45 protein-coding genes and 1 pseudogene (1 of these 46 running past the window's edge) are annotated in these 57,671 nt (G+C 68.9%); 27 read left to right on the top strand and 19 right to left on the bottom strand.

The features are described from left to right. From FV560_RS03720 to FV560_RS03695, 6 genes are all read right to left on the bottom strand, one after another. Positions 1–516 carry the 5' end (the start) of a sulfatase family protein gene (locus tag FV560_RS03720; protein WP_159619517.1) on the bottom strand. The gene continues 933 nt to the left of window position 1, outside the view, so only the first 516 of its 1,449 coding nucleotides appear in the window; it begins with the start codon at positions 514–516; the stop codon falls past the left edge of the window. A gap of 15 nt (positions 517–531) precedes the next feature. Beyond that, complete coding sequence (locus FV560_RS03715) at positions 532–2,562, bottom strand: beta-galactosidase (protein ID WP_159619515.1); 2,031 nt, start codon at positions 2,560–2,562, stop codon at positions 532–534. A gap of 20 nt (positions 2,563–2,582) precedes the next feature. After that, complete coding sequence (locus FV560_RS03710; RefSeq protein WP_159619513.1) at positions 2,583–3,482, bottom strand: carbohydrate ABC transporter permease; 900 nt, start codon at positions 3,480–3,482, stop codon at positions 2,583–2,585. Then, complete coding sequence (locus tag FV560_RS03705) at positions 3,482–4,426, bottom strand: carbohydrate ABC transporter permease (RefSeq protein WP_420853345.1); 945 nt, start codon at positions 4,424–4,426, stop codon at positions 3,482–3,484. Before FV560_RS03705 ends, FV560_RS03710 begins: the two co-directional genes overlap by 1 nt. Positions 4,427–4,448: 22 nt before the next feature. Further along, entirely contained in the window at positions 4,449–5,759 is a 1,311-nt protein-coding gene (locus tag FV560_RS03700) for an ABC transporter substrate-binding protein (protein ID WP_235019910.1), read from the bottom strand. Positions 5,760–5,983: 224 nt separating this feature from the next. Further along, positions 5,984–7,015, bottom strand: coding sequence for a LacI family DNA-binding transcriptional regulator (locus FV560_RS03695; protein WP_159619507.1), 1,032 nt, complete (start codon positions 7,013–7,015; stop codon positions 5,984–5,986). Positions 7,016–7,191: 176 nt separating this feature from the next. Between FV560_RS03695 and yicI the strand changes: the two genes are divergently transcribed. The 3 genes from yicI to FV560_RS03680 are packed head-to-tail and all read left to right on the top strand — an operon-like array spanning position 7,192 to position 11,243. Continuing rightward, positions 7,192–9,480, top strand: a complete 2,289-nt coding sequence (yicI, locus tag FV560_RS03690) for an alpha-xylosidase (protein ID WP_159619505.1) — start codon at positions 7,192–7,194, stop codon at positions 9,478–9,480. A 22-nt stretch (positions 9,481–9,502) separates the two neighbouring features. Further along, positions 9,503–10,930 (top strand): GH1 family beta-glucosidase, encoded by a 1,428-nt coding sequence (locus tag FV560_RS03685; protein ID WP_159619503.1) that lies wholly within the window; start codon positions 9,503–9,505, stop codon positions 10,928–10,930. Between the two features lie 7 nt (positions 10,931–10,937). Further along, entirely contained in the window at positions 10,938–11,243 is a 306-nt protein-coding gene (locus FV560_RS03680; protein ID WP_159619501.1) for a hypothetical protein, read from the top strand. Positions 11,244–11,259: 16 nt separating this feature from the next. Here FV560_RS03680 and FV560_RS03675 read toward each other — a convergent pair whose 3' ends face one another. Further along, positions 11,260–12,738, bottom strand: coding sequence for a glutamate-cysteine ligase family protein (locus tag FV560_RS03675; protein ID WP_159620207.1), 1,479 nt, complete (start codon positions 12,736–12,738; stop codon positions 11,260–11,262). A gap of 186 nt (positions 12,739–12,924) precedes the next feature. On the opposite strand from FV560_RS03675, the gene FV560_RS03670 reads away from it, so the two are divergent. The 5 genes from FV560_RS03670 (at position 12,925) to FV560_RS03650 (ending at position 18,683) form a co-directional block, all read left to right on the top strand. Continuing rightward, positions 12,925–13,704: an alpha/beta fold hydrolase gene (locus FV560_RS03670; protein WP_235019909.1), complete on the top strand. Its 780-nt coding sequence runs from the start codon at positions 12,925–12,927 to the stop codon at positions 13,702–13,704. Between the two features lie 157 nt (positions 13,705–13,861). Continuing rightward, on the top strand, positions 13,862–15,151 hold the full coding sequence (locus FV560_RS03665) for an extracellular solute-binding protein (RefSeq protein ID WP_159619498.1): 1,290 nt from the start codon (positions 13,862–13,864) through the stop codon (positions 15,149–15,151). Between the two features lie 59 nt (positions 15,152–15,210). Then, positions 15,211–16,152, top strand: a complete 942-nt coding sequence (locus tag FV560_RS03660) for a carbohydrate ABC transporter permease (protein WP_159619496.1) — start codon at positions 15,211–15,213, stop codon at positions 16,150–16,152. Then, complete coding sequence (locus tag FV560_RS03655) at positions 16,149–17,009, top strand: carbohydrate ABC transporter permease (protein ID WP_159619494.1); 861 nt, start codon at positions 16,149–16,151, stop codon at positions 17,007–17,009. Before FV560_RS03660 ends, FV560_RS03655 begins: the two co-directional genes overlap by 4 nt. A gap of 3 nt (positions 17,010–17,012) precedes the next feature. Then, complete coding sequence (locus FV560_RS03650; RefSeq protein WP_159619492.1) at positions 17,013–18,683, top strand: hypothetical protein; 1,671 nt, start codon at positions 17,013–17,015, stop codon at positions 18,681–18,683. On the opposite strand, the gene FV560_RS03645 is transcribed toward FV560_RS03650, so the two are convergent. Next, the gene (locus FV560_RS03645; RefSeq protein WP_159619490.1) at positions 18,640–19,098 is read right to left on the bottom strand and encodes a hypothetical protein; all 459 of its coding nucleotides are present in this window, start codon (positions 19,096–19,098) and stop codon (positions 18,640–18,642) included. The genes FV560_RS03650 and FV560_RS03645 overlap by 44 nt on opposite strands. A 52-nt stretch (positions 19,099–19,150) precedes the next feature. Between FV560_RS03645 and FV560_RS03640 the strand changes: the two genes are divergently transcribed. Then, entirely contained in the window at positions 19,151–19,630 is a 480-nt protein-coding gene (locus tag FV560_RS03640; RefSeq protein ID WP_159619488.1) for a GNAT family N-acetyltransferase, read from the top strand. Positions 19,631–19,652: 22 nt separating this feature from the next. On the opposite strand, the gene FV560_RS03635 is transcribed toward FV560_RS03640, so the two are convergent. Then, positions 19,653–21,086: a hypothetical protein gene (locus tag FV560_RS03635; RefSeq protein ID WP_159619486.1), complete on the bottom strand. Its 1,434-nt coding sequence runs from the start codon at positions 21,084–21,086 to the stop codon at positions 19,653–19,655. Between the two features lie 172 nt (positions 21,087–21,258). Between FV560_RS03635 and FV560_RS03630 the strand changes: the two genes are divergently transcribed. The 4 genes and pseudogenes from FV560_RS03630 (at position 21,259) to FV560_RS20640 (ending at position 24,693) form a co-directional block, all read left to right on the top strand. After that, a complete protein-coding gene (locus FV560_RS03630) occupies positions 21,259–22,689 on the top strand; it encodes a hypothetical protein (protein WP_159619484.1) in 1,431 nt (476 codons plus the stop codon). After that, positions 22,686–23,726, top strand: a complete 1,041-nt coding sequence (locus FV560_RS03625; protein WP_159619482.1) for a DUF8094 domain-containing protein — start codon at positions 22,686–22,688, stop codon at positions 23,724–23,726. The genes FV560_RS03630 and FV560_RS03625 overlap by 4 nt, the downstream gene beginning before the upstream one ends. A 34-nt stretch (positions 23,727–23,760) precedes the next feature. Continuing rightward, positions 23,761–24,159 (top strand): annotated as a pseudogene (locus FV560_RS20645) (thioredoxin domain-containing protein); the annotation flags it as partial. A 246-nt stretch (positions 24,160–24,405) separates the two neighbouring features. Beyond that, positions 24,406–24,693, top strand: a complete 288-nt coding sequence (locus FV560_RS20640; RefSeq protein ID WP_420853346.1) for a tetratricopeptide repeat protein — start codon at positions 24,406–24,408, stop codon at positions 24,691–24,693. A gap of 9 nt (positions 24,694–24,702) precedes the next feature. On the opposite strand, the gene glgB is transcribed toward FV560_RS20640, so the two are convergent. The 3 genes from glgB to FV560_RS03605 are packed head-to-tail and all read right to left on the bottom strand — an operon-like array spanning position 24,703 to position 32,020. Next, positions 24,703–28,212, bottom strand: a complete 3,510-nt coding sequence (gene glgB, locus FV560_RS03615) for a 1,4-alpha-glucan branching protein GlgB (RefSeq protein ID WP_159619478.1) — start codon at positions 28,210–28,212, stop codon at positions 24,703–24,705. Further along, on the bottom strand, positions 28,209–29,996 hold the full coding sequence (gene treS / locus FV560_RS03610; RefSeq protein ID WP_159619476.1) for a maltose alpha-D-glucosyltransferase: 1,788 nt from the start codon (positions 29,994–29,996) through the stop codon (positions 28,209–28,211). The genes glgB and treS overlap by 4 nt, the downstream gene beginning before the upstream one ends. After that, on the bottom strand, positions 29,993–32,020 hold the full coding sequence (locus tag FV560_RS03605) for an alpha-1,4-glucan--maltose-1-phosphate maltosyltransferase (RefSeq protein ID WP_159619474.1): 2,028 nt from the start codon (positions 32,018–32,020) through the stop codon (positions 29,993–29,995). Before FV560_RS03605 ends, treS begins: the two co-directional genes overlap by 4 nt. A gap of 141 nt (positions 32,021–32,161) precedes the next feature. Here FV560_RS03605 and glgP point away from each other — a divergent pair, with 141 nt between their 5' ends. Together glgP and FV560_RS03595 are read left to right on the top strand one after the other, a co-directional pair. Further along, positions 32,162–34,756, top strand: coding sequence for an alpha-glucan family phosphorylase (gene glgP / locus FV560_RS03600; protein ID WP_159619472.1), 2,595 nt, complete (start codon positions 32,162–32,164; stop codon positions 34,754–34,756). Between the two features lie 202 nt (positions 34,757–34,958). After that, positions 34,959–35,918 (top strand): PDDEXK family nuclease, encoded by a 960-nt coding sequence (locus tag FV560_RS03595; protein WP_159619470.1) that lies wholly within the window; start codon positions 34,959–34,961, stop codon positions 35,916–35,918. 43 nt (positions 35,919–35,961) lie between these two features. Here the strand turns inward: FV560_RS03595 and trpS are convergent, their stop codons facing one another. Genes trpS through FV560_RS03575 form a run of 4 tightly spaced genes read right to left on the bottom strand, consistent with a single transcriptional unit; the run spans position 35,962 to position 40,322 of the window. Next, entirely contained in the window at positions 35,962–37,053 is a 1,092-nt protein-coding gene (gene trpS / locus FV560_RS03590) for a tryptophan--tRNA ligase (RefSeq protein WP_159620203.1), read from the bottom strand. Between the two features lie 58 nt (positions 37,054–37,111). Next, positions 37,112–38,746, bottom strand: a complete 1,635-nt coding sequence (locus FV560_RS03585; protein WP_159619468.1) for an FAD-binding dehydrogenase — start codon at positions 38,744–38,746, stop codon at positions 37,112–37,114. A gap of 38 nt (positions 38,747–38,784) precedes the next feature. After that, positions 38,785–39,492 (bottom strand): dipeptidase PepE, encoded by a 708-nt coding sequence (gene pepE, locus FV560_RS03580; RefSeq protein WP_159619466.1) that lies wholly within the window; start codon positions 39,490–39,492, stop codon positions 38,785–38,787. Further along, the gene (locus FV560_RS03575; RefSeq protein ID WP_159619464.1) at positions 39,489–40,322 is read right to left on the bottom strand and encodes an IclR family transcriptional regulator; all 834 of its coding nucleotides are present in this window, start codon (positions 40,320–40,322) and stop codon (positions 39,489–39,491) included. The genes pepE and FV560_RS03575 overlap by 4 nt, the downstream gene beginning before the upstream one ends. A gap of 177 nt (positions 40,323–40,499) precedes the next feature. On the opposite strand from FV560_RS03575, the gene FV560_RS03570 reads away from it, so the two are divergent. From FV560_RS03570 to FV560_RS03540, 7 genes are read left to right on the top strand one after another with little or no spacing between them, the layout of a single operon-like run. Continuing rightward, positions 40,500–41,507, top strand: coding sequence for an ABC transporter permease (locus FV560_RS03570; RefSeq protein WP_200837524.1), 1,008 nt, complete (start codon positions 40,500–40,502; stop codon positions 41,505–41,507). Continuing rightward, the gene (locus FV560_RS03565) at positions 41,500–42,369 is read left to right on the top strand and encodes an ABC transporter permease (RefSeq protein ID WP_159619462.1); all 870 of its coding nucleotides are present in this window, start codon (positions 41,500–41,502) and stop codon (positions 42,367–42,369) included. Before FV560_RS03570 ends, FV560_RS03565 begins: the two co-directional genes overlap by 8 nt. A 34-nt stretch (positions 42,370–42,403) precedes the next feature. Continuing rightward, on the top strand, positions 42,404–43,978 hold the full coding sequence (locus FV560_RS03560; protein ID WP_159619460.1) for an ABC transporter substrate-binding protein: 1,575 nt from the start codon (positions 42,404–42,406) through the stop codon (positions 43,976–43,978). Next, the gene (locus FV560_RS03555) at positions 43,975–45,309 is read left to right on the top strand and encodes a M20 family metallopeptidase (RefSeq protein ID WP_159619458.1); all 1,335 of its coding nucleotides are present in this window, start codon (positions 43,975–43,977) and stop codon (positions 45,307–45,309) included. Before FV560_RS03560 ends, FV560_RS03555 begins: the two co-directional genes overlap by 4 nt. Beyond that, complete coding sequence (locus FV560_RS03550; RefSeq protein ID WP_159619456.1) at positions 45,291–46,241, top strand: DUF1177 domain-containing protein; 951 nt, start codon at positions 45,291–45,293, stop codon at positions 46,239–46,241. Before FV560_RS03555 ends, FV560_RS03550 begins: the two co-directional genes overlap by 19 nt. Next, positions 46,234–47,967: an ABC transporter ATP-binding protein gene (locus FV560_RS03545; RefSeq protein WP_159619454.1), complete on the top strand. Its 1,734-nt coding sequence runs from the start codon at positions 46,234–46,236 to the stop codon at positions 47,965–47,967. The genes FV560_RS03550 and FV560_RS03545 overlap by 8 nt, the downstream gene beginning before the upstream one ends. After that, a complete protein-coding gene (locus FV560_RS03540) occupies positions 47,964–48,653 on the top strand; it encodes an AroM family protein (RefSeq protein ID WP_159619452.1) in 690 nt (229 codons plus the stop codon). Before FV560_RS03545 ends, FV560_RS03540 begins: the two co-directional genes overlap by 4 nt. On the opposite strand, the gene glgX is transcribed toward FV560_RS03540, so the two are convergent. After that, positions 48,650–50,746, bottom strand: coding sequence for a glycogen debranching protein GlgX (gene glgX, locus FV560_RS03535; RefSeq protein ID WP_420853344.1), 2,097 nt, complete (start codon positions 50,744–50,746; stop codon positions 48,650–48,652). The genes FV560_RS03540 and glgX overlap by 4 nt on opposite strands. Before the next feature lie 79 nt (positions 50,747–50,825). Here glgX and FV560_RS03530 point away from each other — a divergent pair, with 79 nt between their 5' ends. Together FV560_RS03530 and FV560_RS03525 are read left to right on the top strand one after the other, a co-directional pair. Continuing rightward, the gene (locus tag FV560_RS03530; protein ID WP_338049689.1) at positions 50,826–51,581 is read left to right on the top strand and encodes an electron transfer flavoprotein subunit beta/FixA family protein; all 756 of its coding nucleotides are present in this window, start codon (positions 50,826–50,828) and stop codon (positions 51,579–51,581) included. Beyond that, positions 51,581–52,540 carry an electron transfer flavoprotein subunit alpha/FixB family protein gene (locus tag FV560_RS03525; protein ID WP_159619448.1) on the top strand — a complete coding sequence of 320 codons (960 nt, stop codon included), beginning with the start codon at positions 51,581–51,583 and terminating at the stop codon, positions 52,538–52,540. The genes FV560_RS03530 and FV560_RS03525 overlap by 1 nt, the downstream gene beginning before the upstream one ends. Here the strand turns inward: FV560_RS03525 and FV560_RS03520 are convergent. Further along, a complete protein-coding gene (locus FV560_RS03520; RefSeq protein WP_235019908.1) occupies positions 52,537–53,955 on the bottom strand; it encodes an outer membrane protein assembly factor BamB family protein in 1,419 nt (472 codons plus the stop codon). The genes FV560_RS03525 and FV560_RS03520 overlap by 4 nt on opposite strands. 9 nt (positions 53,956–53,964) lie before the next feature. Here FV560_RS03520 and FV560_RS03515 point away from each other — a divergent pair, with 9 nt between their 5' ends. From FV560_RS03515 to mnmA, 3 genes are all read left to right on the top strand, one after another. Then, on the top strand, positions 53,965–54,693 hold the full coding sequence (locus tag FV560_RS03515) for a hypothetical protein (protein ID WP_159619444.1): 729 nt from the start codon (positions 53,965–53,967) through the stop codon (positions 54,691–54,693). 63 nt (positions 54,694–54,756) lie between these two features. Beyond that, entirely contained in the window at positions 54,757–55,938 is a 1,182-nt protein-coding gene (locus tag FV560_RS03510; RefSeq protein ID WP_159619442.1) for a cysteine desulfurase family protein, read from the top strand. Continuing rightward, a complete protein-coding gene (mnmA, locus tag FV560_RS03505; RefSeq protein WP_159620197.1) occupies positions 55,938–57,053 on the top strand; it encodes a tRNA 2-thiouridine(34) synthase MnmA in 1,116 nt (371 codons plus the stop codon). Before FV560_RS03510 ends, mnmA begins: the two co-directional genes overlap by 1 nt. 248 nt (positions 57,054–57,301) lie before the next feature. On the opposite strand, the gene FV560_RS20260 is transcribed toward mnmA, so the two are convergent. Continuing rightward, positions 57,302–57,671: hypothetical protein (locus tag FV560_RS20260; protein WP_235019907.1), on the bottom strand; the 370-nt coding region annotated here is incomplete at its 5' end.

Below are 57,671 nucleotides of genomic sequence, written 5' to 3'. Positions count from 1 at the left end.
CTCGCCGTTGTGCAGCATCGGCTGGACCGCCATCCGCCACTGCGCCTCCGGGCCGTACTCGGCGACCGCCTCCTCACTGTGTACCAGGTAGTTCAGGCGCCCCTGCTGCTGGCCCGCAAGACCGTAGTAGGACTCGTCGAAGCCGTGCTCGGACGGGCAAGCCCGGTCGCCGGGCTCTTCGGGCCCGTAGTGCACCTTCCCGAAGTAGCCGCAGGTGTACCCGAGCTCGCCGAAGCGCTCAGCCAGGGTGGTGCGCTCGTACGGGAATCGGGTGTCGGAGAACCACGTCGAGCCCCACCGCGCCGGGTAGGAGCCACTGATGATCGCTCCGCGCGAGGGGTTGCAGATCGGAGCGGCGACGTAGGCGTCCGAACAGGTCACGCCGTCGGCAGCGAGCCTGTCCAGCGCCGGGGTCCGGACCGCGGGGTCGTTGCCGAGGGCGGAGCGGTCACCGTAGCCGTGGTCGTCGGAGAGGATCAGCAGGACGTTCGGCCGGTCCTGGCTGGCGGACGGCATGGTTTCTCCTCGTGATCAGGCAGCGGTGACGTGCCAGGTGCTGCCCGGGCGCGTGCGGACCACGGCGACCTCACCCGGCTCCAGCACGATACCGCCGTCCGTGGGCTGCTCGGTGAGCAGGTCATGACCCGGACCTGACACGCGCAGTGCCCGGTTGCCGTGGTGCAGGCAGAACAGGTAGTCCGCCCGTGCCCCCCGCCGTCGCACCACCTCCAGGCCGGTCCCGACGGCGTCCGGCACCTCCGGCGTGATGCCCTCGCTCGCGCACAGGCGAGCCCAGAAGTCATCGCGTGCGTCCTGTCGTAGCCGCGCCGAGAGGTAGGTGGCACTGCCCTTCCCGACGGCGTGGCGTGCGATCGCAGGCAGGCCTGCCAGGTCCCCGCTGGCGTAGGCCGCGAGTTGCTCCGCGCCGGCCAGCGCCATCCGTTCGGTCCACTGCTCGATGGTGGAACCGTCCGAGAGCGTGGCAGTCTCGCCCAGTGCGAGTGGCCGGATCTCCTCCACCCGGACCCCGAGCAGGTCCCGGATCCGGCCCGGGTAGCCGCCGAGCGTGACCCGCTGGTTCTCGTCGGCGACCCCGCTGAAGTGGCCGACCACCAGGTGACCGCCCGCCTCGACGTAGGTGCGCAGCCACGTCACGGTCGCGTCATCCATGGCGAACAGGCTCGGGACCGCCAGTACCCGGTACCGGGAGGCGTCGGCACCCGGCCGGACGAAGTCTGCGGCGATCCCGGCCCGCCAGAGCGAGCGGTGGGTGGCGCGGACCTCGGCGGAGTAGTCGAGCGCTTCGTTCGGCAGGTGCGGGGTCTCCAGCGACCACCAGCCGCCCGCATCCCAGACGATGCCGACCTCGGCCTCGACCAGTGGCCCCTCAGCAGGTGGCTCGGCCACCTCGGAGATCCGCTCGAGCATGCCCCCGAGAGCCACCGTGGCCTCGAATCCTCGACTCTCCGGCCCCACGTGTGGCACCAGCGCGCCATGCCAGGACTCGGCACCGGCCGCCGAGGCACGCCACTGGAAGAACAGCGAGCCTTGCGACCCGCGCGCGATGTACCCGAGGGAGTGGCGGATCATCCGGTCCGGATCCTTGACGAAGGTTCTGTCATCGACACGGATGCCGGCGGCATTCTGCTCCATCAGCAACCACGGCCCGCCGGCCCACGACCTCGTGAGGTCGCCGGCGTAGGCCACGTGGGTCTCGCCGTCGGGGCCGGGGGTGTCGAGGTAGTGGTCGATGGAAACCAGATCCTGCTGATCGGCCCAGTTCCACTGGTCGAGGTGGTTCCAGGTGGGCAGCATGAAGTTGGTCGTCACCGGAGCTGCCGATCCGGCCGCCCGGATCTCGGCCACTTGCTCGGAGTAGGCGGCGAGCATCTCGTCGGAGCAGAACCGCTTGAAGTCCACCACCTGGGCCGGGTTGTGCAGGTACTGGGTCTGCATCGGCGGCAGAATGTCCTCCCAGTCGCCGTAGTGCTGGGACCAGAAGGCCGTGTACCAGGCCTCGTTCAGAGCCTCCAGGGTGCCGTACCGCGACTGTAGCCACCGCCGGAACGCCGCTGCCGCGTGCGGGCCGTGGTCGATCGTGCCGTACTCGTTGTGCACGTGCCAGCCGCGCAGTCGGGGATGGGCGCCGTACCGCTCGGCGAGCATCCGCGCCATCCGGCGGGCGGCCTCCCGGTAGGCGGGGGAGCTGATGGCATAGGTGTCGCGCGAGCCGTGCAACACGCGGGTGCCGTCGGGGCGCACCGGCAGCGCGTCCGGGTGGGCGCGGGTCAGCCACGGGGGAGGGGACGCCGTCGGGGTGGCGAGGAAGAACGAGACACCGGCCGCATCGAGGGAGTCGATGACCTCGTCCAGCCAGGCGGTGTCGTACTCACCCTCGCGGGGTTCGAGCAGCGCCCAGGAGAACACCCCGATCGTGGCGGTGTTCACCCCGGCACGCTGCATGAGCTGCATGTCCTGCGCCCAGACCTCGCGGGGCCACTGCTCGGGGTTGTAGTCGCCGCCGAACAGGAATCCGCTGGCGCCGGTGAGGATGTCGGTCATGGGTGCTCCTTGAAGTCTTGTCAGCCCTTGAGGCCGCCGCTGATCAGGTCCAGCCGCCAGTAGCGCTGCAATACCAGCATCATCACCACGAGCGGGATGATCGCCACCGCCGCACCGATGATCGCCAGGCTGTACAGGGATGGCGTGCCGGACCCCTTCGACAGCAGGGTGTAGAGCCCGACGGTCAGCGGGTACATGCGCTCGTCGGAGAGCATGATGAACGGCAGCAGGAAGTTGTTCCAGATGCTGACGAACTGCAGCAGGAAGATCGTCACCATCCCGGGCACCAGCATCGGCAGTGCGATCGCGCTGAATACGCGTGCGTCACCGGCGCCATCGATGCGGGCGGCCTCCATGGTCTCGCTCGGTACGGCCGCGCCGGCATAGACCCGGGCCAGGTAGATGCCGAAGGGTGAGATCAACGAGGGCAGCAGCACCGACCAGTACGAGCCGGCCAGGCCGATCTCGGACATCAGCAGATACTGCGGGATCGCGAGCGTGATACCGGGCAGCAGCACCCCACCGAGGATGGCGTAGAAGACGATCTGGCGCCCCGGGAAGGTGTACTTGGCCAGGGCGAATCCGGCCATCGTGGAGATCAGCGTGCACGCCACCGAACCGAAGCCGGCGAAGATCAGGCTGTTCAGTGCCCACTGGGCGAACTGCCCGCCGCCGTAGCTGAACAAGTCCCGCAGGTTGTCCAGCAGCCCGGAACCGGGAGCGAAGGTGAAGGTGGTGAACAGCTCGGAGTTGGACTTGGTGGAGGCGATGACCACCCAGGCGACCGGGACCAGGCAGTACAGGGCGCCGATCAGCAGGACCAGGCTGGGCCAGATGCGCCGCGGGCGAGCGGGCGGGCCGAGGCGAGCTGCCGCCGTCGGGAGGGGGCGCGTGAGGGGGGAGACGGTGCTGGTGGCCATCAGGACTCTCCGAAGGTTCGCTTCTGGGTGATCCGCAGCAGCAGCACCGAGAGCACGAGGGTGCCCAGGGCCAGGACCACGGAGGAGGCCGCGGCGAGAGACAGGTCATCGCGGACGAAGGCGTCGCGATAGATCTTCATCAACGGCACCCAGGTCTGGGAGATGGCATTGGTCATGGGCCGCAGCGTGGTCGGCTCCCCGTACACCTGCAACGTGCCGATGAGGGCGAACAGCCCGGTGAGCACGAGCGCCGGGCCCACCAGCGGGATCTTGATCCGGTAGGCGATGTCCCACTCCGAGGCGCCGTCGATGCGCGCAGCCTCGTACACGTCGCCAGGGATACCGCGCAGCGAGGTGTAGATGATGATCATGTTGAACCCGACCCCGCTCCAGATCGCGATATTCGCGACGGAACCGAAGAGGATGCCTCCGTCCAGCACCGTCAGCTCAGGCAATCCGAGCTGCCCCAGCAGCCAGTTGGCCGGGCTCGTCGAGGGCAGGTAGAGGAAGCCCCACAACAGTGAGGCGATCACTCCGGGCACCGCATACGGGATGAAGATCGCTGTCCGCGCGAAGCGCGCCCCGCGCACCCGGGGCAGATCGAGCAGCAGCGCGAAGGTCAGTGCCAGCCCCAGGGTGACCGGCACGGCGATGGCGCCGTAGATCGCCAACCGCCCGAACCCGGCGAGGAACTCCGGATCGGTGAAGGTCGCGACGTAGTTCGACAGCCCGACCCAGGTCTCCTCCTGGACCCCGAACGGACCGTCGCCGGTCACCCGCAGCCCGCGGAAGCTCAGGTACAGGGCATACACCATCGGGATCGCCAGGAAGGCGATGAACAGGATCCCTGCCGGCAGCAGGAAGGTATACGGTGCGACCCACCGTGACCGTGGCCGGCGGCGGGCCCGGTCCGGTGGCGCCGCTGCGATCTCGGCACTCATCATCTGCCCTCTCGTGGCCGCCGGCTCAGTCCGTCGCGACCGTGAATCCGGCCGTTTCCATGTCCTCCACCACGGCCTCGTGGGTCGTGGCCAGGGCTTCCCGCAGCGGGGTGCCGTTCTGGACAGCGGCCGACATGGCGTCCTGGAAGGCGCTGGAGGCGACGTTCACATTCGGTCCCCAGCTGATCTCGGGCACCGTGTTGGCCGCGATCTCGGCGGCGACGGCCCAGTAGTCCTCCTGCTGCGGCATCAGCAACGGCGGATCGGACTCCAGCGTCAGCTCCTGGCCGGCCAGCGAAGCCGGGTACTGGCCCTGTTCGATCTGGATGGCTGCGGCCTCGTCGGAGGCGCCCATCCAGGCGGCGAACTCGGCTGCGATCTCGGGATACTCGGCCGAGGTGGTCACCACGACGGCGGAGCCTCCTTGGAAGGCGACGGAGGGGTTGCCCTCCTCCCACTGGGGCAACGGGGCCATCGCCCAGTCTCCGGCCATCGGCTCGGCGATACCGTTCAGCACACCGGCTGCCCACAGGCCTGCGGGCCAGGAGAGGATCTCACCGGCGTTGAGGGCGGCGTTCCATTCCGGGGTCAGCAGCGGCTCGGCGAGGACGAGGTCGCGGTCGATGAGGTCCTGCCAGTAGTCGGCGACCTCGAGCGAGGCGTCGCTGTCGATGCCGACGGTCCAGGTGTCACCCTCGACGGTCCACCACTCGGCGCCCGCCTGCTGGGCGAGGCCGGCGAATCCTCCGAACTCGGCGGGGGCGAAGGTGGTGATGTAGGTGTCCGGGTCGGCCTCGCGGACGGCCTCGGCTGCCTCGGCGAACTCTGCCCACGTCGTGGGTACCTCGACGCCGAGCTCGTCGAACCGCGCCTGGTTGTAGGTCAGGGCCATCGGCCCGGCATCCTGCGGCACTCCGTAGCTGGCGCCATCGAAGGTGGCCTGACTCCACACTCCCGGTGCGTACTCGTTCTCCAGGTCGCCGGTGTACTCGCTGATGTCGGCAGCCACACCGGCCACGATCATCGCGGGGAGGGTGTTGTACTCCACGATCGCCACGTCCGGAGCGTTCTCAGCCCGGGTCGCCGTCACCAGCTTGGCGGAGGAGTCGCCTCCGCCGCCGGCGTCGGTGTGCACCACCTGGACGTCCGGGTGGGCCTCGTTCCACGCCTCGACCATCGGCTGCTGAGCCGTACCCCACGCCCAGTAGTCGAGCGTGATCGGTCCGTCCGGTGTGCTCTGGTCCTCTTCGGCGCCCTCGGCTCCATCCGACGAGCAGGCGGCCAGGGTGAGTCCGGCCACCGAAAGGGCGGCCACGGCCAGGATTCTTCTACGCATCTGTCGCATCTCCTTCGACGTCAACGAAGCGGGCGATCTCGTCATCACCAGTTGAAGCGCTTCGACACAATGTCTCGATGATGACCCGTCCTCGCGAGTCTGTCAAAGGGTAGTGATCATCGGTGATTCGCGACGGCCTCACACCAGGAGGCGATGAACCATCCGGCGTCGACCACACTCGACGTCGTCGAAGCGCTTGTTGACGCCAACCGGTGACCAGCGGCTCAGGAGGATGGTGAGGCGGTGCTCCCGCGATTGGTCAGGCTCGCCCGCACCAGCCGCGTCTCCGACGTCCCCTCGCCGCGCATCGCCGCCATAGCCATGTCGACGGCCGTGGCGCCGATGGCCTGGGCCGGGACCTCGATCGAGCTCAGTGGGGCCGCCTGCTGTTCTGCGATGCTCGGCGGGGCGACTGCCACGACCGAGATGTCGCCGGGGATGCGCCAGTCGCGGTCGCGTAGTACATCGAGCACGCTTGGCAGTGCTGCCTCGTGGTGGACGACAAGCGCCGTCGGACGGTCCTCGCGGTCGAGCACCGGGGCGAGCGACTCGGCGACAGCATCGCGCCGGGCAGCGGTGGGCACCACGCTGAACTCGACTCCGGCCGACGCGGACGTCTCGCTCATCCCGCGCACGATGCGCTCGGCGAAGGACATTCGGCGTTCGAAGGTGGTGGCCGGCGGCCCGACCATGACGATGTGCCGGTGACCCTGACCTGCCAGGTGCCGCACTGCGAGGCGGCCGGCGTTCTCGAAGTCGAAGTCGACGCAGCTCAGGCCGTGCGGGTCCTCCGGCAGCCCGATGAGGATCGCCGGCATCTTCGCGCGGGCGAGCGCCTCGGTGCGGGGGTCGTCGGCCTGGACGCTCATGGCGATGATGGCGTCGGCAGTCGAGCCCGCCCACACCCGTTCCGCGGCGCTGGGATCGTCATCGGTCACCAGCAGCACGTCATACCCCTGGGAGCGGGCGCGCGGCGCGATGCCGGCCACGAACTGCATCAGCACATTGACGTCGACGTCCGGACGCAGGGTGGAGGTGCCCGGGGCCATCGGGAGCGGCACCATCAGAGCGAGAACGTTCGTCCGGGCAGAGGCCAGCGCCCGCGCCCCGGCGTGCGGGTGGTAGCCGAGCTCGGCGATCGCCGCTTCCACCCGGCTGCGGGTGGTGGGGGAGATGGATCGCTTCCCCGAGAGGACGTAGGAGACGGTCGACGCCGCGACGCCGGCGCGGCGGGCGACATCGTCGATCGTGGCCACGGGGAGATCCTTCCGTCACGTTGCACCGGGACCCGGATGCCCCGTACAGTGCCGACGGTACCGTGTTGAAGCGCTTCGACAAATCGATGACGCCGTGGGTCGACACCGCTTCACCGAAGCCTGGCTGCTCGCATGCCGAGCAGCATGTCCGGGGCATCGCCCGCGAGGAGACGAGCATGAAGTTCACCGACGGCTACTGGCTGGCACGCGAGGGAGTGCAGATCCTGCGCCCCCGGGAGGTCGAGAGCGTCGAGGACGGCGGCGACCACCTCCTCGTGCACGCGGCCACGGCGCCGTTGCGGCATCGCGGAGACACACTGAACCGCCCGATGATCACCATCCGGATCGACTCTCCGGCCGAGGGCGTGGTCGGAGTGCGGATCGAGCACTTCGCGGGCCGTCGCCCACGCACCCCCCGGTTCGCCCTGGCCACCGAGAGGGTTCCGGTGCATACCGATGTCCCCACGGACGGCTCGACGGGCTCGACGGGCTCGGCCACGTTGACCACGGGCGGTCTCACGGCCCGGGTGGCGACCGCGGGCCCCTGGTGGCTGGAGCTGGTCCGCGGCGACGGATCGATTCTGACCACAGCGAGTGCCGGGGGAACGGCGATCATCGAAGCCCCGGACGGGCCCTACGTGCGTGAGCAGCACGACCTGGCGATCGGCGAGCACCTGTACGGGCTCGGAGAGCGCTTCGGGCCCCTGGTCAAGAACGGCCAGAGCATCGACGTCTGGAACGCCGATGGCGGCACCTCCTCGGAGCAGGCGTACAAGAACGTGCCCTTTCACCTCTCCGATCGCGGGTACGGCGTCTTCGTCGACCACCCTGAGCGGGTCTCCTACGAGATCGCCTCCGAGGTGGCCTCGCGCACCCAGTTCTCGGTCGCCGGCCAGTACCTGCAGTACTACGTGATCGACGGACCGGATCCGAAGGAGGTACTGCGCCGCTACACCGCCCTGACGGGCCGCCCGGCGCAGGTGCCGACGTGGTCCTACGGACTGTGGCTGTCCACCTCCTTCACCACCGACTACGACGAAGCCACCGTCACCTCCTTCATCGACGGGATGGCCGAGCGTGACCTGCCGCTGTCGGTCTTCCACTTCGACTGCTTCTGGATGCGGCAGTTCCACTGGACCGACTTCGTGTGGGATCCGGCCACCTTCGCCGACCCCGACGGGATGCTGCGCCGGCTGCACGAGCGCGGCCTGAAGGTGTGCGTGTGGATCAACCCCTATATCGCTCAGCGCTCGCGCCTGTTCGCCGAGGGAGCCGAGAAGGGCTACCTGGTGACCACCGCCGAGGGGGACCTCTGGCAGTGGGACATGTGGCAGGCCGGGATGGCGCTGGTGGACTTCACCAACCCCGACGCCTGGGCCTGGTACCAGGAGCATCTGCGCACACTGCTGCGCCAAGGGGTCGACGCGTTCAAGACCGACTTCGGCGAGCGCATCCCCACCGACGTCCGCTGGCATGACGGGTCGGATCCGCAGCGGATGCACAACTACTACGCCCAGCTGTACAACCAGTGCGTCTTCGAGGTGCTGGAGGCCGAGCGGGGTCGGGGCGAGGCAGTGCTGTTCGCTCGCTCCGCCACCGCCGGTGGCCAGCAGTTCCCGGTGCACTGGGGTGGCGACTGCGAGTCCACTTTTCCCGCGATGGCCGAATCGCTGCGTGGCGGGCTCTCCCTGGCGGCCTCCGGATTCGGCTTCTGGAGCCATGACATCGGTGGCTTCGAGGGCACCCCCGATCCGGCGGTCTTCAAGCGCTGGGTTGCCTTCGGCCTGCTCTCCTCGCACAGTCGCCTGCACGGCTCCAGCTCCTACCGGGTGCCGTGGGCGTTCGACGAGGAGTCGGTGGAGGTCACCCGTCACTTCACCCACCTCAAACACCGGCTGATGCCCTACCTCGCCCGCGCCGGGCAGATCGCCTCGACCGAGGGTGCGCCGGTGATGCGCCCGATGGTGATGGATTTCCCTGCTGACAGGTCCGTGTCCGCTGCTGACACCCAGTACATGCTGGGCGGTGATCTTCTCGTGGCTCCGGTGTTCGACTCCCGCGAGGTGGAGTACTACCTGCCCGAGGGCACGTGGACGCAGGTGCTGACCGGAGAGCGCGTGGCCGGTGGCCGGTGGCTGCGTGAGCGGCACGGCTTCGACTCGGTCCCGCTGCTGGCGCGCCCAGGCAGTGTGATCGCCTTCGGCTCCCGTACGGATCGCCCGGACTACCCCTACGCTGAGGGTGTCGAGTTGCATGCCTTCGAGCTGGCCGACGGTGCCGAGGTGGCCGTGCAGGTTCCCACCCCCGACGGCGTCGCGTGCGCTGCGGAGGTGTCCGTTCGCCGGTCCGGCGACCGGTTGGAGGCCACGCTGGTGCGCGGCCAAGCGCCTGGCTGGGCGCTGGTCCATCGAGGACGGCGGTACGAGCCTTCCGGAAGCACCGTGACCGTCACGATCACCGACTGATGCCTGTGTTGGAGGAGCAACCATGACTGCATTCGGACCCGATTTCGTCTGGGGCTCGGCCACGGCCGCCTACCAGGTGGAAGGCGCCGCCTCCGAGGGTGGCCGCGGCCCCTCGATCTGGGACGTCTTCTCCCACACCCCGGGGAAGACGCTCAACGGCGACACCGGTGACGTGGCGATCGACCACTACCACCGGATGCGTGAGGACGTCGCCCTGATGGCCGAACTCGGCCTGGGCGCCTACCGCTTCTCGATCTCCTGGCCCCGGGTCCAGCCCGGCGGCCGCGGACCCCTCAACGCCGCCGGCGTCGCCTTCTACTCCGATCTCGTGGACACGCTCCGCCGGTACGCAATCACGCCGGTCGTCACGCTCTACCACTGGGACCTGCCGGCCGAACTGCAGGAGACCGGCGGCTGGACCGACCGCGAGACCGCCTATGCCTTCGCCGAGTACGCCCGCCTCATGGCCCGTGAGCTCGGCGACCGGGTGGATCTGTGGACCACGCTGAACGAACCCTGGTGCACCGCCTTCCTCGGCTACGCCTCGGGGGTGCACGCCCCGGGGATCACCGACCCGGTCGCTGCCCTGCAGGCCGCTCACCACCTGAACCTGGCGCACGGACTGGCGACCAGCGCCATCCGCGGTGAACTGGGTCCGGATGCGAAGGTCGCAGTCACCCTCAACACCCACGTCAACCGCCCGGCGGACCCCGACGACCCGGGTGACGTGGACGCCGTGAGGCGAGTGGACGCCGTCGGGAATCGGATCTTCCTCGACCCGATGCTGCGAGGAAAGTACCCGCAGGACCTGATCGAGGACGTCGCCCACCTCACCGATTTCTCCTTCGTGCGTGAGGGCGACACAGCCCTCATCCATCAGCCGGTCGACGTGCTCGGGGTGAACTACTACTGCACGGGTATCGCCCGGGCATACGCTGCCGACTCGGGCGGCGATCGGGAGACCTCCACGACGCACGGCGACTCCGCGCACAGCCCGTGGGTCGGCGCTGACGATGTGGAGCTGCCACCGGTGCCCGGGCCGCACACCGCGATGGGCTGGAACATCGACCCGGATGGGCTGGTGGAGCTGCTGCTGCGGTTGGACCGTGAGTACGGGGTGCCGCTGATGGTCACCGAGAACGGCGCCGCCTTCGATGATCAGGCGGGCGCCGACGGGATCGTGCACGACACCGACCGCATCGGCTACCTGTACGGTCACATCGACGCCGTCCGGCGGGCACGGGAGGCCGGTGCGGACGTGCGCGGGTACTTCGTGTGGTCGCTGTTCGACAACTTCGAGTGGGCCTACGGCTACGAGCGCCGGTTCGGGATCGTCCGGGTGGACTACGACACTCAGAAGCGCACCCCGAAGGACTCGGCTCGCTGGTACGCCGAGCTCGTGCGCACGGGGGTGCTGCCCGCTGCCGAGGCCCCGGCTCCTGTGATGTGATGGAGCGATGGCCCGCCGGTCCCGCAAGCGTCGCTACGCCGAGCCACACCCTGAGCTCGACGTCGACGCCGTGCTGCGCGGCCGGCCCCGGGTGGAGTCCAGCAGCGATGGACGGCGCTGGAACGTCCGCAACGTGGCGGGATCGGAGAAGATCTACCGGTGCCCGGGGTGTCTGCAGGAGATCGCTCCCGGTACCGCGCACGTGGTCGCCTGGGGTGAGGATCATCTGTTCGGTGCCGAGGCCGCACTGGCCGAGCGCCGTCACTGGCACCGCGGGTGCTGGCAGGCGCGTGGGCGCCGCGGTCCTCGTTGACGGGTGAGGTGATCCCTCAGGCGGGGATCTGCCAGGTATGCACCGGTTCGTTCGCATGCATACCGGTCAGGTACAACCGGAGCATCTCCGCGAGCGCGGCCGGGCGGTCCAGGCCGCTGCGTTCCAGGGCCTTCACCGTCTCGGTCTGCCACCAGGCGCCGTTGCGGCGCCACTTGCAGCGCGCCTCGATGATCGGCAGGTAGCGGTCCACCACGGCCGCAGCGACCCCCCGTCGCGCCAGGCCCTCGGCCGCCAGTGGCAGCAGATGGCGCAGCACCAGCTCGTCCCAGGGGACGTCGCCGTAGCCGGGCCAGTAGAACTTCGCCTCGACGCCCTCACGTGCGCCGGCAGTGAAGTTGCTGTGCGCCGCGGCGAAGGAGATCCGGGTCCAAGCCGGGCGTTCGTCCTGCGCGAGCATCTCCAATGCCCCGTAGTAGAAGGCCGCGTTGGCGAGTGTGTCCACCACGGTCGGCCCGGCCGGGAGTACCCGGTTCTCCACGCGCAGGTGTGGTTCGCCGTCCACGACGTCGTAGATCGGGCGGTTCCAGCGGTACACGGTGCCGTTGTGCAGCCGCAGTTCGCCCAGCTGCGGAGTGCGACCGGCGGCGAGCTCGGCCTCGGGATCCTCGTCGGTGCACTCGGGAAGCAGTGCCGGGAAGTACTGCACGTTCTCCTCGAACAGGTCGAAGATCGAGGTGATCCAGCCGTCGCCGAAGTACACCGGCGGGCGCACTCCCTGGTTGCGCAGCTCCGGAGAACGGGTGTCGGTGGCCTGCAGGAACAGCTCGGTCCGGGTTTCGGCCCACAGCTGGTGACCGAAGAGATACGGCGAGTTCGCCCCCAGGGCCAGTTGCGGACCGGCAAGCAGCTGGGCAGCGTTCCAGTGCGCGGCGAAGTCGGTGGGGGAGACCTGCAGGTGCAGCTGGACCGAGGTGCACGCCGATTCCGGCGCGATCGTTCCGGTGGTCATGCGCAGGGGTTCGGCGCCGGTGATGTCGAGATCGAGATCCTCCCGGCGCGCCGCGAAGACGGCGTCCTCGAGTGCCTGGTACCGGGGGTTGGGACTCATCCAGTCGCCCGTGAGGTGCTCGGGCCGCAGGGTGGGCAAGATCCCGATCATCGCGATCGCCGCGCCGTGCCTGCTCGCGCGCTCCTCGGCATGGTTGAGGTCCTGGCGCAACTTCTCCTCCAGCTCGAGCACGGCATAGCCGGGCAGCTCGGCGGGTGGGACGTTCAACTCGATGTTGTAACGGCCGAGCTCGGTCTGGAACGCGGGGTCGGCGATCTCGGTGAGCACCTCGGCGTTCTTCATCGTCGGCTGGTGGTCGGAGTCGACCAGGTTGAGCTCGATCTCCAGCCCGGTGCGGGACGGGGCATGTTCGAAGTGATGCGTGCTGAGCATCTCCTCGAACACGTCCAGGCACCGGCGCACCTTCTCCCGGTAGCGCTGGCGGTGCTCCCGTGAGAACGACGGTGTGGTGATGTCCTCGCCCATCACGAGCTCCTCAAGGTCGGCGAGCGCGAATCCCCACATCACATCATTGCCGGAGCCGCGCCGCTACCGGTTCGCCGTGCTCGCCTGACGGGATCGACACGAATACGTCGAGCTGTGCACCATGGTGCGCTGATCCGCTGCGTGGGTGTCGCTGCGGTCGCGGCACTGGCTACGGTCGAAGCTCCGATGACGCCGAAGGAAGGGATCGTCATGCTCTCCGTCACTGCTCATGGTCCGGTGGTCGATATTCCGCTGGTGCTGCTGCACGCCTTCCCGCTGGATTCGGCGATGTGGGCCGGCATGCTTGAGGCGATGCCCGAGGTGGGGGTCCTCACCGTCGACGCCCCCGGGTTCGGCGGATCGGCCCCGGTCGAGGGCGGACTGGATGCCTATGCCGATGCCATTGCCGAGACGTTGGCGTACCAAGGCATCGACCGGGCTGTGGTGGCTGGTCTCTCGATGGGCGGCTATACGGCGCTTGCGCTCGCCGAACGGCACCCGCGGCTACTCGCCGGCCTGGGCCTGCTCGACACCAAGGCCACGGCCGATCCCGAGCCCGCGCGCCGGAAGCGACTCGAGATGGCCGATGCTGCCCTCGTCGACGGTGCCGCGGTGGTGGCCCCGATGATCGACGTGCTGCTTGCCCCCGGGGCGCCTGAGGTGACCCGTGCCCAGGTGCAGGACTGGCTGGCGCAGGCACCGCCGTCGGGGATCGCCTGGGCGCAACGGGCGATGGCGGAGCGTCCGGACCGGCTCGCCGTACTGGGCGGGCTGGAGGTCCCGTCTCTGGTCCTGCGTGGAGCTGAGGACGGGATCGCCATCGGCGACGATCACGAGCAGATGGCCCGCGCTCTGGGAACCGCGGTGGTCGAGCTCCACGCGGCTGGGCACCTGAGCGCGGTGGAGGAACCTGCTCCGGTGGCTCGTGCACTGGCCGATCTGGCGAACCGGGCGACCGCGTCATGATGAGACGGTTGTCACATGTGTCCGACTTGTAACCCACTTTGTTCGAACAAACCTTGAGAATCCGAAGCTGTTGTCCTAACCTGTCTTGGTAAACGCTTCCCTGCGCCCGGTGCCGGCTCCTCGCCACCAGACGCACTCAAGGACGAGAGGTGCACTCATGAATCCCGTACTCAACCCAGTCCTCGGCCGCCGCCAGCTGATCGCCGGCGGCCTTGCCGGTGGTGCCGCTGCGGTGGGACTGTCCGCCTGCTCCGATGGCGGTGGCGGTGGCAGCGCCGAAGGCGCCACACTGCAGTTCTACCTCTCCGGTGACGCCAACCAAGGCGGTGGCTACCAGCACATGGCCACGAAGTACGAGGAGGAGACCGGCGTCCACATCGAGATCGTCGATGTGGCCAACGATGACCTCCAGACCCGGCTGCGCAACGCCGCTCTCGCAGACGACCTGCCAGCGCTCGCCCGTCCGGGTGCGTTCGACCCGCAGTGGATGAACGCGTGCCGCGACCTCACCGAGATCGCCGAGTCGACCGGCGCCATGACCGATCTGTCCGTGATCGACGAGTCCGGCAGGGTCCTCTCGCTGCCGAGCGACGTCACCGCGGTGGGGCTGTTCCTCAACAAGTCGCTCTTCGACGCCGCGGGTGAGACCTACCCGCAGTCCGAGGACGAGATCTGGACCTGGGACGAGTTCGTCGCGACCGTCAAGCGGGTGCAGGAGAGCACCGAGACCAGCTACGGCATGGTGATGGACCGGACCTCTCACCGGCTCAAGGCGTTCCTGTACGAGTTCGGCTCCGATGCGTTCATGGCCGACGACAACGACGAGTACCAGACCAACGAGAACACCAAGCCGGCGCTGGAGTACTTCTACGACCTGAACGACGACTCGTTCATGCCGCGTTCGGTCTGGCTCTCCGACGGCGACCCGAACGCCCTCTTCAAGAGCGGTGACGTGGTCTCCTACCTCTCCGGCTCGTGGCAGATCGCCGACTTCGAGGAGAACATCGCCGATTTCGAGTGGGTCTCGGTGTATCTGCCCACGCAGCCGGTGCGGGCGACGAACTTCGGTAACGCCGCCAACATCGTGGTCTTCGAGGGCGACCAGTCCGATGCTGCCTACGACTTCATCAACTGGCTGTACCAGCCGGAGAACTACACCGAGCTGAGCGAGACCTCCGGCTTCCTGCCTGCGGTGGAGGGCCTGCAGATCTCCTACGAGAGCAACCAGGAGTTCTTCGACCTCTACAACGCCGAGATCGAGGCGTGCGACCCGATCGCCGGTGAGGTCAAGGCCCAGGAGCTGGTGCAGCAGGCCGAGGGCCTGCAGATCGAGGGTGACCCGCTGCGGGACGAGGTCGTGAGGTACCTCAACGACGAGCAGGACGTCGACGCCACGATCCAGAACATCAAGGATCAGCTGACTCAGGCGCTGACCTCGATCCGTTGATACTCCGGGTGCGCCCGGCCTGACGGCCGGGCGCACCCGCGATCCTTCGAAGGAGCCACATGACTGCGTCCACCGCCGAGCCTGTCGAGCAGGCCGCGCCAGTGCCCCAGCATCCTCGGCGCCGGCGGAGCTCGATTCGCCGTGGTCAGACGATCGCACCGCTGATCTTCATCGCCGCGGCGGTCGTGCTGTTCGCCCTGTTCTTCATCTGGCCGGGTGTTTTCGGCTTCATCTACTCGCTCTCCGACTACCGCGGGTTCGGCACCCCGGACATCATCGGGTTCGACAACTACACCCGGCTCTTCGGCGATCCCGAGTTCTACAGTGCACTCGGGCGCACCTTCCTGTTCGTCGGGTTCTCAGTCCCGTTGCACTACATCATCCCGCTCGGCCTCGCGGTGCTGCTGACGACGAAACTCGCGCGTGGGCAGGCCGTGGCGCGTGCGGTGTTCTTCTTGCCCTGGTTGATCTCCCCGATCGTCAACGGTGTGATCTGGCGCTGGCTGTTCGGGGAGAACTTCGGTTTCTTCAACTACTTCCTGTCGATCTTCGGGATCGGCCCGGTGCAGTGGCAGACCAACGGTGAGCTCGCCCTGGTCGTCGTGCTGATCGCCGGTACCTGGGGAGGGACGGCGTTCACGATGCTGCTGTTCATCGCTGCCCTGCGCAACGTCCCGCAGTCCTACCTGGAAGCCGCCGCGATCGACGGCGCCATGGGCTGGAAGCGGTTCCGGCGCATCACCCTGCCGCTGCTGGCGCCCACGACGTTCCTGGTCGTGCTCGTCACCACGATCGGGGCCATGAAGGAATTCGCGATGATCCAGGCGCTCAACGGTGGTGGCCCGGGCACCGAGAACGTGCTGATGGTGCAGTACATCTACCGCACGGGATTCGAGCGGGGCGATATCGGCTACGCCAGCGCTGCCTCGATGGTGCTCATGGTGATTCTCATCGTGATCGCGCTGATCCAGATGCGCTTCGACCGGAAGGACGTCCAATGAGTTCGACGCAGACGGAGACGGCCACCGTGCCCGTGCGGGGCAAGAAGGCCTCGGTCGTTCCGGGCACCGTGTTGCTGTGGGTCCTGGTCGCGATCTATGCGTTCCCGCTGCTGTGGTTCATCCTCAGCTCCTTCAAGCCGGGCAGCGAGCTGTTCAGCCTGCCGCTGTCAATCCTGCCGGAGACATGGACGATCTCGGGGTATCAGGACGCCTGGAGCCGGTTCAACTTCGCCCGGTACTTCATGAACACCGGCATCGTGGCCGTGGTCACCACCGCGCTGACCGTGCTCGTCTCCTCGATGACTGGATACGCGCTTGCCAAGTACAAGGCGTGGTGGCTCAACGTCTTCTTCATGTGCGTCCTTGCCACCACGATGCTGCCGACCGAGGTCATCATGCCCTCGACGTTCGTGGTGATCCGTGACCTGGGCCTGTATGACTCGCTCCCGGGCATCATCATCCCCTCCATCGTCACCGCGACCGGTGTGTTCATGTTCCGGCAGTACTTCAAGACGGTCCCGGACGAGTTGCTGGAGGCGGCGCGCATCGACGGCGTGGGGGAGATCCGGACCTTCTTCTCCATCATGCTGCCGCTCGCCAAACCGATGGCGGTGACGTTGGCGATCTTCTCCTTCCAGTGGCGCTGGAACGACTACATCTGGCCGTTGCTGGTGCTCAACGACCCCAACCAGTACACGCTGCAGATCGCACTGCGCTCGATCGTGGGTGCGGACAACATCGACTGGTCGGTGCTGCTGGCGGCCTCAGTGATCTCGCTGGTGCCGATGATCGTCCTGTTCCTGATCTTCCAGCGCCAGATCATGAGCGCGGACATGAACTCCGGCCTCAAGGACTGATCGATGACCGCGGAGTACGCGACCCGGATCACCTCGGCAGCCGATGAGGTGCTTGCCTCACTTCTCGACGATGCGCCGCCGGCGATCGCCCACCGTGAGGTGATGCGCCGGATCAAGACGGCCGCCGCCTGCGCGCACGCGCCCGGTTCACGCTGGCACCGGCACCCCGATCCGCTCCGGGTGGCGAGCCAGTGGCTGGCCCAGCTACGCGGCCTGCAGGCGGCCACCGGGCTGTTCACCTCAGGTGACAACGTCGACTCACCACCGGACTCGAGCTTCACGCTCAACGATCTGGTGATCACCCGTGACCTACTCGACCACGCACCGCAGCCGGCGTGGGCCGAGGTGAGCCACGGCCTGGGTGAGATCGCCGCCCGGGCCGCGGGCGCCGTCGTCAGTGGTGGAGTGCACACCCCCAACCACCGGTGGGAAATCGCCTCCGCCCTGGCGGGACTCGCACGGATCACCGGCGACGAGCGTGCCCGCGAGCGGGCGCGGCAGTGGCTCGCTGAGGGCGTGGATGTCGACGAGGACGGCGTGTATTCGGAGCGGTCGGCGAACTATGCCGCGTATGTCTCCAACCCGAGTCTGCTGGCGCTCGCCGCCGAGCTGGACCGGCCCGATTTGCGTGAGATCGTCCACCGCAACCTGCACGCGATGATCGACCTCACCGATGACGGTGAGGTGGAGACCGTGCACTCGCGCCGCCAGGACCAGCGGGAGGTCTTCGTCACCGGTCCTTTCGCCACCCAGTGGCGACGGTTTGCCGTGGGTGGATGTTCCCGCTGTGCTGCGGCCGCCCGTGAGGCTGAGAGCGCCGCGAGATTCGACCCGGTGGATGCGCTGGCGCAGACCCTGCTCGAACCAGAGCTTGCCATCGGCGTTCCCGACGGCGTCACGGCCCCCGTGGACCGCCGGTTCGCCCTGGGACTGTGGCGTCAGCGGAACGCCGATCGCATGCTCACCGTCCACGGCGGCTCCGACGTCCCCCACGCGGGGCGGGTAGCCTCCGGGCTGGCGTGCAATCCGACCGTGCTGCGGCTGCGGCACGCGAGCGTACTGCTGGACTCGCTGCGTGTCTCCCGTGACTTCTTCGGACTCGGTCCCTTCCGCGCACAGCGGGCCGAGGAGTCCGACGGCGTGATCACACTGACCGAGGACCTCTCGGCGGGCTACTACCAGCCGCTTTCGGAAGCCGAGCGGCGCCCGGATGGGGACTACCCGGTGGAGTTCGAGGGCCGGTTCGCTGCGGCGATGGCCTTCTCCCGCCGCGCCAGTGACCAGGTGCGCCTGCAGACCACGATGCGCGTGCGGCCCGAGGCTGACGGGCTGCGCCTCGAGGTGGACTTCGCCGGTGCCGACGTGCCCTATGCCGTGGAACTGGCGTTCCGCCCCGGTGGGCAGCTCACTGGGGGCCGCGATCTCGGAGCCGGGGCGGTCGAGCTCGTTGAGGGGGTGGCGACCTACCGGGTCGGCGCCGACGAGATTGTGGTCGGCCCGGGCAACGGCACCGGTGCGGACCGCCCACCCGCCTATCATCCGGGGGAGGCGTACACCTTCCTCGGAGGCACCGACGCTCTCACCGGTCCACGCGTTTACGTGACCGGACGGACGACAAGCCGCCTCGTCCTCACGATCCAGGGGCGCTCTGACGAGGTTGGTCCTGGTCGTTAGCCCACCCGGGTAGCAGCCGCTCGAGAGCGTCGCGCAGATCGATCGAGTCGCCGTCCTTGCCACCGGCGCCGAGCACCAGTGGGGGCGGCTTGGCCTCCGGCTCCACTCCGCGTAGCCGGTCCCAGAGGCTCAGTGGTGCGGTGAGCACGTAGAAGGAACCGTCAGTCCCGACGGCGGCCGTGCGGTCCACCCGCAAGTACCAGCCATGTCGCGGCGTGCGTGCACTTCCGCGACCACCGTAACCCTGGACCTCGAGCGGGTGGGCAGGCAGCTCCGCCTGCTCCGCGGCACGGACGAACTGATCGAGCAGCCGCTGGGCCCGGGCGTTCTCGGACGCCTGGCGGGCGACGAGACGCCGCTCGTGCTCGGCCGCTGCCTCTCTGCGCTGGCGGGCCCAGTCCTGCTCGGTGCTCATCGACCCAGCCTACGGGCGCGAACGCGCGGTCTGGGACTCGTAGAGTGTGCGGATGACGTCCGCGCGGATCCGCATCGCTCACGCCGGCGACGCCGCTGCCTTGCACCAGGTGCACTGTGCCACCTGGCGCGAGGCATATGCGGATCTGGTGCCGCCGGAGGTGCTCGACGAGCGCGAGCGCACCGGCCTGACCCGGTGGGAGCAGGTCCTTACCGACGACGCAGGAATGACCGTCTGGCTCGCGCACCGCGACGGCCGGCCCGTGGGGTTGGCGCGTGCGGAGGCCGCGGGAGTGCACCAGGTGCGCTCGTTGCAGCTGAGCGAGCTCTACGTTCTCGCGGGCGAGTACGGCCGAGGGACGGGCGCTCACCTGCTCGAGCTCGCCGTCGGCGACGCGCCCTGCATGCTCTGGGTGGCGCGGGACAACGCTCGTGCGGTCGCTTTCTACCGCAAGCATGGCTTCGAGGCTGACGGCGCCGAGCAGCAGGTCGAACCCTGGGGTGCGCTGCCGATCATCCGGATGGTGCGCTAATCGCAAGCTCAGGCGATCGCGCCTAGTTCCGTACGGGATCGATGACCTGGGTCTCGTCCTCGGACTCGTCGGCGGGCTCGGGTGCAGTAGGCTCCTTGGCCTCGCTCTGGTCGTCGGTGCCCTCAGTGTCGTCAGGGTCGTCGGTGTCCGCAGTGCCGTCAGTGTCGTCAGTGCCGTCAGTGTCGTCACTTGCTGCCAGCTCCGCCGCCTGGGCGACCTGCCCTGACCCGAGGAGCGCTCGCAGCTCGTCGAGATACCCGGTGATCGACTCCCGCTGCCGGTTCAGATCGTCCACGTGGCGCTGGGCATTGCGGCGCTCGCGGTCGGTCTGAGCGGTGGTATCGGCACGCAACCGGTCGGCGTTCTCGCGCGCCTCCTGCAGGAGGCGCTCCGCGCTGGAGCGCGCGTCGTCAAGGATCTGCTCGGCCTGCGACTCGGCGGACGAACGCAATTCCTCGGCCTTCGCAAGCGCTTCGGCCACCCGAGACTCCGCCTCCTGGGCGTGTGCCTGCGCATCGGCGACCATGGCGTCGGTGTCCGCCTTGGCCTGGGCGTGCATCTCGGCGTCGGACTCCTCGGAGGCCGCACGGCGGGCAGCGATCTCGAGTTCGGCCTCCTCGCGCATCTGCGCGACCGAACGGCGGATCTCCTCGGCGTCGGCGTTCGCCGTCCGCAGGATCTCGGCTGCCTGCTCTTCTGCGGAGGCGATCGTCGAGGCGGCGGTGCGCTCGGCATCCTCGCGCAGCGCCTGCACCTCCGTCTGGGCCTTCTCGCGCAACTCGGTGGCTTCGGTCTCGCTCGTGGAGCGCAGCTCGCGAGCAGCCCGCTCCGAACTCACCTTCAGCTCGGCAACCTCTTGCTCGACGGTGGCGCGCAGGGTGCCCAACTCACGTTCGAGGCTCGCCTTGCGCTCGCTCTGCTCGGTGGTCGTCACACTCGCGATGCGGGCTGCCTCCCGCTCGGCGGAGCTCACGAGCTCTTCGGCCTTGCGTTGAGCGGAGAGCAGGATGCCGTCAGCCTTGGAGGTCGCACGTTCGATCGCGCTCTCGGCATCGCGCCTGGCGACGGACAGCCGTTCAGCCGACTCGTTCTCGGCCTGCTCGGTGAGCTGATCAGCGCTGGTCTGGGCGCGCTCGAGCAGTTCCTTGGCCTGCTCGTCCGCCTGCGTGACGACATCGCTCGACTGCTCCTCGGCCGAACGAAGCAACTGCTCGATCCGGGCGCCCAGACCCGCATAACTCGGCTTCTCCGCCTCACGCAGCTGAGCCTGGGCATCGGCGAGCTCGCCGGAGACCTGCATGACTGAACCGTCGAGCGACTCCACCTGGGAGCGTGCCTCGGTGAGCTTGCGCTCGGACTCGGTGAGTCGTCGCTCCAGGGTGTGGATGTGCTGGTCGACCTGTGCGCGGTCATACCCGCGCATCACGACGGGAAAGGACGAGGTGTCGTCTGCCACGGATACTCCTGCCAGGCTCGAGCATGGATTCCCGGCCAGCGTACTGCGTCTGCCGAGGCCCTGGTGAGAGCAGCCGAATGTGGGACCGGTCACCAGGACGTGAAATATCACAGAAGGGTCACGTACCCTGGGAGGCTGGCAGCCTTCCACCTTCAGAAGGGCGACAACGCGCGTGCTAGGACGGATCTTCGCGATCCTGCTCATTGTGCTCGGACTCGGCACAGCAGCAGCAGGGATCGCCTCGGGTACCGTGTGGCGGCCCGACGAGACGGTGACCGCCACGCTTCCGCAGGAACCCGAGGCGCCGGTGGTGCTCGCCCGGACCCATGTGCTGGCGACGGTCAACCCCGACGTGACGGTCACGGTGACCGGTCCCGACGAGGACACCCCGCTGGTGCTGGTGATGGGCCGCACGGCTGAGGTGCACGCCTGGCTCGATGGCGCCGATGCCGTGGAGATCACGGGGCTGACGAGCTGGGAGACGTTGCGCGTAGCCGATGGCGATGCCGCCAGCGAGGAACCGACGACGGACGAGACGACGAGCCCCTCCACCGATGATGCGGTGGAGTCGGAGTCGCCCAGCCCAGAGGAGTCGGAGTCGCCCACCGAGGAAGACGAGGAAGCGGAGGCAGCCAGCACGGTGCCCAACCCGGCTGGTTCGGATCTGTGGATCGAAGAGCTCACCGGCACCGGTGAACTGACCTACGAATGGACCCAGGTCGAGGGTGACTGGACGATGCTGGTCGCCACCGACGGCACTGAGCCGGCTCCCGCCGTGTCTCTCACCTGGGACCGCGAGGTCACGACCCCGCTGATGATCCCCGGCATCGTGGTCGGCTCGGTGCTCTTCCTCATCGGTGCGGTGTGGCTGACGATCCTGCTGCTCATGGCACGCGAGGAGAAGCGAGCCCGGAAACGCGCCCAGAGCAGTGACGAGGATTCCACATCGACGACCACGACCACACTGACCGCGGTGGACGGCACGACGCTGACGCGGCGTCAGCTGCGCGAAGCGGAGCGTGCTGAAGCCCGCCGTTCTCACGGTGGTGCTGGAGATACTGCTGACGCGGCTGAATCGAGTGCTGGGCACGACGACGAACCTGATACTGCTGACGAACCTGATGGTGCTGGGGACCTCGACGCCTGGGTGCGCGGGGGAGCGAGCGAGCAGGCACCGGACGACGATGTCGATCATCCTGACAGCGCCAAGGACACCAACGACACCAACGACGCCTCGTCCGAGACGACCCCGGAAGAGGAGCAGACGGGTCAACTCCCGATCCGCCGTCAGTGGTGGCGCCGACGGCGCTCAGACGCGCCGGAGGCGGCTGCAGGCGAGGACGAGAACGAGAACGGCAGCTCCCTCCGGCAGCCCTCGTCCTGGGGAGCGCCGACTATCGGAGCTGCTGGCACCTCGGAGGAGGCAGGCTCGCAGTACCGGGTGGAACGTGCTGAGCCTGCTGACGAGACGAAGGCAGACGAGACGAACGCCCAGGCCTCCGGTGCGTCCTGGCGCCAGACCTGGGGTCTGGGGACCACCACCCCGGAACCGGCAGACCAGGTTGACACAGACCAGGCCGACCCAGAGGAGGAGCGGTCATGAGGCGACCCAACCGCGCGCTGACCGGGGCTGCTGCCCTGCTCACCGCTGGTGCCCTGCTCGGCGCCTGCGCCATCGAGGTTCCCGAACCGGCCGATCCGCCGGAGCAGACCGAGACACTTCCGGTCCTGGACGGTCCTCGGTTGGATCGCGTGCTGGCCGATCTCGGTGAGGTGATCGCCGCAGCGGACGAGGCCCGTGACGCCGAGGCGCTCGAGCCACGGATGGACGACCCTGCCCTGAGTGTGCGGGCAGCAGAGTACGCCTTGGCTGCTGAGACCGCGGACGCGGAGAACCCCTACACACCGCAGCCGCTGACGGTCGCCTCAGACGTCGAGATCGTGGCCATGACCGATACCTGGCCACGGACGGTCATGGTGATCACCGAGATCCCGGACGAAGCGAACGGGCCGTTGCTCCTCACGCTGCGGCAGGCGAGCCCCCGTAGTCAGTACGTCATGCACAGTTGGGTACGCCTGTTGCCGGCGGTGGAGATGCCGGCGACCGCGATCCCGGGAGAGGGCAGCGCGCCGGTCGCCGACGATGCCGAGGGGCATCTGTACTCGCCTGAGGCGGCGATGTCCGCCTATGCGGAGGTGCTCAGCGACTCCGGTGCTGATGCCGCCGAGAACTTCGCCGATGACGTCTTCCGCACACTCGTCGGTGAACGGCAGGATGCGGCGACGGAGGCAGCCGAGTTCGAGGAGGCCGGCGAGTTCGAGCACTCCACGAGCGTCCCGGATCAGGAGATCTCCACGTTGGCCACGGCCGACGGTGGATTCATCGTGGTGGGCGCCTTGACCACCCGTGAGACCTACACCAAGACCGTCGAGGGCTCCGAGCTCACGGTCGGAGGCACGATCGGCATGCTCGACTCCGACGGCGGGGAGATCGCGGACGTCGGGACGTCCATCCATGCCGACTACCAGCTCATGGTCTCCCTCTACGTACCGCCGGAAGGTGAAGACGCGCAGGTACGAGTGCTGGGGGCCGAAGAGGTGCTCTCCGAGGTCACCCGGTCCGAGGCCGAGGACGAGTGATCAGCCACTGCCGAGCGGAACTAGGATCGAGAGCATGAGTCAGCCAGACACCCCGGTCAATCTGCACGGAGCCGTCGACCTGTCGGCGCTCACCGCACCGAAGCCGCCCGCCCCGTCCCAGGACACCCCTGCCGGCGTGGTGGTCGATGTCACCGAGGCCACGCTCAACGACGTGGTGCAGCAGTCGATGACTGTTCCCGTCGTGGTGATGCTGTGGCAGGTGGGTGAGGGCAACAGCCTCGAACTCGGCCCGACCATGGAGTCCCTTGCCGGCGAATACCAGGGCAAGTTTCTGCTCGCCCGTGTCGACGTGGCCGCCAACCCACGTGTGGCGCAGGTCTTCGGCGTCCAGTCCATCCCGTCCGTGGTGGCCATCATCAAGGGCCAGCCACTGCCGCTGTTCCAGGGCTCCTATCCGGCGGAGCAGGTCCGGGCAGTCCTCGACCAGGTGCTGCAGGCTGCGGCCGAGAACGGCGTGACGGGCCGGGTCGAGACCGCTGCCGGTGAGGACGCTGAGGATGCGAACGGGAGCGAACCCGAGGAGCCGCCGTTGCCGCCGCATATCCAGGCCGCCTATGACGCGATCGAGGCGGACGACCTCGACGGCGCAGCTGCTGCCTTCAAGGATGCACTGAACCAGAATCCCCGCGATGCTGAGGCGAGCGCCGGTCTGGCTCAGGTGGAGCTGCTGCGCCGGATCTCCGGTCTGGACCCGCAGACCGTGCTCGCCGCGGCCGAGCAGGCCGGTCCCGGTGACATCACGGCCCAGCTGCCGGCCGCAGACATCGACGTGGCCTCGGGTCGCCTAGCCGACGGATTCGCGCGACTTCTCGGCGTGATCAGGGTGACCGCGGGCGAGGATCGGCAGACCGTTCAGAAGCGCCTGGTGGAACTGTTCCAGCTCGCCCCGGAGGACTCGCCCGAGGTGATCAAGGCCCGCCGGGACCTTGCCCGCGCCCTCTACTGAGCGGCACCGCTACTGAGCCGGGCGCAGCACCGTCACGCCCATCGGCGGAACCCGCAGCACCACCGACTGCGCCCGGCCGTGCCACGGCACCTCCTCGGCGACGACCTGACCGTTGACGACACCGCTGCCGCCGAAGTCGCCGTGGTCGGTGGTGAACACCTCGGTCCATTCCCCGCTGCAGGGCACGGCGACGCGGTAGTCCTCGTGGGTGGTCCCGGCGAAGTTCGCCACCACCAGGAGCTGCTCGCCGCGCCCCTTGCGCAGATAGGCGAGCACGTTGTGATCGCCGTCGTTCGCCTCGATCCATTCGAAGCCGTCGTGGGAGAAGTCCTCCGCCCACAACGCCGGGTTCGCGGTGTACAGGTGGTTCAGGCGGCGCAGCATCTCCCGCACCCCGGCATGCGGTGCGGTGTCGCTGAGTCCCCACTCCAGCGATCGTGACTCCGCCCATTCGCAGTTCTGGGCGAACTCCCCGCCCATGAACACCAGGTTCTTACCCGGGTGGGTCCACTGGTAGGCCAGCAGTAGGCGCACCCCGGCGAGCTTGGCCCACAGGTCTCCCGGCATGCGCTCCCACAAGGACCCCTTGCCGTGCACCACCTCGTCGTGGCTGAGCGGCAGGACGAAGTGCTCCGAGAATGCGTACACGAGGGAGAACGTCAGCTCGCCGTGGTGGTAGCGGCGGTTGATCGGCTCCTGCGCCAGATAGCGCAGAGTGTCGTTCATCCAGCCCATGTTCCACTTCAGCCCAAAGCCGAGACCGCCGTACTCGGTCGGCGTGGTCACCCCCGGCCAGGCAGTGGACTCCTCGGCGATCATCATGATCCCCGGTGCCACCCGGTAGGCGGTGGCATTGGTCTCCTGTAGCAGTGCGATGGCTTCCAGGTTCTCCCGCCCACCGCGGGCGTTGGGCCGCCACTGCCCGGCCTCGCGGGAGTAGTCGAGGTAGAGCATCGAGGCCACCGCATCCACCCGGAGGCCATCCACGTGGAACTCGGTGAGCCAGTAGAGCGCATTCGCCACCAGGAAGTTGCGCACCTCGTTACGGCCGAAGTTGAACACATACGTGCCCCAGTCCTTCTGCTCACCGCGCAGCGGATCCGGGTCCTCGTACAGGGCGGTCCCGTCGAACCGGGCCAGTGCCCAGGCGTCCTTGGGGAAGTGCGCCGGAACCCAGTCCACGATCACGCCGATCCCGGCCTGGTGGAGCGCGTCGACGAGGTACCGGAACTCGTCCGGGCTGCCGAACCGGGACGTCGGGGCGTAGTAGGACGTGACCTGATAGCCCCAGGAACCGCCGAACGGATGCTCGGCGACGGGCAGCAGTTCCACGTGCGTGAACCCCATCCACTGCACGTACTCGACGAGTTGCTCGGCCAGGTCGCGGTAGCTGAGTCCCTGCCGCCAGGATCCCAGGTGCACCTCGTAGATGCTGAGCGGCCCGGTGTGGGGATCGGTCGCGGCCCGCGCGCGCATCCAGTCCTGGTCGTCCCAGTTGTAGGTCGACTCCTCCACCACCGACGCCGTCGCGGGCGGAACCTCGGTGGCGCGCGCCATCGGGTCGGCCTTCATCTCCCAGGAGCCGTCGCTGCGGCAGATCTCGAACTTGTACCGGTCCCCGGCGCCCACGCCGGGCAGGAACAACTCCCACACGCCCGAGGATCCGAGCACCCGCATGGCCGCGCCACGCCCGTCCCACCGGTTGAAATCGCCCACCACCCGGACCGCCCGGGCGTTGGGGGCCCACACGGCGAAGGACGTGCCGGCGACCTCGCCCAGGGCGGAGGGGTAGCGGCGCACCCGGGCGCCGAGCACAGTCCACAGTTGCTCGTGCCGGCCCTCGGCGATCAGGTGCCGGTCCATCTCTCCCACGGTCGGCAGGAACCGGTAGGGGTCGTCGGTGACTGCTTCTGCGTCCTCATAGGTGGTGTGGACCCGATAGTCGGGCACCTCCTGCGCCGGCAGGGCCGCCGTCCAGATGCCTGCGTACTCATGCACGGCCGGGTAGTCGGCGTCGGCCGTGCGGATCGTCACCGACGTGGCCAGGTGCCGTACGGTGCGGATCGTGACGACACCGTCGGCCAGGTGCGGTCCGAGCACGTCGTGCGGGGCGTAGTGCTCTCCGGCCGCGACGGCCTGCAGCACCTGCTCCGGAACCGGTGACGGGGTGTTCTCGGTCATGGCCTGCTCCTCGATGAGTCGGCGGATGCCCTCCAGGGGGATGGGCAACCAGTCCGGACGGTTCTGCTTCTCGTACACGGCTTCGTAGAGCGCCTTGTCCAGCTCCAGCGCGCCGACGAGGCGGAGGTCGGTCTCGGGTCGTTCGGCAAGATATCCCTCCACCAGGCTGTCACGGACCTGCGCTGTCCAGTGCGGTGGTGCCCCGCCGATCGCGGCCGCGTAGTCGACCGATCGCAGCAGCCCGGCCAGATCCCGGAGCGGCTGGTCCGGGGTGGAACGCTCCGCCAGCGGGCGCAGCGGCTCACCCTCGAAGTCCAGGATGAACCAGTCCTCGGCTCGGCGTAGCACCTGCCCCAGGTGCAGGTCGCCGTGGATGCGCTGCGCCGGCGGCGCCGGAAGATTCCCGACGGCGTCCGTCGCCTTCTCGATCGCGGCCCGCCACGGGGTCAGTTCCTCGACCGCTGACAACGCCCACTGTGCTCGCTCACGGAGGCCCGCCGCCGCATGGGCGCCACTGGTCACGCCGAACGCTTCCGCGAGCACCGTGTGCATCTCGGCCGTCCGGCGCCCGAGCTCGAAGGCCGGGCCGCGGAAGTCGCGATCGTCGCGGGCATGGGCGCAGGCCAGCTCGAAGCCGTCCTCGGCGCCGGCGACGAAATCCGTCAGGACGCCCAGGTCCGTGGTCTGGTCGTCGCTGCCTGGCCAGGCGCAGGTGAACCAGCCCCAGGGTGCCGGTACGTGCCGCCACCCCGCGGCGGCGAGGGCGCCGGTCATGTCGATCTCCGGGTTGGCGCCGGGGGCCAGCACCCGGAACACCTTCAGGATTGCCGACCGGGCGCCGTCACGGGTATCGATACGCACGGAGGTGTTCGACTGCTCGCCCGTGTGCACCCGGCCTGTGGCGGGATCGAGCTCTGCCATGTCGGCACCACTGTCACCACAGTCGGCACAATCGGCACTGTCGGGTTTACTGATGCTCTGCGCCGCCGCCAGCCAGGCTCGCAGGAAGGCCGGATGGTGAGGGCCGTCCACCAGCATGGAGTCGCCGCCGAGCGTGGTGATCTCGCCCGGGACCGGGGCACGCCCGGGACCGGCATCGGGCGCAGGCACCACGACGAGCGGGACCTGCACCACCGTTGTACCCGTACTCCCCGTGGCACTGCTCTCCAGACCCACGAGCACCACCGTGCACGCCGCCTCCTCGAGCGGATCGGGGAGGTCGATCACCTCGAGCACCGACAGCGTCGCTGCCGGGTCGTCTTTCGCGGGGAACCAGCGAGCCCGCCGCAACCAGGGAGTAATGAGTTCGAGCAGCAGCGGTGAGTCCTGAGCGGTCACGGGTCCACCACCTGGAGCCAGAAGAAGTCCCGTGAACCGAGCGTCAGCACGACCGACCCGTCGGCAGGTTCTGGTGAACCGTCCAACGTCAGATCCGGGACATCGTCGGCGGATTCGATCGAACCGTGACTTGGGACGGCCGCCGGGTGGGCGCCCACGGTGGGGAACTCCTCTCCGCCGAAGACGTCCACCAGGGCGCACCCGGCGAGACCGGGTAGCCGGACGCGCGCCGAACGTGGGGTGGCCGCGAGGTTGGCCACGCATACGATGGTCTCGCTGTCGCCGGTGCGCAGGAAGGCCAGCACCGCGTCGTTGTCGGTCTCCAGCGGCACGTAGTCGCCCGTGCCGAAGACCGGGTGGCGGCGGCGCACCTCCAGGATGCCCCGCACCCAGTGCAGCAGTGAGGTGGGGATCGCGAGCTGGGACTCGACGTTGAGCTGGTGGTAGCTGTTGGTGAGGTTCTGCACGACCGGCAGGTACAACCGCCCGGGATCGGTGGCCGCGGAGAATCCGGCGTTGCGGTCGGGATCCCACTGCATCGGAGTGCGCACCGCATCCCGGTCGGGCAGCCAGATGTTGTCACCCATGCCGATTTCGTCGCCGTAGTACAGGCACGGGCTGCCGGGCAGGGAGAGCAGCAGCGCGTGCGCCAGTTCGATCTCGGCGCGGGAGTTGTCCAACAGCGGTGCCAGCCGGCGGCGGATGCCGACGTTGGCGCGCATGCGCGGTTCCGGGGCATACCAGCCGTACATCGCGGCGCGTTCCTCGGTGGAGACCATCTCCAGAGTGAGCTCGTCGTGGTTGCGCAGGAACGTGCCCCACTGGGCCCCGGCCGGGATCGCGGGGGTGTCGTCGAGGATCTGGATGATGCTGCGGGCCGACTGCTCTCGCAGTGCGTAGAAGATGCGCGGCATCACCGGGAAGTGGAAGCACATATGACACTCGGGCGCCTCGGCGGATCCGAAGTACTCCACCACGTCGTGTGGCCACTGGTTGGCCTCAGCCAGCATCAGCCGGCCCGGGAACTCGGCATCGACCAGTGCGCGCACCTCGGCCAGGAACTCGTGCGTACGAGGCAGGTTCTCGCCGTCGGTCCCGTCCTCCTCGAACAGGTAGGGCACCGCATCGAGCCGGAATCCGTCCACACCCGTTCTCAACCAGAAGCGGACGATGTCGAACATCGCCTCCCGCACCCGTGGATTCTCGAAGTTCAGATCAGGCTGGTGGGAGAAGAACCGATGCCAGAAGTACTGCCGCCGGACCGGGTCAAAGGTCCAGTTCGAGACCTCGGTGTCGACGAAGATGATGCGCGCCTCACCGTAGCGGTCCGGATCGTCGCCCCACACGTAGAAGTCGCCGTACGGCCCGGTGGGATTGGACCGCGAGGACTGGAACCACGGGTGCTGATCGCTGGTGTGGTTCATCACCAGGTCGATGATCACGCGGATCCCGCGGGCGTGCGCTGCCTCGATCAGCTCGCCGAAGTCTTCGATGGTGCCGTACTGCTCGGCCACGGCGGTGTAGTCGGAGACGTCGTAACCTCCGTCCCGCTGTGGAGAGGGGTAGAACGGTGGCAGCCACAGGCAGTCCACGCCCAGCCACTGCAGGTAGTCGAGCCGGTCGATCAGCCCGCGCAGATCACCGGTGCCGGTGTCGTCGGAGTCGGAGAAGGCCCGCAGCAGTACCTCGTAGAACACGGCCGTCCGGTACCACTGGGGATCCTCGCTCAGACCGGGCCGGGTCTGGTCGGTCAGGGTCAGCTGACCGCGGCGACGGGCGCTCATGTGGCCTTCAAGTGAAGCACGTGGGCGCACCGGCCGTACGGATCGAGCCGCACGAAGGGGGTCGCTCCCCAGGAGTAGGACTCACCGGTGAGGTGGTCATGGACGATGAAATCGGCGTCAGCGGCCAGGCCGAGGGCAGCCATATCCAGGTGGATCAGGGACTCGCGGGTGGTGAAGGGGTCGAGCGTCACCACCACGATGACGATGTCCTCCTGGCCATCGGGGGTGTGCTCAGCGCGCTCGCGGCGGGAGAAGCAGAAGATCGCCTCGTCCGTGGTCGGGTGGACGCTCAGATTGCGTAGGCGCTGCAGCGCGGGATGGGCCCGGCGCGTGGCATTGAGCCGGCGCAGCAGATCGGTCAGCCCGAACTGGCGGGCGGCAGCGTCCCAGTCGCGTGGCTTGTACTCGTACTTCTCGTTGTCGATCTGTTCCTGTGCTCCCGGCCGGGCCACGTGCTCGGCCAGCTCGTATCCGGAGTAGATACCCCAGGTCGGTGAGCCGGTCGCCGCCAGGACCGCCCGGATCGCGAACGCCGACGCCCCGCCGGTCTGCATGTACGGGGTGAGGATGTCGTGCGTCGTCGGCCAGAAGCTCGGGCGCATGACGGCTGCTGCATCTCCACTGACCTCGGTGAAGTACTCGGTCAGCTCCTCCTTGGAGTGGCGCCACGTGAAGTAGGTGTAGGACTGGTGGAACCCGATCGCGGCCAGGGTGCGCATCATCGCCGGGCGGGTGAAGGCCTCCGAGAGGAAGAGCACCTCGGGGTGGTCCGCGGCGACATCGGCCAGGAGCCACTGCCAGAACGGCAGCGGCTTCGTGTGCGGGTTGTCCACCCGGAAAGCGGTCACCCCGTGGTCGATCCACACCTGCACCAGCTCCCGGACGGCGGTATAGATGCCCTCGGGGTCGTTGTCGAAGTTCAGCGGATAGATGTCCTGGTACTTCTTCGGCGGATTCTCCGCATAGGCGATGGACCCGTCGGCGCGGGTGGTGAACCACTCCGGATGCTCGCGCACCCACGGGTGGTCGGGGGAGGCCTGCAGCGCCAGATCCAGGGCCACCTCCATCCCCAGGTCGCGGGCCCGGGCGACGAAGGCGTCGAAATCGGTGAAGTCGCCCAGGTCCGGGTGGATGGCGTCATGCCCGCCTTCGGCCGCGCCGATGCCGTACGGCGAGCCCGGGTCGCCCGGGAGCGTCTCGAGCGTGTTGTTGCGTCCCTTGCGGTTGGTCGTCCCGATCGGGTGGATCGGCGTCAGGTAGACCACGTCGAAGCCCATCTCGGCGATCGCGGGCAATCGCTGGGCCGCGGTGCGCAGGGTTCCCGAGACCCAGGCGCCGGTGTCCGGATCCTGATAGGCGCCCTCGGAACGCGGGAACAGCTCGTACCAGGAGCCGAACAGCGCCCGTTCGCGGTGCACGATCAGCGGGTAGGTCGCCGAGGGGGAGACGAAATCACGCAACGGGGCCGCCGCGAGCACGGCCCGGACCTCCACGGAGGCTCCTGCGGCCAACCGTGCGCGGGGTGGGCGGCTGACGTCCCGGAGAGCGGTGACGGCGTCGCGAAGGGTGCGTGCGCCGTCGGGGGTGTGCGCCACCTCGGCGAGGGCACGTTCGAGCACGAGTGCGCCCTCGGCCAGCATCAACTCGGTGTCCACCCCGGCGTCCACCTTCACAGTGGCGTCGTGGCGCCAGGTGGCGTACGGGTCGGACCAGCCCTCCACGCGGAACGCCCACCGCCCGGGTGCGTCAGGAATCAGGTGCGCTTCGTAGATGTCGTTCCCGGGGGAGATGTCCTGCATCGGTGCCCACGAGTGATCCCGGCCGGCCGGGTCGATGAGGACGGCGGTGGCGGCCACCGCGTCATGACCCTCACGGAAGACCGTGGCTCGAATCGGCACGGCTTCGCCGACGACCGCTTTGGTCGGCCAACGACCGTTCTCCACGGTGGGACCGACCTCAATCACCGGGATCCGTCCGATCGGGGACTCGGGGGTCGGCAGGGGGGCGGGTGCTGGAGTGCTCACAGGTCGAACCTACCGATCACAGCGGCCCCGCACACCCCGGAACAGCAGTCGATCGGCCGGGGATTGTGACAGCCGCGGAGCCGCGGTGCAATGTGTGCTCGACCATGCAACATCGCGGCCTTGCTGCCTTATGCTGCCCGCGTGAGAGCGATCCGACGATTCACCGTCCGCACGGTACTCCCCGACGCACTGGCAGCTCTGGACGAGCTCGCCCTGAACCTCCGCTGGGCCTGGCACGAACCCACCCGCCAGCTGTTCGCCGGCATCGATCCCGACCGCTGGTCCGCCGTCCACGGCGACCCGGTGAAGTTGCTCGGCGGACTCTCCCCGGAGCGTCTCGACGAGCTCGCCGCGGACCCGGAGTTCGTGGCCACGGTGGCCGAGCTCGCCGAGAACCTGAGTCAGTACCGCCACGAGGAGCGGTGGTATCAGGGCGAGGCGCGCCGTCGCGAGGAAGCCGGCGAGGCCGCACTTCCGGCTTCCATCGCGTATTTCTCGGCGGAGTTCGGGATCACCGGAGCCCTGCCGCAGTACTCCGGCGGTCTCGGCATCCTCGCCGGTGACCACCTCAAGAGCGCCTCCGATCTGGGGGCGCCGATCGTCGGCGTGGGCCTGTTGTACGGGGCGGGCTACTTCCGGCAGTCCCTGACCAGGGACGGGTGGCAGCACGAGACCTACCCCCTGCTCGACCCGGACAACCTCCCGCTCTCGCTCGTGCGCGAGGCGGATGAGACGCCGTCGAAGATCAGCCTCGGGCTCCCCGGCGGACGCACCCTGCACGCCCAGATCTGGCGTGCCGATGTCGGCCGCGTGCCGCTGCTGCTGCTCGACTCCAACGTGCCCGAGAACGACGACCTCGCCCGGCGCGTGACCGACCGTCTGTACGGCGGCACCAGCGAGCACCGGCTGCACCAGGAGCTGCTGCTCGGCATGGGGGGCGTGAAGGCGCTGCGGGTGCACTCCCGGCTCACCGGCGCGCCGGAGCCGGAGGTCTACCACTGCAACGAGGGCCATGCCGGATTCCTCGGGATCGAACGCATCCGTGAGCTCATCGCGAGCACTGGGATGTCGTTCCCGGCGGCGGCCGAGGCAGTCCGGGCCGGCACCGTGTTCACCACGCATACACCGGTGCCGGCAGGCATCGACCGCTTCGGTGCCGACCTCATCGGCGAGCACTTCGGCGGCGGGAACGAACTGCCCGGCATCGGCGTGGAGGATGTGCTCGCCCTGGGGCGTGAGACCTACGCCGGCGGTGACCCCGGAGTGTTCAACATGGCCGTCATGGGATTCCGGCTCGCCAAGCGTGCGAACGGGGTGGCGCAGCTGCACGGGCGCGTCTCCCGTGGCATGTTCGCCGCACTCTGGCCGGGGTTCGACGTCAGCGAGGTGCCGATCACATCCGTGACCAACGGTGTGCACGCCGACACCTGGACTGATCCCGCATTCACCCAGGCACAGGCCGAGTACTTCACTCCTGACGAGCTCGCCACAGGAGAGGGCTGGTACAGGTCCGAAGGCGGCATCGACAACGCCACCCTGTGGCAGCTGCGCCGGCAGATGCGTTCGCGGCTGGTCGAGGACGCGCGCGCACGGGTGCGTAAGTCGTGGCTCAAGCGCGGTGCCTCCCCGGCCGAGCTCGGGTGGGTGGACGGCGTGCTCGATCCCGACGTGCTGACCATCGGCTTCGCGCGGCGCGTGCCGACCTACAAGCGCCTGACGCTGATGCTGCGGGACTCCGGCCGGTTGAAGCGGCTGCTCACCGATCCCGATCGCCCGGTGCAGATCCTGGTGGCGGGTAAGTCCCATCCAGCCGACGAGCAGGGTATCCGGTTGATCCAGAAACTGGTGCAGTTCGCCGACGCCGAGGACGTGCGCCATCGCATCGTCTTCCTGCCCAACTACGACATCGAGATGGCGCAGACGCTGTATCCGGGCTGCGACGTGTGGCTGAACAACCCGCTGCGGCCCCTGGAGGCGTGTGGGACGTCAGGGATGAAGGCGGCCCTGAACGGCTCGCTGAACCTGTCGATCCTCGACGGGTGGTGGGACGAGATGTACGACGGTGAGAACGGCTGGGCGATCCCCACCGCTGACGGGGTGGAGGATCACGAGCACCGGGACGATCTGGAGGCGGCCGCACTGTACGACCTGCTCGAGCACACCGTGGCTCCCCGGTTCTACGACCGCACCGACGGGTTGCCCGTGCACTGGCTGGAGAACGTCCGCCACACCCTCGCGACACTGGGCCCGAAGGTGCAGGCCACCCGCATGGTGCGCGAGTACATCACCGAGCTGTACACCCCCACCGCCGAGTTCTACCGGGCGCTCAACGCCGGGAACCGGGAGGCGGCCGTCGAGCTCGCCGACTGGAAGGCCCGGGTGCACGAGGCCTGGCCCGGGGTGCGGGTGGATCACGTGGAGTCCGAGGGGCTGCACGAGGCCGTCAAGGTGGGTGACCATGTGACCGTCAAGGCGTTCGTCTCACTCGGGGCCCTGCGTCCGGAGGACGTCGAGGTGCAGGTCAACTACGGCCGTGTCGGCGAGGACGACGAGATCGACGACTTCGGAACGGCCGAGTTGTCACTGACCGACACCTACGAGGGCGGGCGGTACCAGTTCTCGCGGGTCTTCACCCTCGCGCAGGCGGGGCCGTTCGGGTACGCGGTCCGGATCGTGCCGCGGCACGAGCGGCTGGCGGGGCACACCGAGCTGGGATTGGTGGCGGCAGCGTCCTGAGGGAGGTGCGTCGCTTCCCACACCGGACGCCGACACCGACGCCCCCATCACCGGGGGTGAAGTTGACGTCGATTATCGGCCCATAACCGACGTCAACTTCACCCCCGGTGGGTAGCGGGTCGGTTCTGCTGGGGTGAGGAGTTATCCACAGGTCACCGACTGCTGGTGGCGCGGGTATCACGACCTGGCGTTGGCTCGGTCCATGAAGCGTCGAACCGTACCGCCGTCCGTCCTGGTCCTCGCGGAACGCCAGATCGGGCTGATCACGCGCGACCAGTGCCTGGAGCGCGGGATGACCGAACGCGGCATCCGCACCGCTCTCGATCGCGGGGGCTGGCGGCAGGTGGTTCGAGGCGTCCTCGATACCGGACGAACTCCACCGGGCCATCCGATGGATCTGCGGCGGCGGCGGTCTGCCTGGCTCGGCGGACTCGCCATGGGGCCGGACGCCGTCATCGTGGCGTCATGCGCTGTAGCGCTTCATGGAATCCACGGCCTGCCGCAGATCATCCAACCATCGGCGTGGCTGCCCTCCGGTGAGAGCCGGCCAGGTCCTCCGGGGATCACGGTGCGCCGATGGCGTGACCCGTTCCCTGCCCGGAAACTCGAAGAACGGCGGATCGCGGACGTGCCGAACGCACTCGCGCAGGCGGTGCTCGAACTGGATCGGATACATGCCATCGCCGTGCTCGACTCGGCGATCCATCTGCGGAGGATTTCCGCACCGGGGCTCCGGCACGTCCGTGACCTGGTGTCCGGACGACCAGGGTCGAGGCGATCACGTGACTGGTGGGCACTCGTCGACGGCCGATCGGAGTCCCCCGTGGAGACGTGGGCGCGGTTGTCGTGCCATGACGCCGGGATCCCGCCGACAGCGCTTCAGGTGACGATCCGAAACACCTCGGGTGAGCTGGTCGCTCGCGCGGACCTGGGCTGGAGGCTGCCTGACGGGCAATGGATTCTGGTCGAGATCGACGGCAAGGAGGCACACGACAACCCGAAGGCCCTCTATCACGACCGGAAGCGGCAGAACGACCTCGTCGCGGATGCGCGGATCACCGTGCTGCGCTTCACATCACGAGATGTCTGGGAGGGGCTGGTCCCGAAGGAGGTCGGCCCCCTCCTGACGGGGGTGAAGTTGACGTCGGTTATCGGCGCATAATCGACGTCAACTTCACCCCCGGTGACGGAGGAAGCGGGTCAGGTCAGTACACCATCTGCATCGCCCGGCGCACCTCGTCGAGCGTGGTGTCTGCGATCTGATTCGCCCGCTCGTTGCCCTGGCGCAGCACCTCGTCCACGGCACTGGGGTCGGCCTCCAGTTCGCGCCGGCGCTCGCGGATCGGGCGCAGGTGCTCGTTGACCGATTCGGTGACCAGCTTCTTCAGCCCGCCGCCACCGCCGTCGCCGATCTCGGCGGCGATCTCCACGGGGTCGCGGCCGGTCATCTCTCCTGCGATGAGCAGCAAGTTCGAGACCTCCGGGCGCCCGTCCGGGTCGTAGGTGATGAACCGGTCCGAGTCGGTGACCGCACGCTTGAGCTGCTTGGCGGTCTCGTCCTCGGTCATCGCCAGCTCGATGGTGTTGCGCCGCGACTTGGACATCTTCTGCCCGTCCACACCGAGCACGTTCGTGGCCTGCGTCAGTAGCGCATCGGGTGACGGGAAGATCGATTCCCCACCTGCGTAGCGCTCGTTGAAGCGGCGTGCGACTACGCGGGTGAGCTCCAGGTGCGGCAACTGGTCCTTGCCCACCGGCACCAGGTTCCCCTTGCAGAACAGGATGTCGGCGGCCTGGTGCACCGGGTAGGTGAGCAGCAACCCGCTCATCGGCCGCCCGCCACTGGCCTCGAACTCGGCCTTCACCGTCGGGTTGCGGCGCAGCTCGGAGTCCGTGACGAGGGAGAGGAACGGAAGCATCAGCTGGTTCAGGGCCGGCACCGCGGAGTGCGCGAAGATCGTCGTCTGCGCCGGGTCGATCCCGATCGCGAGGTAGTCGGTCACCAGGTCCCGCACCCGCTCGGCGATCGGGCCGGCGTCGTCGCGGTCGGTGATCACCTGGTAGTCGGCCACCAGCAGCATTGTCTCCACGCCGAGGTTCTGCAGCCGCACGCGGTTGCGCAACGTACCGAGGTAGTGGCCCAGGTGGAGCCGGCCGGTGGGCCTGTCCCCGGTGAGTACCCGGAACCCGGAGGGGTCGGTGGTCAGCGTGGCCTCGATCTCGGCGCTGCGCGCCACGGCGGTGGCCAGGGACCGGTCGGCGGTCGCCTCCGTGCTCAGCTCGTCGGATTCGGTCAGCGTGTCAGGGGCGGGGGAGACGTCGGAACTCACCCGCACATCCTATGATCACGGGGCCTCAGATCGCCCCGCCGGCCACTTTCCCGGTGAGCAGGCACCCGCCGAGGAAGGTTCCCTCCAGCGCCCGGTGCCCGTGCACCCCTCCGCCGCCGAAGCCTGCTGCCTCCCCGACGGCGTAGAGTCCCGGCAGCACGGTGCCGTCCCCTCGCAGCACTCTCGCCTGGGTGTCGGTGTGCATCCCACCGAGGCTCTTACGGGTGAGCACCCGCAGCCGGACGGCGAGCAACGGCCCGTCCTTCGCGTGTGTGAGTGGACGTGGGGTCGCCACCCGCATCCGCTTGTCGACCACGTAGCGCCGGGCGTGACGGATGGCCATCACCTGGGGGTCCTTGCCCAGTCCGGTACTGATCTGGGCGTCGCGGGCGTCGATGAGGCGCGCCAGGTCCACCGCGTCGATCGCGTCGTCGCCGGTCAGGGCGTTCATGCCCTCGGCGAGGTCGGCAGCGTTGTCTCCCCAGACGAAGTCGGGGGAGTGCTCGGCGAAGTGGGCCACCGGCCCCACGGAGCCGGGCAGCACCCGCTGGCTCAGTAGACGAAGGTCCTTACCCGTCAGGTCGGGATTCTGGTCGGAGCCGGAGAGAGCGAACTCGGTCTCCATGACGGCCTTGTTGAGCACGAACCAGCTGTGCTGGTGACCGTGGCGGGTCAGGTGCTGCAGGGCGCCGAGGGCGTCGAACCCCGGGAAGAGGGGCGCTGGCAGTCGCTGACCAGCGGAGTCGAGCCACAACGAGCTGGGGCCGGGCAGGATCCGCACGCCGTGATGGCTCCACACCGGGTTCTGCATCTCGATGCCTTCGGGGTAATGCCACATCCGGTGCGAGTGCACCGTGGCCGCTCCGGCCGCACGGGCGACGTCCAGGCCGCTGCCGTCAGTCGCGTCCGGTACCCCGGAGAGCAGTACATCGGGTAGCTGGCCCGCGTCGGCGGGCCAGGTTGCGCGGACCGCGTCGTGGTCGGCGCCGTTGCCGCCGGTGGCCAGCACCACGGCACCAGCCGTGAGTTCGACGGTCTCGATCACCTCGCGCGAGGTCCGCTCACCGCGATAAGCCGAGGAGGGTGCCAGGACGTCGGCCCGCACCCCGGTCACCGCCCCGTCGGTCAGCACGAGCGAGGTGACCCGGTGCCGGAATCGAACCTCGAGCAGGCCCTCCTCACGCGCCTCACGCGCTTCCGCCATGAACGGCGCGAGCACGCCCGGCCCGGTGCCCCAGGTCACGTGGAATCGCGGGACGGAGTTCTCGCCGCGTTCGGCCCACTGCACCAGCGGGAACCAGCGCATCCCCATCTCGTGCAGCCAGGACCGCATCGGGCCCGAGGCGAACTCCACATACATCTGCGCCCAGGAGTAGCCGGTCGCATCCGGACCCTCGCCGCGCTCGGCACCGGGCGTGAAGCCGGCGGCTCCGAGCCAGTCGGCGAAGGCGAGATCGGCGCTGTCACGCACGCCGAGGCGGCGTTGCTCCGGGGAGTTCACCAGGAACAGTCCGCCGAAGCTCCAGTGCGCCTGCCCTCCCATGGAGCGGGCCGGTTCGGCGTCCAGGAGCAGCACTCGTTCGCCCCGCCTGGTCAGCTCTGTGGCGGTGACCAGCCCGGCGAGGCCGGCGCCGACGACGATGACGTCGGTGTCAGTCATGCCCGCACCCTACCGGTCCAGGCTGACGGAGTCAGGCGTCAGGACGAGCCGAGCAGCTGGCTCAGATCAGCACCGGAGGCGACTTCCTCCGGTGCTGCCTCGCGGGAGAACAGCCGTGCGCCCGCGGGCGTGCCACCGAGCGTCAGCACATCACCCTCGCGGCGTAGCCAGGTCCCTTCCCGCAGTCCGAGTACCGGTCCGGGATTCTCCTCGAGATACTGAGTGATCCGCAGCGCGCGGGTCTCGCCCTGGTGGGTGGAATCCGGGTCGGGGTCCAGGTAGTGCGGGTTGATCTGGAACGGGATGAGCCCGAGGGCCTCGAACGAGGGCGGCTCGAGGATCGGCATGTCGTTCGTGGTGCGCAGGCTGGGGCAGGCCACATTCGTGCCGGCACTCGATCCCAGATAGGGCGTACCGCCCGTGACGGCGGAGCGGATGGGCTCGACCAGGCCGCGCCGGTGCAACGCGTCGACCAGCCGGAACGTGTTCCCGCCGCCGATGAAGATCATCTCCGCCGAGGCCAGGGCGGCAGCCTCATCCCTCGCTTCGTGCAGACCGGTGACCGTGAAGCCGGAGGGCTCGAGCGCTGCCGCGACCTGCGCGGTGTAGGCGGCATGGTCGGCGAGGGCGAACGGGACGAAGAGGATCTGCCGCGCGGCGCCGGCAACGTCATGGATCTCCTCGATCGCATGCTCGAGATAGCCACGGCCCGGCGCGGTGGAGTTCGACAGCAGGAGCAGTGTCATCGGGATCCCCTTCGGGTGGTGTGCGGGCGTCGCCTGCGTTGGGCGGCGCTGTTCTGCCCGAGCAGGTCCGTGAGCTCCAGGCTCGCGGTCAGGAGCCGGGAGAGGTGGTCGGTGAGAGTGGAGGTTGGGTGCTCGACGATCGATTGACCCAGGGTCAGCGATCCGACCGCTCGTCTGCCCAGCATCACCGGGACGGCGAGTGCGCGGGTGTTCTCGTCGTACTCGCCCTCGGAGGTGGCATAGCCGAGCAGTTCGGTTTCGGCGAATTTCTCTTCCAGGGCGAGTACATCGACCTCGGTCCGGTCGGTGAATCGGCCCATCGGGCGGCCCCACAACAGGGCGCGACGCTCGGCCCGGCCGATGAACGCGAAGTACGCACGTGCGGTCGCACCGGCGTGCGCCGGGTAGAGGTCACCGACCAGCGCTGAGCTGCGCAGCGGCCCGTCGGACCCGTCGGCGGCGGCGACACAGCGAACGTGTGTGCCGTCCGGGATCGCGAAGGCCGCGGCGGCGCCGGTGTCTTCGGCGAGCCGGAGCACCACCGGATCCGCGAGGCGCGCGAGCCCTCCGGTCCGCTCCCACAGCTGTGCCATCCGCCACATCGTCGGGCCGAGCGTGTAACGCCGGGTGTCGGCCTCGACGCGCAGGAAGCCGCGTGCAGCCAGGGCCGCGAGGAGGCGCTGGGCGGTGGACTTGTCGAGCGAGAACTCCTCGGCCAGCTCGGTCACGGACCACTGGGTGCGACGCTCGGAGTAGGAGAGCAGGACCTGCAGGGCCCGGTCCACCGTCTGCAGCGGAGAGCGCCGCCGATCCGAGGGCGTGGCGTCCATCGTGTCCTTCCTGTCGTCGTCGACTCACCGTAGCAGCGGCCATGTCACAGAATGAGGTCGTAGCGCAAATAGTGAGATGAGGTTGCACAAAGTGACCGATCGGTTGGACGCTCACTTCCACGCAGTGACCGAGAGCCGGACGCTGAGCCCGAGAAGTGAGATGGGAGGTGCGACCACGTGCCGTACATCGCCCGTCGGATCGCCGCGATGATCCCCGCACTGCTGGGTGTGATCGTGTGCATCTTCCTCATCACCCGGGTGCTTCCCGGTGACCCGGCCCGCACGTTCGCCGGTGAGCAGGCGGCTCCCAGTGTGGTGGAGCAGGTGCGCCGGGAGATGGGCCTCGACCGCCCGATCTGGGAGCAGTTCTTCCGCTACGTCGGCGACCTCCTGCGGGGAGATCTCGGCTTCTCGTGGCACACCGGCCGCACCGTCGTCGAGGAGTTCGCCACGCGCTTGCCGGCCACCATCGAGCTGTCCCTCGCGGCGCTGGTCCTGGCCCTGCTGATCGGGGTCCCCATCGGCATCATCAGCGCCACGCGGCGCGACCGCCCGATCGATCACGTCAGTCGCGTGCTCTCGCTCGTGGGAGCCTCGATGCCGCTGTTCTGGCTCGGACTGATGGTCATCTACCTGTTCTACGGACAGCTCGGATGGCAGCCGGCACCACTGGGTCGTATCGATTCCGGGCTCAACCCGCCGACCTCGATCACTGGCCTGTACGTTGTCGACTCGCTCCTCACGGGCGATCTCGCGGCCCTGCGTTCCTCGTTGGCACACCTGATCTGGCCGGCCATGGTGCTGGCCACCGGCAGCACCGCGATCATCGCCCGGATGACTCGCTCGGCGATGCTCGAGGTCATCGACCAGGACTACATCCGCACGGCCCGGTCGAAGGGCTTGCCACCGTTGACAGTGATCGGCAAGCACGCGCTGAAGAACGCCGCCCCCGTCACGATGACCGTGGTCGGCCTGCAGTTCGGCCAGTTGCTCGGGGGAGCCGTCATCACCGAGACCATCTTCACCTGGCCGGGACTGGGCTCCTATGTCACCGACGCCGTGCTGGCCACCGACTACGCGCCGGTGCAGGCGTTCACCCTGCTCGCTGCCGTCGTCTACCTCGTGGTGAACCTGCTCGTGGACCTGTTCAACGGCGTGCTCGACCCGAGGACGACCCATGCCTGAGCCGACGACCCTCGCCCGTACGCGCCCCACGACCGCCTGGCGACTGCTGCTGCGCAACCGGATCGCCGTCGTCGGTCTTGTGTTCGTCGCCCTGTGGACCCTCGGGGCGCTGGTGGTGCCGCTCAGTCCCTATGGTGCGGCCGAGACGGGTGCCGGCCCCCTGCTCAGCCCGCCAGGAGCAGACCACCTGTTCGGCACGGACAACTTCGGGCGGGACATTCTCACCCGGGTGCTGGCCGGCGGTCGGGTCTCGCTCTGGACCGGTCTGCTCGCTGTCGGCATCTCACTCGTGATCGGGGTGCCTCTGGGCGGCCTCGCCGGGTTCCTGGGTGGTCGCTTCGGCAATGTCGTGATGCGGGTGATGGATGTGCTGCTGGCCTTCCCACCGCTCGTGCTGGCGATGGCGATCGCGGCGAGCCTGGGCGCCGGGATGACCAGCGCCATGGTCGCCGTCGGCATCGTCGGTATCCCCGAGTTCGCCCGCATCATGTACAGCCAGACGGTGTCGCTGCGCGAACGCGACTTCGTCGATGCCGGTCACGCGATCGGACTGCCACGGATGACGATCTTCGCCCGGCATGTGGTGCCGAACGCCTTCGCCCCGATCCTCGTGCGCGCCACTCTCGGGATGGGCTATGCCATCCTCACCGCCGCGTCTCTGAGCTTCATCGGCCTCGGAGCCCAGCCACCCCTGGCCGAGTGGGGCGTGATGATCTCCGACGGACGCGGCTACATCATCAGCGGCGAGTGGTGGATGACCACCTTCCCCGGCATCGCGATCGCCACCTCGATCCTCGGTTTCAACCTGCTCGGCGACGGACTGCGGGACGTGCTCGACCCGCGCCTGCGCACGAGCCGCTAGACGCTTCGCCCCCTCACCTGAAATGGAGCAACCCATGAAACGTCAGGCAGTCACACTGGCCCTCGGGTCCGCACTGGTGCTCAGCGCCTGTGGAGCCAACGCCAACTCCGACGATGGCGGCGCCGCCGGTGGCGAGGAGGCTACCGACACTCTCACGGTCGCCTACTCCGAGGGCGGTACGACGCTCGACCCGGCCATCGCCAGCGACGTCACCTCCGACACCTTCGTGCTCGCCGCCTATGACCAGTTGGTCACGTACGCGCGCACCGAGGTCGATGGTCAGTACGAGGCCGACACCTCACAGATCGAGCCGATGCTGGCGGAGAGCTGGGACGTCTCCGAGGGGGACACCCGCTACACCTTCCACCTGCGTGAGGGCGTGACCTTCCAGGACGGCAGCGATCTGACCGCTGAGGATGTCGACGCCACCTTCGACTACATCGCGTCCTCCTCCAACGCTGCGTTCCTCTACGGCATGGCCGGGATCGAGGATGTCCAGGCCCTCGACGAGTACACGGTGCAGATCGACCTGACCGCACCGAACCACCTGTTCCTGCAGATCCTGCCCATGTACTCCTTCTCCATCATCAACATGGACCTGGTGGAGGAGAACGGCGGGACCGACTGGCTCGCCGCCAACACCGCCGGATCCGGCCCGTACACGGTCGACTCCTGGGATCCGGCCAGCGAGGCTGTCCTGACCCGCAACGACGACTACTGGGGCGAGGCCCCGGCGCTGCGACAGGTGACCATGAAGTTCATCGGTGAGGCCTCCAACCGGGTGCAGCTGCTGCAGAACGGCGAGGTGGACGTCGCCCTCGAGGTGCCGCCGAAGGATGTCGAGTCCCTCGCTGCGGTCGACGGCGTCACCATCGACTCCCGCGCCAGCAACAAGATCCTGTACTTCGGCATGAACACCGCGATCGAGCCGTTCGACGACCCACTCGTGCGGCAGGCGATCTCCTACGCGATCCCGTACGAGAACTTGATCAGTGACGTGATGATGGGCCAGGCCTCGCCGATGACCTCCTCGGTGGCCAGCTCCACCCCGGGCTGGACCGACGCCGGGTATGAGTACTCCCACGACCTGGATACCGCACGCGAACTGCTCGCCGAGGCAGGATATCCGGACGGTTTCGAGTTCGACTTCACCCTCGGCTCCGGCTTCCAGGACTGGGCCGACGACGCCGTCCTCATCCAGGCAGAGCTCGCCGAGATCGGCGTGACCATGAACATCGAGAACATGGCCCGCCCGCAGTTCCTGGACGCACTCGCCACCGGTGAGGTGCAGTCCTACATCAGCCGCTGGACCTCGTTCGTCAACGACCCCGGCTACCACCTGGGACTGCTGCTGACCGCCGAGGGCACCAGCAACTACGTCAACTACGACAACGACGAGGTCAACGCGCTCTGGGAGCAGGCCGCCACCGAGCCCGATGCGGACGTGCGCGCGGACCTGTATGGGCAGATGCAGGAGATCATCACCACCGAGGCGCCCTGGGCCTACCTGTACGAGTACAACATCGTGGTGGCCCACCGCGACGGCGTGGAGGGGTACACCTCCTACCCGGACGGCATCATCCGCTTCTTCCAGATGAGCCGCTCATGACCAGCCTCACGCAGTGGGAGCAGATCGTCCTCGACGAGATCGACCGCACCAGCGACGACCTGCTCGCCCTGGCCGGAGACCTCATCCGCATCCCGAGCGAGAACCCGCCGGGTGACTGCACCGAGGTGGCCGAGTTCGTCGCCGCCTACCTGCGCGAGGCCGGGCTCGAGGTCGAGGTGCTGGATGCGGGCGAGGGGCGCCTGAACGTCCTGTCCCGGATCACCCCACCCACGACGGCGCAGCCCACCTCGGCCGGGCCCCGTCACCTCGCGCTCGCCGGTCACCATGACGTCGTCCCGGTGGGGGACACTTCCCGCTGGACGTTCCCTCCGTTCGCAGGGGACGTCGTCGACGGTTACCTCCGGGGCCGCGGGGCGAGTGATATGAAAGCCGGCCTCGCCGGCACGCTGTTCACAACGGTGCTGCTGCACCGCCTCGGCGTGCCGCTGGCCGGCACGCTCTCCCTGGCCTCGGTGGCGGACGAGGAGACCGGCGGACCGCTCGGGGCGCACTGGCTGCTCGAGAACGGGCACCTGGACGGCGCCACCGGGGCGGTGATCGCCGAGCCCGCCGAGCGTACGCACCCCACGATCGGTCAGAAGGGCAGCAACTGGTTCCGGCTGACGATCTCCGGCAAGCCGGGTCACGGCAGCCTGCAGCCGCTGCACGGGCAGAACGCCAACCTTCTCGCCGCGCGGGCGATCCTGGCCCTGCAGGGACTGTGGGAGATGACCCCGGACGCGCCGGCCGAGGTACGCGACCTCATCGAGTCCTCCAAGCGGTTCGCGGAGGAGCGCGAGGGCTACCAGGACGGCATCTCCGCGGTCTTCGAGCACGTCACCGTCAACATCGGGACCGTCCACGGCGGCTCGTCCACGAACGTCGTCGCGGACTCCTGCGTGGTGGAGGTCGACACCCGGGTGCCGATCGGCCTGTCCCGCGCCCAAGTGCGGGCCGAGACCGAGCGACTCCTGGCCGAGGCGGGCGTGGAGGCCGAGATCGAGGAGATCGGCTTCCGCAGTGAACCGAACTGGACACTTCCGGACGATCCGGTGGTCGCCACGCTGGTCGACGCACTCGCTGAGCTCTCCGGGGACCCGGAGACCGCCGGGGTGCTGCAGTGGGCATCCTCGGACGCCCGGACCTTCCGCAGCCACGGCATCCCGGTGCTGCAGTACGGGCCCGCCGAACTGGCCACGATTCACGGGTTCGACGAATGCGCCCCGGTCGAGTCGGTGATCCTCGCTGCCAAGACCTATGCGCTCACCACCCTGCGCTACCTCGGGGTCCGAACGAACGAGAAGGAAGACCATTGCTCAAGGACGTCCTGACCATCCTCGACCTGCTGGACAGCCCCAGCGCCGACGGTGAGACGCTTGCCGCGCACCTGCGCACCCTCACCCCCGCCGACTCCGGCTGCCGCATCGAGGTCGAGCGGGTGAGTGGGGACGAGGGGTCCACGGACTTCATCACCGTCACCATCCCCGGCACCGATGGGCGTCTCAGCGGTGGCGAGGCGCCCACGCTCGGTGTGGTCGGACGCCTCGGCGGGGTGGGGGCGCGGCCGGAGCTGATCGGGTACGTCTCCGACGGTGACGGAGCGACCGCCGCACTCTCGACGGCAGCCCGGCTGCTGACGATGCACACCCGCGGCGACCGGCTGCCCGGCGATGTGATCGTCTCCACCCATGTGTGCGCATGGGCGCCGACCCAGCCGCACGACCCGGTGCCCTTCATGTCCTCCCCGGTGGATGTGCACACGATGAACACTCAGGAGGTCAAGCCGGAGATGGAGGCGATCCTCTCCATCGACACCACCAAGGGCAACCGCGTCATCAACCACCGCGGTGTCGCGATCTCCCCGACTGTGCGGCAGGGGTACATCCTCCCGGTCAGCCCGGACCTGATCTCGGTACTGGAGACCGTCTCCGGTGAGCCTGCCGCGGTGTTCGCGCTCTCCACCCAGGACATCACCCCCTACGGCAACGGCCTGGACCACATCAACTCCATCCTGCAGCCGGCCGTGGTGGCGACCGGGCCGGTGGTGGGCGTGGCACTGACGACGGTCACCCCCGTGGCCGGCTGCGCGACCGGCGCCAGCCACGAGACCGACATCGCACTCGCTGCCCGCTTCAGCATCGAGGTCGCGAAGGGCTACGGTGCCGGCACGCTCCGCTTTCACGACGAGGCAGCCTTCGCCGATCTGACCCGGCTTTACGGCACCGCCGAACATCTGCAGACGCTGGGCGTCAGCCATGCATGACGATCTCCTCGTCGTGGAGGACCTGTCGGTCCGGATCGACACCTCCCGGGGCCCGCTGGATGCCGTCCAGGGTGTGAACCTGCGCATCCCGCGCGGGGGATCGCTCGGGCTGGTGGGGGAGTCCGGCAGCGGGAAGTCGGTGACGGCGATGAGTATCACCCGCCTGCTGCCACGCCGCAGCGTCCACGTGACCTCCGGCCGCATCCTGCTGGAGGGCCGGGACCTGACCTCCCTCAGTGAACGGCAGCTGCGCGGGGTGCGCGGTGGGCAGGTCGCCACGATCTTCCAGGAGCCGATGACTGCGCTGAACCCCGTGTTCACCATCGGCAACCAGATGGCCGAGCCGTTGCGGCGGCACATGCGGCTGGGGCGGCGCGCGGCACGGGACAGGTCACGCGAACTGCTCGACATGGTCGGGATCCGCCAGAGCGCGCGGATGCTCGACAGCTACCCACACCAGCTCTCCGGCGGGATGCGCCAGCGCGCGATGATCGCGATGGCGATGTCCTGCGAGCCCGCGCTGCTGATCGCCGACGAACCCACCACGGCGCTCGACGTCACCACCCAGCTGCAGATCCTCGACCTCATCCTGGACCTGCAGGCCGAGCACGGCACCTCGGTATTGCTCATCACCCACGACCTCGGCGTCGTTGCCCAGACCTGTGACGACGTGGCGGTGATGTACGGCGGGACGATCCAGGAGACGGCGGCCGTGCAGGACCTGTTCGACCGGCCACAGGCCGAGTACACCAAGCGACTGCTGAGCTTCATGCCGGAAGGCCGGAGCCGAGTGGCGGACGCCCTGGACCTCGACGACAGCGCCGCACCTGCCGAGACCCCCGAACCGAAGGAGAGCCAGCCGTCTCCCGAGGACGCCCCGCCCCTGCTCGAGGTGCGCGACCTGGTCAAGACCTTCCCCGGCCAGCGCATCGGCGGGCGCCGCTCCGAACCGGTGCAGGCCGTGCGCGGGGTGAGCTTCGCCGTCCCCCGGGGCACGACTGTGGCCATCGTGGGGGAGTCCGGTTCGGGCAAGTCGACCACCGGGCGGGCGCTGCTTCGCCTGCACGAACCCACGTCCGGTGCGGTGAGGTTCGACGGTCAGGATCTGCTGAGCCTGGACGAGGCACGGATGCGGCAGATGCGTGCCCGGATGCAGATCGTCTTCCAGGACACCTACGCCTCACTCGACCCCCGTTGGCTGATCGGCCGGACGCTCGCCGAGCCGCTGCGGCTGCACACGGACATGACGTCGGTGCAGATCGAGGAGCGGATCGCCGAGGTCCTTACCCTCGTCGGTCTCGAACCCGACCATGCCGACCGTTTCCCGCACGAGTTCTCCGGTGGGCAGCGTCAGCGCATCGGGATCGCCCGCGCCCTCATGCTCGACCCCGATCTCGTGGTGTGCGACGAACCGGTCTCCGCGCTCGACGTCTCCGTGCAGGCGCAGGTGCTCGAGCTCATGAAGGACCTGCAGGAGCGGCTCGGACTGACCTATGTGTTCATCTCCCACGACCTGTCGGTGGTGGAGATGATGGCCGACCACGTGGTGGTGATGAGCCACGGCCAGGTGGTTGAGCAGGGCAACACAACGGAGATCTTCACCCGCGCCCGGCACCCCTATACCCGGGCGTTGCTGGCGGCGGTCCCCGTCACCGACCCGGCCCAGCGGCACAACCGCAGCCAGCGGCGCGAGATCGTCGAGCGCGGGATCGCGGCCGCGGGATGACCGTGGGCACGCTCGGCCTGGTGACCATCGGCCAGTCGCCGCGAGTCGACCTGATCCCTGACATTGCTGCCGCCCTCACCGTTCCCTACACCGAGCACGGCGCCCTGGACGGGCTCGACCGGGAGACGATCGCCGGCCTGGCGCCCGGGCCCCAGGAGCCGGTGCTGACCAGCCGGCTCGCTGACGGCACCTCCGCCGTCCTCACCCACGCCCGGCTGATGCCGCACCTGCGTGCGGCCGTGAACCGATGCGTCGACGACGGTGCCTCGGTCGTGCTCGTGCTGTGCACCGGCGACCTCGGGCACCTGGAGGCTGAGGTGCCGGTGCTGCACGCCGAGTCGCTCGCCCACGCCGGTGTCGCCGGCCTGGTGGGACGTGGGCCCGACGGCCCGAGGCTCGGGGTGGTCTCTCCGCTGCCGACGCAGACCCGCGCCGCGGCCGAACGCTGGGCTCACGTGCTCGGGCGCGACGTGCTCGTCGCCGATGCCGACCCCTACACCGGGTCGGTCGCCGATGTCGCCGCTGCGATCGAGCGGCACCGGTCCGCCGGGGCGGACTGGGTATTCCTGGACTGCATCGGCTACTCCGAGGCGATGCGCCGCGCGGCCCCGGAGGGGATCCGGGTGCTCCTGGCCCGCAGTCTGGCCGCCGGTCTGGCCGTCGAGGCCGTCCGCGCCTCGTCCTAGCAGCTCAGGTACACCCGCATGCTCAGTTCCGGCATCGTCACCGTGGTGCCCGCGTCGGCCATCTCGGCATCTGGCGGCGGCGTCTTCCGCGCCGAGTCCCATACCAGCCGGAACTGATCGGCTCCGGCGCTGGTGAGGGTCACCCGCACCGGGTTGGCAGCGCCGTTGATCACCACCAGCGCGTCCGAGCCCTGCTCAGGCAGCTGCGGGCGCCGGTACATCTGCAGCACCCGGCGGTGCACGTCGTGCCAGCGCTCGACCGTCATCGACGCCCCGTGCTCGTCGTACCACGCCAGCGCCGGGTGCACGGGATCGGGGACCTCGAACCGGCCTGGGCGCAGTGCCGGGTGCTGACGCCGCAGCGCCAGCAGGTGGCGGGTGGTGGCGAGCAGGTCCTCCTGCCAGGGCGCCAGGTGCCAGTCCACCCAGACGGTCTCGTCGTCGAGGCAGTAGGCGTTGTTGTTGCCGTGCTGGGTGCGCCCCAGCTCGTCCCCGGCGGTGAGCATCGGGGTACCCGAGGCCAGCAGCAGGGTGCCGAGCACGTTGCGCATGGTGCGGCGCCGGTGGGCGAGGATCTCCGGGTCATCCGTCTCGCCCTCGACCCCGTGGTTCCACGAGATGTTGTGGTTGCTGCCGTCCTGGTTGTCCTCGCCGTTGGCTTCGTTGTGCTTGTGGTCGTAGGCCACGAGATCGGCGAGGGTGAACCCGTCGTGGGCGGTGACGTAGTTGATCGAGGCGCCCGGTCCGCGCCCGTCCGGCGGAGGTTCGTGAGCGAACATGTCAGCCGATCCGGCCAGGCGGGTGGCCAGATCGCGCAGGTCGTGCCCGCTGTTCCCGTGCACCGTGGCGGCGGCGTCGGCGATCCAGAACGTCCGGATCGCGTCCCGGAACTGATCGTTCCACTCGGCCATCGGGGCCGGGAACTGACCGGTGCGCCACCCGTCGGGGCCGACGTCCCACGGTTCGGCGATCAGCTTCAGCGGTGACAGCTCGGGGTCGGTGCTCAGCGCCACCAGGAAGGGGTGATCGGGCTTGAAACGCTCCCCGCGCCGCGCCAGAGTGACGGCCAGGTCGAAGCGGAAGCCGTCCACGCCCACCACCTGCGACCAGTACCGCAGCGAGTCCAGCGCCATCCGCACCACGACCGGGTTGCGGAAGTCGAGGGAGTTCCCGGTCCCGGTCACGTCCAGGTAGGCGGTGTGGGTGATGCCCTGGTGCAGGTAGTAGCCGGCACCGTCCAGTCCGCGCCAGGACAGCAGCGGTCCGTCGAGACCACCCTCGCAGGTGTGGTTGTAGACGACGTCGAGGATCACCTCGAGCCCCGCCTCGTGCAGCAGCGAGACCATGCCCTTGACCTCGTCCAGCACGGCCGCCGGTCCCGCCTCTTGTGCGGCCGCTGTTGCGTAGGAGGGCTCGGGGGCGAAGAACCCGAGCGTGTTGTACCCCCAGTAGTTGCTCATCCCGCGCTGGGTGAGGGCCGGTTCGCTCGCCTTCGCGTGGATCGGCAGCAGCTCGACGGCGGTCACCCCCAGGTCCTTGAGGTACGCCACGGTCTCGGGGTGCGCCAGGCCTGCGTAGGTGCCGCGCAGGTGCTCCGGCACACCGGGCAGGCGCTGGGTCAGACCGCGCACGTGTGCCTCGTACACCACGGTCGTCTCCCAGGGGATCCGCGGGTGCTGTGCCGGGTCGCCGTCGAAGGCGTCGTCCACCACCACGCCGATCCCGTCAGCGATACCTCGGGCGTAGGGGTCCAGCAGCAGCGTGTCGGAGTTGTGCCAGAGCCCGTGGGTCGGTTCCCACGGACCGTGCACCCGCAATCCGTACGCCTGACCGGCCCGCACTCCGGGGACGAAACCCGCCCAGCGCCCCCACCGAGCGCGGTGCAGCCGCACCCGCCGCTCCTGCCAGGTGCCGTCAGCTCCCGGGTCGAGCAGGCACAGGTCGACGGCGACGGCCCGGGGCGCGTGGACCATCGCCTCGACGCCCTCGGCTCGAAGATGCACGCCGAACCGGTCCGGCTCGACGGCGCACCGGCGGGCTGTGTCGGACGCGCGTGCGGCGGTCTCGAGCACAGGGGCGGGGGAGATGGTCACGATGTGGTCCACGGTCGGGGGAAATTGCGGCTCCGGCTGCCGGGAGTGGCAGGCTGGGCGTATGCGAATCGTAGTGTGCGTGAAGCATGTACCCGAGTTGGAGTCCGCGCGGGCCTTCTCGGAGGGGCGCGCCGTGCGTTCCACCGAGGACGGCACGCTGAACGAGGTGGACGAGAACGCCGTCGAGGCTGCACTGGCCTTGGGCGAGGGAGCCTCCGAGGCTGAAGTGATCGCCGTGACCGTCGGCCCTGCGCCAGCGGTCGACGCGGTCCGCCGTGCCCTGCAGATGGGTGCAGACCGCGGCCTGCACGTGATCGACGACGCGCTGGTCGGTGCCGACTACGCCGCCACGACCACGGCGCTCGCAGCCGCCGTGCGCTCGATCGGTGAGGTGGACGCCGTCGTGACCGGGATGGCGGCACTGGATGGGCTCGGCGCTGTGGTGCCCTCACTCCTGGCCGCCGAATTGGGCCTTCCGCAGATGACGGTGGCCCATGAGGTGTCCTCCGCAGATGGGGTCGTGACGATCAAGCGCGATGTGGCCGGCGCCACGGAGACGTGGCGTGCCCCGTTGCCGGCCGTGATCTCGGTGACGGATGTGGCGAACAGCCCACGGCTGCCGAAGATGAAGGAGATCCTCGCGGCCCGCTCCAAGGAGGTCGCCACCGTCTCGCTCGCTGACCTCGGGCTCGCCGCCGCCGACGTCGTCTCCCGCACCCAGGTGCTCGAGGCGAGCCGCCGGCCGGACAGAGCCGGCCCAGAACTCGTGACCGACGACGACGGGCAGGGTGGGCGCAAACTCGCCGACTACCTCATCTCCGAAGGGTTGATCTGATGGCAACGGCAGTGGTCTACCTCGACGGCGATCCTCGAGAAGGTGTCCTCGAGGCCGTGACGCTCGCCCGGCAGGTGGGCGACGTCGTCGCCGTGGCACCCGCGCCGCTCGGCAGCGAAGCCGTGCAGACCCTGGGGCGCTATGGGGTCACCCGGCTGGTCCACCTGGAGACCGGTGGCGTCGCGATGGACGCACCGGCCGCCGTCGGGCAGGCGCTGGCAGATGCGGCCACGCAGCTGGACGCGACGGCGGTGCTGCTCACCTCCACATTCGGCACCAAGGAGATCGCCGCGCACACCGCGCATCACCTGCGGGCAGGGCTGCTCGTCGATGTGGGGGATCTGCGGCTGCACGAGGGACACCTGGCGGGCTCCAAACGCGCCTTCGGGGGCACGTGGGACACCTCTTGCGCGGTCACCACCGATCGGGGTGTGGCCACGGTGCGCCCGAACGCCGTGCAGGCCGAGCCGGTTCAGACTCCGGTCGACGTGGTCACCGGCGCCCTGACCGTGACCGCGCAGGTGCCGGCGGGGCTGGAACTGGTGAGCCGGGAGGTGCACGACAGCGACAGTGCGCGTCCACCTCTGGCCGAGGCGGCCATCGTGGTGGCCGCGGGGCGTGGCACCTTCGGCGATTTCGACCCGGTGCACGAGCTGGCGGACGTGCTCGGGGCGGCAGTGGGCACCACGCGTGACTGCGTGGACGAGGGGTGGCTGCCGCACGATGCGCAGGTCGGGCAGACGGGGGTGACGGTGGCGCCGCGGCTGTACCTCGGCGCCGGGATCTCCGGGGCGCCGCACCACATCGGCGGGATGTCGGCCTCGCAGACCATCGTCGCGGTGAATATCGACGCGGAGGCGCCGCTCGTGGAGATGGCCGACTTCGCCGTCGTGGGGGACCTGGCCTCCGTGCTCACCGATGCTGCCGAGGCGATCCGCGAGCATCGGGCGCAGTCCTAGGGCAACTCGAACCGGGCGAGTTCGTCGAACCCCAGGGTGGCGAGCGTCTCGTCCTCGATGACGTGCAGGTAGAGGCCGATGAAGGTGGTGCGCTCCCACAGCACCTCGCCGGTGTTGGCATCGACGCCCAGCATCGGTGAGGAGTCGATCACCAGGAGGTCACCGACGGCCAGGACGTCCGATCCGGAGTATGGGGAGATGTCCAGTTGCCACCTGATGGTGTCGCTGGTGGTCTCCAGCGCGACGAGGGTGTTCTCGCCCTGAACCGTGTAATGCTCGGGTGTGCCTCCCGCGAGCGGTGGAAGGCGGAAGTCGTCGGCGCGAAGCTCGAGTGCGATCACCGGTCCTTGCGCCTGCGGTGAGTCCCAGTCGACCGCTACGACCTTATTCTGCGCGTCCACGGCCACCGGGCGGGCCGGTGTGGTGTCGGGTGGGCTGACCAGGTCCAGGTGGGGCAGGGTCCACGACGGCGACCCGTCCAGCTCGTGCCGCACGATTCCGTCGTCGGTGGCGCAGTAGTAGTGGTCCTCGCTGGCCGTGGCCCGACGGCACTCGTGCGCGAGGACGTCGCCGGTCTCGGTATTGATGACGGCCGCGCCCGGGGTGGACCAGAGCAGCACGTGCGGGCCGGTCAGCGCCCGCCAGCGGGGGCGCTCCATCGCCGGTTCGGCGTTGTCCTCGCCGTTCATCTGCTCCTGCAGGAAGGTGTCGAACAGGCGCTCGCTGCCGGCGATGTCGGCAAACTTCTCCTGCCAGATGAGGCTCCCGTCGGGGCCGACCATGGTCAACGCGATTCGCCGCCCCTCCCCGACGATGAGTAGCCCCGTCTCGCTGAAGCTGACCGTGCGGACGGACGCGATCGCCGTCGCCGGTCCTTCCCCGGTGATCTCCCCGGTGGCGGCATCGATCACCAGGACCGCCCAGCCGTCGTCGGAGCGGTACACGCACCCCACGGCGCCGTTGACCGCTTCGGCCCCGCAGAGCCCCGACGGCAGGTCGTGCTGCCACATCGTGGTACCGGTCTGCGGGTCGATCCCGAGCACGACGCTCGCCCGCCGGGCGTCTTCCGGGCCGGCGAGCGCTACCCAGGCCTCGTCGGTGGTGATGAAGGGCGGGCCGGTGAAGGCGTTGTCAGTGCCGAGGATGAACTCACCCACGGCGTCGGTGCCGGCCGCCTCGGACGGGGTGATGACCCACGCCGTGTCCAGCTGGGGTGGTGTGGTGGAGCCGGGCCTGTCCTCGCTTGCGCTGTCACTTGCTCCGGCCATCAGGATCCGTGCCAGCACGAGCGCGATCACGAGGAAGACACCGACGGCGGCCCCGACGGTCAGGAGGGCACGATGGTGGCGACGGGCCTTGCTCTTGCCTTCCTCATGCACATGGTCACCGTATCGGGGCCAGGAGGTGTCCGGCATACTGCCTGGATGGGTGGGGTGAGCGAGGAGAGGTTTCGCCGCCTCGCGCGCTCGAGCCCGTGGCTGTGGCAGCGTGTGGCGTTCACGGCCTCGTGGCGCGGCCCGCATGCAGGGGAGCCGGTACGGGCGTGGATCGAGCGACCGGCGCGGATGCGGGTGGAGGATCTGCAGGGGCGAATGCTGGAGGAGGAGCCTCCGCCACGGCCAGAGCCATCATCAGTCGGGCCATCGATCGCACCACTGGTGGGATGGTCGCCGCTGCCTCCGGAGATGCGTCAGCCATTGACACCTTCCGTTCCGAGCGCTCCGGAGCCGCGGTTCGCTGACGACGGTCTGGTGGCCGAGCGTTTCGGAGACGAGTACGACCACGATGTGCCGATGTACGTCAACTATCACTGGGTCGCCATGCTGGACCCCCGTGAACTGGCGGACGGCACCGTCATCGAGTCAGTCCGGGAGGTCACCCACCACGGGCGTCCCGCCTGGGAGGCAGTCCTGCGACCGACCGCGGACTACGACCCCCGCTGCTCCTGCTGCCCGCTCCTGGACTGCGCGGTGGCTGCAGAGGAGTACCTCCGCCCGGACGAGCCGCGCCGCGAGGGCGGATACGCGACACGGTTCGAAGTGCGCCTGGACTCGGTCACCGGGATCTGCGTCTCCACCCGGGAGCTCGACGGTCCGCGCCGTGGTGATGGTCACGATGTGCGCATCGAGGCAGCGCACGATCAGGCTCGTTGATGTGAGCAGGTCTACCCCCAGTGCCGGTCGGCACCTGATGGGGCGAACGTAGACTGGAACGCTGTGACGACCTACCTCGACCACGCGGCGACGACCCCGGTTCGACCGGGGGCGGCGGCCGCGTACGCCGAGGCGCTGGAACAGGTGGGCAACCCCTCCTCCCTACACGCCGCCGGCCGCGCCGCGCGGCGCCTCGTGGAGGAGTCGCGGGAGTCGATCGCCGCCGACCTGGGCGCCCACCCGACTGAAGTGATCTTCACCGCCGGCGGCACGGAGGCCGACAATCTCGCCGTTCAGGGCATCTGGCGTGCCCGCGCCACGGATACGCGACGGGGGATGGTGACCTCCGCCGTCGAGCATCCTGCTGTGCAGGAGAGCGCGCAGTGGCTTGCCGCCCACGAGCGGGCGGACCTCATCGAGGTGGGCGTGGACGAGGCTGGTCGGCTCGACCTGGACGCGTTCGCGGCCGCAGTGACGGAGCAGACCGCGGTGGTGTCGGTGATGTGGGCCAACAACGAGGTCGGCACGCTGCAGCCGATCGAGCAGGTGGTCGAGGTAGCGCGCAGGGCGGGCGTGCCGACGCACTCTGATGCCGTGCAGGCTGTGGGTCAGGTGCCGCTGGACTTCGCCGGCAGCGGCGTCGATGCGTTGACCGTCTCCGGCCACAAGCTTGGTGCACCGATCGGGATCGGAGCGTTGCTCGCCCGCCGCGAGCTGGGCCTGACGCCGGTGCTGCACGGGGGAGGGCAGGAGCGGTCGGTGCGGTCCGGGACGATCCCCGTGCCGGCGATCAGAGCGTTCGCTGTCGCGCTGCGCGAGGCGGTGTCCGTCCGGGAGAGCGAAGCGGTGCGCCTGGCAGGCTTGCGTGACCGGATGCTGGCGGGGATGCGCGCGATCCCGGACGTGCACCTGAGCGGGCCCGAGGGGGCGGGCCGGCTGCCGGGCAACCTGCATGTGCGGGTGGATGGCGCCGATGCCGACGCGTTGTTGTTCGCACTCGATGCGGCGGGGGTGTGCGCGTCGTCGGGGTCGGCATGCCAGGCGGGGGTGCAGCAGCCGTCGCACGTGCTGGCTGCCATGGGGGCCGACGACGGCGCAGCCCGCTCCGGTCTTCGCCTCACCCTGGGGTGGACCTCGAGTGAGCGGGATGTGGATACGTTGCTTGGGGTGCTGCCGCGGGCGGTCGAGCAGGCGCGGGCGGCCTATCGGCCTCGGAAGAAGCGTGATGTGAAGGTGGGTGTGTGATGCGGGTACTGGCGGCACTTTCCGGAGGAGTGGACTCGGCGGTCGCGGCGGCCCGGGCGGTCGATGCCGGGCACGACGTGGTGGGAGTGCACATGGCGCTCTCGCGCTCGCGGGCTCAGCACCGCAACGGATCGCGCGGGTGCTGCTCGATCGAGGATGCCTCCGACGCCCGGCGGGCCGCGGATGTGCTGGGCATCCCGTACTACGTGTGGGATCTCTCGGAGGAGTTCGAGGACACGGTGGTCGCGGACTTCCTCTCCGAGTACGCGGCCGGTCGCACGCCGAACCCGTGTGTGCGGTGCAACCAGCACATCAAGTTTGACGCGCTGCTTGATCGCGGGCTGGCGCTCGGTTTCGATGCCGTGGCGACGGGGCATTACGCGCGGATCGTGGACGTTCCTCAGGGCGGCGGGGTGCGGCGTGAGCTGCACCGCGCCGGTGATCCGGAGAAGGACCAGTCGTATGTGCTGGCCGTGATGGGGGCGGAGCGGTTGGCGCGGGCGATGTTCCCGCTGGGTGAGGTGGCGAGCAAGGACCAGGTGCGGGCCGAGGCTGCCGAGCGGGGTCTGAGCGTCTCGGCGAAGCCGGACTCCTACGACATCTGCTTCGTGGCCGACGGCGACACCCAGGGTTTCCTGCGTGACCGGTTGGGCGCGGCTCCCGGTGAGGTGGTGGACGCCGACGGTGCGGTTGTCGGCGAGCATGATGGGGCGTACGCGTACACAGTGGGGCAGCGGCGCGGGCTCGGCTTGAACCGGCCGGCTGCCGATGGCAAGCCCCGGTACGTGCTGGAGGTGGACCCTGCCGCGAACCGGGTGGTCGTCGGGCCCAGCGAGTTGCTCTCGGTGACCGAGATCTCGGCCGGTGAAGTGGTCTGGTTGGCCGATGACGTGCCGGCACAGGAGTGGACCGAGGTGAGCGTGCAGGTCCGGGCGCATGGGGAGCCCGTGGACTCGCGGGTGATGCTGCGGGATGGTGAACTGCTGACTGAGCTCGGGTCGCCGCTGCGGGGGATCGCACCTGGACAGTCGATCGTGGTCTATCAAGGGTCGCGGGTGCTTGGGCAGGGCAACATCGTGAAGGCGGGGCGTGGGGCAGCGCTGAGCCGGGTGTAGTGCCGGGCCGGTTGGCTTGTTCATCCTCTGTGGTGTGGCCGTGTCCGGCGGTGTCGCCATGCGCACAGGCCTTGGTCCGGAGGTAGCGCGCGCGCCGCGAGAGACAAAGCAACGAGGTTGTGCCACGCCAGGCGTGCGCCCACGCGTGCACATGCCTCACATGGCGCCCCGACGGCGGGGCTCTTCTGGCTCGTGGACATGCCGCGGTCCCCGTCGACGGGCTGTCGGCGGGGTTCGGGGCGGGGTGGTCAGAAGGGTGGTGGGTCGGTGCTATTGGAACTGTCGGTGTCGATGGGCCTCGACGTCGTGCCAGGGCTGGCGGGCACGCCAGCGTTGCTCACGGGCGGCTCAGCATCAAGACCTGGATCGGTGCCAGAACCGGTGCCGGGACTGGTGCGGGGAGGCGGCTGTCCTGCCGTTGGTCGCACCTGGTGGCGGCGGGTAGGCATGGCCCGGGCGTTGGCTCGCATCGAAGCGATCGCGACGCGGCGGGTCTTGATGATCGGCTGACCCGGGGTACTGATGACACCGGGGAGGACGAATGTGCCCGCCGGGGCCACCAGATACGCCACCCGATCAGGCCCGGTCCAGTAATACATCCCCGGGCAGAGCAGCTCA

Origin of the sequence: Ruania rhizosphaerae (assembly GCF_009805705.1) — a bacterium.
Lineage (GTDB): Bacteria > Actinomycetota > Actinomycetes > Actinomycetales > Beutenbergiaceae > Ruania > Ruania rhizosphaerae.
Note: the sequence above shows the minus strand (reverse complement) of the source record. Positions and strands in the feature narration are given on the sequence as shown.

Coding starts and splice junctions, on each gene's coding strand:
- FV560_RS03520 (WP_235019908.1), bottom strand. CDS start 53,955: ATGCCGGACACCTCCTGGCCCCGATACGGTGACCATGTGCATGAGGAA.
- FV560_RS03670 (WP_235019909.1), top strand. CDS start 12,925: ATGACGCCGAAGGAAGGGATCGTCATGCTCTCCGTCACTGCTCATGGT.
- FV560_RS03685 (WP_159619503.1), top strand. CDS start 9,503: ATGACTGCATTCGGACCCGATTTCGTCTGGGGCTCGGCCACGGCCGCC.
- treS (WP_159619476.1), bottom strand. CDS start 29,996: ATGAGCGCCCGTCGCCGCGGTCAGCTGACCCTGACCGACCAGACCCGG.
- mnmA (WP_159620197.1), top strand. CDS start 55,938: ATGCGGGTACTGGCGGCACTTTCCGGAGGAGTGGACTCGGCGGTCGCG.
- yicI (WP_159619505.1), top strand. CDS start 7,192: ATGAAGTTCACCGACGGCTACTGGCTGGCACGCGAGGGAGTGCAGATC.
- FV560_RS03545 (WP_159619454.1), top strand. CDS start 46,234: ATGCATGACGATCTCCTCGTCGTGGAGGACCTGTCGGTCCGGATCGAC.
- FV560_RS03700 (WP_235019910.1), bottom strand. CDS start 5,759: ATGCGTAGAAGAATCCTGGCCGTGGCCGCCCTTTCGGTGGCCGGACTC.
- FV560_RS03575 (WP_159619464.1), bottom strand. CDS start 40,322: ATGGACGCCACGCCCTCGGATCGGCGGCGCTCTCCGCTGCAGACGGTG.
- FV560_RS03660 (WP_159619496.1), top strand. CDS start 15,211: ATGACTGCGTCCACCGCCGAGCCTGTCGAGCAGGCCGCGCCAGTGCCC.
- FV560_RS03650 (WP_159619492.1), top strand. CDS start 17,013: ATGACCGCGGAGTACGCGACCCGGATCACCTCGGCAGCCGATGAGGTG.
- FV560_RS03565 (WP_159619462.1), top strand. CDS start 41,500: ATGCCTGAGCCGACGACCCTCGCCCGTACGCGCCCCACGACCGCCTGG.
- FV560_RS03515 (WP_159619444.1), top strand. CDS start 53,965: ATGGGTGGGGTGAGCGAGGAGAGGTTTCGCCGCCTCGCGCGCTCGAGC.
- FV560_RS03525 (WP_159619448.1), top strand. CDS start 51,581: ATGGCAACGGCAGTGGTCTACCTCGACGGCGATCCTCGAGAAGGTGTC.
- FV560_RS03585 (WP_159619468.1), bottom strand. CDS start 38,746: ATGACTGACACCGACGTCATCGTCGTCGGCGCCGGCCTCGCCGGGCTG.
- FV560_RS03625 (WP_159619482.1), top strand. CDS start 22,686: ATGAGGCGACCCAACCGCGCGCTGACCGGGGCTGCTGCCCTGCTCACC.
- FV560_RS03640 (WP_159619488.1), top strand. CDS start 19,151: ATGACGTCCGCGCGGATCCGCATCGCTCACGCCGGCGACGCCGCTGCC.
- FV560_RS03645 (WP_159619490.1), bottom strand. CDS start 19,098: ATGAGCACCGAGCAGGACTGGGCCCGCCAGCGCAGAGAGGCAGCGGCC.
- FV560_RS03705 (WP_420853345.1), bottom strand. CDS start 4,426: ATGATGAGTGCCGAGATCGCAGCGGCGCCACCGGACCGGGCCCGCCGC.
- FV560_RS03665 (WP_159619498.1), top strand. CDS start 13,862: ATGAATCCCGTACTCAACCCAGTCCTCGGCCGCCGCCAGCTGATCGCC.
- FV560_RS03595 (WP_159619470.1), top strand. CDS start 34,959: ATGAAGCGTCGAACCGTACCGCCGTCCGTCCTGGTCCTCGCGGAACGC.
- FV560_RS03560 (WP_159619460.1), top strand. CDS start 42,404: ATGAAACGTCAGGCAGTCACACTGGCCCTCGGGTCCGCACTGGTGCTC.
- FV560_RS03710 (WP_159619513.1), bottom strand. CDS start 3,482: ATGGCCACCAGCACCGTCTCCCCCCTCACGCGCCCCCTCCCGACGGCG.
- FV560_RS03540 (WP_159619452.1), top strand. CDS start 47,964: ATGACCGTGGGCACGCTCGGCCTGGTGACCATCGGCCAGTCGCCGCGA.
- FV560_RS03715 (WP_159619515.1), bottom strand. CDS start 2,562: ATGACCGACATCCTCACCGGCGCCAGCGGATTCCTGTTCGGCGGCGAC.
- FV560_RS03555 (WP_159619458.1), top strand. CDS start 43,975: ATGACCAGCCTCACGCAGTGGGAGCAGATCGTCCTCGACGAGATCGAC.
- pepE (WP_159619466.1), bottom strand. CDS start 39,492: ATGACACTGCTCCTGCTGTCGAACTCCACCGCGCCGGGCCGTGGCTAT.
- FV560_RS03680 (WP_159619501.1), top strand. CDS start 10,938: ATGGCCCGCCGGTCCCGCAAGCGTCGCTACGCCGAGCCACACCCTGAG.
- FV560_RS03675 (WP_159620207.1), bottom strand. CDS start 12,738: ATGGGCGAGGACATCACCACACCGTCGTTCTCACGGGAGCACCGCCAG.
- FV560_RS03655 (WP_159619494.1), top strand. CDS start 16,149: ATGAGTTCGACGCAGACGGAGACGGCCACCGTGCCCGTGCGGGGCAAG.